Source organism: Arthrobacter sp. Leaf141 (assembly GCF_001424565.1).
Classification (GTDB): Bacteria; Actinomycetota; Actinomycetes; order Actinomycetales; family Micrococcaceae; genus Arthrobacter.
Genome location: NZ_LMOL01000007.1, coordinates 118344 through 171290, shown reverse-complemented (window position 1 = coordinate 171290; position 52947 = coordinate 118344). Strand labels below are relative to the sequence as shown.

At 68.1% G+C, this 52947-nt stretch carries 39 protein-coding genes and 1 tRNA gene (1 of these 40 cut by a window edge); 9 read left to right on the top strand and 31 right to left on the bottom strand.

Annotated elements, in window-relative coordinates; genetic code table 11:
* On the top strand, positions 1–994 hold a 994-nt coding region (locus tag ASF72_RS20575), incomplete at its 5' end, for a hypothetical protein (RefSeq protein ID WP_200933634.1).
* Positions 995–1090: 96 nt separating this feature from the next.
* On the opposite strand, the gene ASF72_RS08450 is transcribed toward ASF72_RS20575, so the two are convergent.
* The 16 genes from ASF72_RS08450 to ASF72_RS08375 all read right to left on the bottom strand — a co-directional run bounded on the left by ASF72_RS08450 (position 1091) and on the right by ASF72_RS08375 (position 23891).
* Entirely contained in the window at positions 1091–3604 is a 2514-nt protein-coding gene (locus ASF72_RS08450) for a PKD domain-containing protein (RefSeq protein ID WP_231686079.1), read from the bottom strand.
* Positions 3605–3841: 237 nt separating this feature from the next.
* A complete protein-coding gene (locus ASF72_RS08445) occupies positions 3842–7417 on the bottom strand; it encodes a PKD domain-containing protein (protein ID WP_082484160.1) in 3576 nt (1191 codons plus the stop codon).
* The gene (locus ASF72_RS08440; protein WP_056598000.1) at positions 7407–8342 is read right to left on the bottom strand and encodes a hypothetical protein; all 936 of its coding nucleotides are present in this window, start codon (positions 8340–8342) and stop codon (positions 7407–7409) included. Before ASF72_RS08440 ends, ASF72_RS08445 begins: the two co-directional genes overlap by 11 nt.
* Positions 8339–9109, bottom strand: coding sequence for a hypothetical protein (locus tag ASF72_RS08435; protein ID WP_056597998.1), 771 nt, complete (start codon positions 9107–9109; stop codon positions 8339–8341). Before ASF72_RS08435 ends, ASF72_RS08440 begins: the two co-directional genes overlap by 4 nt.
* A gap of 3 nt (positions 9110–9112) precedes the next feature.
* Entirely contained in the window at positions 9113–9949 is an 837-nt protein-coding gene (locus ASF72_RS08430) for a CDP-alcohol phosphatidyltransferase family protein (RefSeq protein ID WP_082178326.1), read from the bottom strand.
* Positions 9949–11100 (bottom strand): DUF1972 domain-containing protein, encoded by a 1152-nt coding sequence (locus ASF72_RS08425; protein WP_082484157.1) that lies wholly within the window; start codon positions 11098–11100, stop codon positions 9949–9951. Before ASF72_RS08425 ends, ASF72_RS08430 begins: the two co-directional genes overlap by 1 nt.
* Positions 11101–11120: 20 nt before the next feature.
* On the bottom strand, positions 11121–11576 hold the full coding sequence (locus tag ASF72_RS08420; protein WP_050686262.1) for an adenylyltransferase/cytidyltransferase family protein: 456 nt from the start codon (positions 11574–11576) through the stop codon (positions 11121–11123).
* 418 nt (positions 11577–11994) lie between these two features.
* Entirely contained in the window at positions 11995–12444 is a 450-nt protein-coding gene (gene sufU / locus ASF72_RS08415) for a Fe-S cluster assembly sulfur transfer protein SufU (RefSeq protein WP_050686261.1), read from the bottom strand.
* A 22-nt stretch (positions 12445–12466) separates the two neighbouring features.
* A complete protein-coding gene (locus ASF72_RS08410; protein WP_056597992.1) occupies positions 12467–13792 on the bottom strand; it encodes a SufS family cysteine desulfurase in 1326 nt (441 codons plus the stop codon).
* Between the two features lie 450 nt (positions 13793–14242).
* Positions 14243–16777, bottom strand: coding sequence for a helix-turn-helix domain-containing protein (locus ASF72_RS08405; RefSeq protein WP_056598071.1), 2535 nt, complete (start codon positions 16775–16777; stop codon positions 14243–14245).
* Positions 16778–16883: 106 nt separating this feature from the next.
* Positions 16884–19619 carry a helix-turn-helix transcriptional regulator gene (locus tag ASF72_RS08400; protein WP_056597989.1) on the bottom strand — a complete coding sequence of 912 codons (2736 nt, stop codon included), beginning with the start codon at positions 19617–19619 and terminating at the stop codon, positions 16884–16886.
* A gap of 121 nt (positions 19620–19740) precedes the next feature.
* Positions 19741–20331 (bottom strand): aminoacyl-tRNA hydrolase, encoded by a 591-nt coding sequence (gene pth, locus ASF72_RS08395; protein ID WP_050686258.1) that lies wholly within the window; start codon positions 20329–20331, stop codon positions 19741–19743.
* Between the two features lie 85 nt (positions 20332–20416).
* The gene (locus tag ASF72_RS08390) at positions 20417–21007 is read right to left on the bottom strand and encodes a 50S ribosomal protein L25/general stress protein Ctc (protein ID WP_050686257.1); all 591 of its coding nucleotides are present in this window, start codon (positions 21005–21007) and stop codon (positions 20417–20419) included.
* 255 nt (positions 21008–21262) lie between these two features.
* Positions 21263–22243 carry a ribose-phosphate diphosphokinase gene (locus ASF72_RS08385; RefSeq protein WP_050686256.1) on the bottom strand — a complete coding sequence of 327 codons (981 nt, stop codon included), beginning with the start codon at positions 22241–22243 and terminating at the stop codon, positions 21263–21265.
* Between the two features lie 2 nt (positions 22244–22245).
* Positions 22246–23724, bottom strand: coding sequence for a bifunctional UDP-N-acetylglucosamine diphosphorylase/glucosamine-1-phosphate N-acetyltransferase GlmU (glmU, locus tag ASF72_RS08380; RefSeq protein WP_050686255.1), 1479 nt, complete (start codon positions 23722–23724; stop codon positions 22246–22248).
* 95 nt (positions 23725–23819) lie between these two features.
* Positions 23820–23891: transfer RNA gene (locus tag ASF72_RS08375), tRNA-Gln, on the bottom strand.
* A 135-nt stretch (positions 23892–24026) separates the two neighbouring features.
* Here ASF72_RS08375 and ASF72_RS08370 point away from each other — a divergent pair.
* A complete protein-coding gene (locus ASF72_RS08370; RefSeq protein WP_050686254.1) occupies positions 24027–24653 on the top strand; it encodes a TetR/AcrR family transcriptional regulator in 627 nt (208 codons plus the stop codon).
* A gap of 9 nt (positions 24654–24662) precedes the next feature.
* Here the strand turns inward: ASF72_RS08370 and ASF72_RS08365 are convergent, their stop codons facing one another.
* From ASF72_RS08365 to ASF72_RS08345, 5 genes are all read right to left on the bottom strand, one after another.
* Positions 24663–26486, bottom strand: coding sequence for an ABC-F family ATP-binding cassette domain-containing protein (locus ASF72_RS08365; RefSeq protein WP_056597987.1), 1824 nt, complete (start codon positions 26484–26486; stop codon positions 24663–24665).
* A 32-nt stretch (positions 26487–26518) separates the two neighbouring features.
* Positions 26519–27481, bottom strand: a complete 963-nt coding sequence (locus ASF72_RS08360; protein WP_056597985.1) for a 4-(cytidine 5'-diphospho)-2-C-methyl-D-erythritol kinase — start codon at positions 27479–27481, stop codon at positions 26519–26521.
* Entirely contained in the window at positions 27478–28350 is an 873-nt protein-coding gene (rsmA, locus tag ASF72_RS08355; RefSeq protein ID WP_050686251.1) for a 16S rRNA (adenine(1518)-N(6)/adenine(1519)-N(6))-dimethyltransferase RsmA, read from the bottom strand. Before rsmA ends, ASF72_RS08360 begins: the two co-directional genes overlap by 4 nt.
* A gap of 110 nt (positions 28351–28460) precedes the next feature.
* Positions 28461–29663 carry a resuscitation-promoting factor gene (locus ASF72_RS08350; RefSeq protein WP_197273580.1) on the bottom strand — a complete coding sequence of 401 codons (1203 nt, stop codon included), beginning with the start codon at positions 29661–29663 and terminating at the stop codon, positions 28461–28463.
* A 257-nt stretch (positions 29664–29920) separates the two neighbouring features.
* Positions 29921–30826 carry a TatD family hydrolase gene (locus tag ASF72_RS08345; RefSeq protein WP_056597983.1) on the bottom strand — a complete coding sequence of 302 codons (906 nt, stop codon included), beginning with the start codon at positions 30824–30826 and terminating at the stop codon, positions 29921–29923.
* Between the two features lie 165 nt (positions 30827–30991).
* Here ASF72_RS08345 and ASF72_RS08340 point away from each other — a divergent pair, with 165 nt between their 5' ends.
* Genes ASF72_RS08340 through ASF72_RS08330 form a run of 3 tightly spaced genes read left to right on the top strand, consistent with a single transcriptional unit; the run spans position 30992 to position 36075 of the window.
* Positions 30992–32104, top strand: coding sequence for an AAA family ATPase (locus ASF72_RS08340; RefSeq protein WP_056597981.1), 1113 nt, complete (start codon positions 30992–30994; stop codon positions 32102–32104).
* Between the two features lie 12 nt (positions 32105–32116).
* Positions 32117–33565: a DUF58 domain-containing protein gene (locus ASF72_RS08335; RefSeq protein ID WP_056597979.1), complete on the top strand. Its 1449-nt coding sequence runs from the start codon at positions 32117–32119 to the stop codon at positions 33563–33565.
* Complete coding sequence (locus ASF72_RS08330) at positions 33562–36075, top strand: transglutaminase family protein (protein ID WP_056597977.1); 2514 nt, start codon at positions 33562–33564, stop codon at positions 36073–36075. Before ASF72_RS08335 ends, ASF72_RS08330 begins: the two co-directional genes overlap by 4 nt.
* A 29-nt stretch (positions 36076–36104) precedes the next feature.
* On the opposite strand, the gene ASF72_RS08325 is transcribed toward ASF72_RS08330, so the two are convergent.
* Positions 36105–37604: an NAD-dependent succinate-semialdehyde dehydrogenase gene (locus ASF72_RS08325; RefSeq protein WP_050686242.1), complete on the bottom strand. Its 1500-nt coding sequence runs from the start codon at positions 37602–37604 to the stop codon at positions 36105–36107.
* A 195-nt stretch (positions 37605–37799) separates the two neighbouring features.
* Positions 37800–38675, bottom strand: coding sequence for a 16S rRNA (cytidine(1402)-2'-O)-methyltransferase (gene rsmI, locus ASF72_RS08320; RefSeq protein ID WP_056597974.1), 876 nt, complete (start codon positions 38673–38675; stop codon positions 37800–37802).
* A 46-nt stretch (positions 38676–38721) separates the two neighbouring features.
* Here rsmI and ASF72_RS08315 point away from each other — a divergent pair, with 46 nt between their 5' ends.
* Together ASF72_RS08315 and ASF72_RS08310 are read left to right on the top strand one after the other, a co-directional pair.
* On the top strand, positions 38722–40419 hold the full coding sequence (locus ASF72_RS08315) for a dolichyl-phosphate-mannose--protein mannosyltransferase (protein WP_056597972.1): 1698 nt from the start codon (positions 38722–38724) through the stop codon (positions 40417–40419).
* 67 nt (positions 40420–40486) lie between these two features.
* Positions 40487–42316, top strand: a complete 1830-nt coding sequence (locus ASF72_RS08310; RefSeq protein ID WP_056598069.1) for an AMP-dependent synthetase/ligase — start codon at positions 40487–40489, stop codon at positions 42314–42316.
* Here ASF72_RS08310 and ASF72_RS08305 read toward each other — a convergent pair.
* Together ASF72_RS08305 and ASF72_RS08300 are read right to left on the bottom strand one after the other, a co-directional pair.
* Positions 42307–43488 (bottom strand): TIGR01906 family membrane protein, encoded by a 1182-nt coding sequence (locus ASF72_RS08305; protein ID WP_056597970.1) that lies wholly within the window; start codon positions 43486–43488, stop codon positions 42307–42309. The two genes, ASF72_RS08310 and ASF72_RS08305, sit on opposite strands and share 10 nt — an antisense overlap.
* Before the next feature lie 123 nt (positions 43489–43611).
* The gene (locus tag ASF72_RS08300; RefSeq protein ID WP_200933633.1) at positions 43612–44604 is read right to left on the bottom strand and encodes a stage II sporulation protein M; all 993 of its coding nucleotides are present in this window, start codon (positions 44602–44604) and stop codon (positions 43612–43614) included.
* Between the two features lie 97 nt (positions 44605–44701).
* On the opposite strand from ASF72_RS08300, the gene ASF72_RS08295 reads away from it, so the two are divergent.
* Positions 44702–45502 carry an RDD family protein gene (locus tag ASF72_RS08295; protein WP_050686226.1) on the top strand — a complete coding sequence of 267 codons (801 nt, stop codon included), beginning with the start codon at positions 44702–44704 and terminating at the stop codon, positions 45500–45502.
* A 2-nt stretch (positions 45503–45504) separates the two neighbouring features.
* Here the strand turns inward: ASF72_RS08295 and ASF72_RS08290 are convergent, their stop codons facing one another.
* The 4 genes from ASF72_RS08290 to ASF72_RS08275 form a co-directional block, all read right to left on the bottom strand.
* Positions 45505–46743 carry a L,D-transpeptidase gene (locus ASF72_RS08290; RefSeq protein WP_056597966.1) on the bottom strand — a complete coding sequence of 413 codons (1239 nt, stop codon included), beginning with the start codon at positions 46741–46743 and terminating at the stop codon, positions 45505–45507.
* 108 nt (positions 46744–46851) lie between these two features.
* The gene (gene ahcY, locus ASF72_RS08285; RefSeq protein WP_056597964.1) at positions 46852–48330 is read right to left on the bottom strand and encodes an adenosylhomocysteinase; all 1479 of its coding nucleotides are present in this window, start codon (positions 48328–48330) and stop codon (positions 46852–46854) included.
* 39 nt (positions 48331–48369) lie between these two features.
* The gene (locus ASF72_RS08280) at positions 48370–48600 is read right to left on the bottom strand and encodes a Trm112 family protein (protein WP_050686220.1); all 231 of its coding nucleotides are present in this window, start codon (positions 48598–48600) and stop codon (positions 48370–48372) included.
* 78 nt (positions 48601–48678) lie between these two features.
* A complete protein-coding gene (locus tag ASF72_RS08275) occupies positions 48679–49068 on the bottom strand; it encodes a DUF3499 domain-containing protein (RefSeq protein WP_056597962.1) in 390 nt (129 codons plus the stop codon).
* A 117-nt stretch (positions 49069–49185) separates the two neighbouring features.
* Between ASF72_RS08275 and ASF72_RS08270 the strand changes: the two genes are divergently transcribed.
* On the top strand, positions 49186–49698 hold the full coding sequence (locus ASF72_RS08270; RefSeq protein WP_056597960.1) for a metallopeptidase family protein: 513 nt from the start codon (positions 49186–49188) through the stop codon (positions 49696–49698).
* Between the two features lie 25 nt (positions 49699–49723).
* On the opposite strand, the gene ASF72_RS08265 is transcribed toward ASF72_RS08270, so the two are convergent.
* Positions 49724–51406, bottom strand: a complete 1683-nt coding sequence (locus ASF72_RS08265) for a DUF5719 family protein (RefSeq protein ID WP_056597958.1) — start codon at positions 51404–51406, stop codon at positions 49724–49726.
* Positions 51399–52947: the 3' end of a glycosyltransferase family 2 protein gene (locus ASF72_RS08260; RefSeq protein WP_056597956.1), read on the bottom strand. Its footprint extends 1790 nt past the window's final position; only the last 1549 of its 3339 coding nucleotides appear in the window; its start codon lies beyond the right edge, outside the window — the gene reads right to left on this strand; its stop codon occupies positions 51399–51401. Before ASF72_RS08260 ends, ASF72_RS08265 begins: the two co-directional genes overlap by 8 nt.

Sequence of the window (52947 nt, the reverse complement as noted above, 5' to 3'; positions counted from 1 at the left end):
CGTCGAGGCAGCTCCGGCTCCGGTTGAGGCTCCGGCCCCCGTCGAGGCAGCTCCGGCTCCGGTGGAAACCGTCCAGTCCGTGGCCGCAGCCACCACCACCTCGGCCAAGCCATCGGCCGCCAACACCGGCGTTCCGGCCGGAACCACTTTGAAGCCGTACAACACCAGCGGCGCCGACCTGGTCATCTCCGTGGACGGCACCGTCCTGGACGGCCTTGAGATCTACGGCGACATCAAGGTCCGGGCAAAGAACGTGGTCATCAAAAACAGCAGGCTGCATGGCGGCAAGAACCACCCCGCCAACGCCACCGGCATCATCGACGCCAACAGCGCTGCCGTGTCCAACCTGCTGGTGCAGAACAACACCATCAACCCGGACCGTCCCTCGTTCAACCGTGACGGCATCGTGGGCCACGATTACACGGCCCTGCGCAACCACATCCAGCGGACCAACGACGGACTGGGGATCTTCAACCGTCCCGGCGGCCCGGCCACGGCCAACGTGACCGCCAAGGGCAACTACATCCATTCCCTGACGTTCTTCGACCAGGACACCGTGCACTCCGATGGGACGCACAACGACGGCATCCAGGTCCAGGGCGGCGAGAACATCCTGCTCGCCGGCAACACCGTGGTGGCCAGCATCGTTACCGGTGCAGGTTCGGGCCCGAGCCCCCGCGGCACGCACGGCGGCATTGCCATCATGCTCCAGCAGAACGTAGCCAAGCTGGCCAACGTAGTGGTGGAGAGCAACTGGGTGGATGACGGCCAGACGTCGATCAACATCGACAACGGCAAGTACTCCAACATCACGGTGACGGTCCGCAATAACTACCTGGGCCGCAACCAGTACCAGTACGCCAACGGCACCTACCCGATCCGGATCATCCAGCGGTCGGCAAGCACCGTCAGCGGCCTGTCCACCAACCGCTGGGAAGACAACCTGGCCTTCCTCACCGAGGGCAAAACCACCGGCATTCTCTACAACGGCTGATAGCTCAATAGCTGCCCGGCCCGCTCTGCGGCACGGGCCAACAGGAAGGGGAGGAGTGCGCTGGTGGCGCTCCTCCCCTTCCTTTATGCCTGCCGGTCAAGGCCTCCTGACGCTGAAATCGTCAAACAGGACCCGGACGGGCAAGTTGGTGACGGCACTGGAGGTGTAGACGGTGACACCTGTGCTGCCGGCGGCCTGCAGTCCCGCTGTTGTATCAGTGGTGCTGGCTCCCCAGCCTGCCGGTTCCGTGGAGCCGCTGGACCACACTTTGGCCCGCAGCTGGCTTGGCCCCGTTCCCGTGACCTGGAACCGCAGCTGCAGCTGGTTTCCGGCACCGGCCGACAGTCCGGTGTTGGCGGTGACCAATGTGGTTTCCACGCCGCCGGAGAGCCGGATCAGGCGCAGGGTCACCACACCGGCAGCGTCGAGCTTGATCCTGGCGCGGTATTCGGCGGTGCCCACCCGCCGGCCCACCAGGCCTGCGTAGGCGCCGCCGCCGTTGGGTACCTTGTCGAAGGACAACGTCGCCTGCACGTCCGTGTCCGTGGCCGTCACGGCGCCAAGATAGGCGGAGGGGCCCCGCCCGGGTTCCAACGTGATCCGCCCGGCCCCGCCGGAGACGGCGAACGGTGTTGACCCGCCGCTGGTGGACCAGCCCCCGCCAAGGTCGGCGCTCCCCCACCCTCCGGTGACGGTCCTGCCAAAGGCATCGTTGGCCAGCGGGCCGTCGGGGTCGCCCCCGGCACTGACCGTGACGGGAGCAGAAACGGAATCGGTGTTGCCCGAGTTATCGGTGACAACCAGGGTGACCGTGTAGGTTCCTGCGGCCGCGTACGTGTGCTGCGCCGAGACGCCGGATTCCGTGCCGCCGTCACCGAACTGCCAGGCATACCCTGCGATGCTGCCGCCAGGATCAACAGACGCTGAACCGTTCACCGCTGCGGTCAGCCCATCGGTGCTGCTGGTGAAGCTGGCCGTGGGCGGCCCGTTGGTTGCGCCGGCAACAGTGATGCTTGCCGCGTTTCCCGTGAGCGTGTTGCCCAAAGGATCCCGCACGGAAATCCGGTAGCTATGCTGCCCGCCCGTCAGCCCGGAATCGGTGAACGACATGGTGGGCCGCTGCCAGAACGTGGACAGCTGCGAGGCCGTATACACCGGCGTGGTGTCGCCGTCGCGGAGCACGGTGTACGTCAGGTTCGAGTTGTCCCGGTCCCAGTTGGCCTGCCACTGGACCCGGACCTGACCGGCACCGGGGCTGCTGAGGCTGGGAACAAAACTTGCTCCGGACACCCGGGGGGCCTGGTCGTTGGGTGCAATGGACCTAACGGCGAAACGGGACAGGCCCTGCTGCGCCCGCTGGTTCACATTTTTGAACTCCCCCACCATCACCACGTAGGAGTTGTTTCCCGTGACCGCCCATGGGCCCTGGCTTTGGCCGCTGGCCGTCCCCGTGTCCATATCAGGGAACCAGTTAAGCATGGCGGGAGCCGGCTGCCCGGTGAAGGATGGATAGCCGTAGATGTCCTTGGTCAGGGTTCCGGTGGCCTCTTTGCCGAAGGCAACAGCCCGGTGCCAGGTCCGTGGTGTGGTTTCGGGGTAACCACCCAGGTTTCCGCAGTAGTGCGGGTGGCCTGCAACGTAGACAGCCGTGTCCGTGGCGAACGCGCCGTAGGAGTCGCCGTGGCAGTCCTCCACCCATTTGACCCGTGCGTCCGACCAGTTGGCGGCAAACGCGCCTTCCAGGTTGCCGCCGGTGCCAAAGATGTAGCCCGTGCCGTAGAACGATGTCCCATCGCTGGAGAGCGACAGGACGGCCGAGTCAGTACCTCCGTTGCGGACCACGTCATTGATGGGGGTGGCCAGGTTCGCGCCGGACACCGCATCCACCATGCCCAGGCCGTAGCCGGGACGGTTGGAGCCGTTCAGGGTGGTGAAGGCGCCGCCCACCACCACTTTGCTTCCGTCGGGAGAGAGCGCCAGCGCGTTGACTTTTCCGTTGGCCGCGTTGGGCGCCCAGGGCAGGAGGGCTCCATTGCCCGCGTTGACTGCCGCCAGCCGGTTCCGCGATGAGGAGCCAACGCTGCCGAACAGGCCCCCAAACCAGACCTTGCTGCCGTCAGCCACGATGGCCCGTACGGAGCCCCCAACGGAGGGGGCGAAGCCCGACAGGGGGGCGCCGGTATCGGGATTCAAGGCGGCTATCCGGTTCCGGGTGACGCCGTTCACAGTGGTGAAATCGCCGCCAACGTAGATCCTGCTGCCGTCCGGCGACGCCGCAATGGCCAGGGCCTGGCCGTTCAAGGATGCGGTGAAGGAGGTTTTGAGTGCGCCGGTGGCCAGGTCAAAGGCCAGGATATTACGCCGGGGCACGAGTTGTGTGCCGGCAGCGGCGCCGCTGGGCCGGGCGTTGTTGAATTTGCCGGCAACATAAACAGTGGTCCCCACAGTGACGGCCTGCCATGCCACGCCGTCGTGCTGGACCGTGGGGAGGCTGTCAGCGGTGACGGTCACCGGGGTTTTAGGATCATTGGGATCGATGGGAGCGGAGTCCGCCAGCGCCGGTGCCGCAAAGCCCCCACCGAAGAGAAACAGAGTACTGAACAACGCCACCAGCCGGAAAGCTGGTCTTTTCCTGAACATATCAGCCCTTTTCCACGTGCAGACCGAGTCTGTGGCAAAGCGCTGAGTCGCTTTGGGTGATGCTCCGGGCGCAAGCCCGGTCGCATCCCTTCCGCAGGGTTCCCTGTCAGTGCGGAAGAGCACCGTTGGCGCACAGGCTGCGCCGGCGGGGACAAAAGTCCCTGCGGCGCAGCCTGTGCACGAGCCGGTGGTGCGATAAGGCTACTCTTAGGGCACCTTCACCGAATAGTCATCGAACCGCACAGTTATGGGCACGTTGGTGGCGGAGCCGGACAAATAGCCCACCAGCCCCGTTGTTCCGGGTGCCTGCAGTGCTGCGGTGGTGTCGGTGCTGGTCAGCAGCCAGGCTGCAGGTTCGGCAGCAGTATCGCGCCACACCTTGGCCTGGAGCGTGCTGGTGCCCGTGCCCGTCACCTGCATCCGGATCCGGATGGCGTCGCCGGGGGCCAGGGTCAGGCCGGTCAGCGGTGCCGTGGAGATAACGGTTTCGGCCCCGCCCACAATCCGGGTGAGGTACAGCGTGCCTGCACCGGTGGCCGGAACCTTGACCTTGACCCGGTAATCGTCGGACCCCACCCGGCGGCCGATCACGCTGACGAACGTTCCGCCGCCGTTGCCGATCTTGTCCAGCGACGCCTTGACCTGCACGTCGGTGGCGGCGGCGGATACCCCGCCCAGGATCGCCGTGCGGGTTACCCCGCCGGTCGCCAGGATCAGGTTGCCGACGCCGTTTCCAACCGTATAGGCAGCGGCAGTGCCTGCCACGGACCAGGCCCCGCCGGTGTTGGCGGCGCCCCAGCCTGAGGCGGTGGTGCGGCCGAAATCGTCAGCAGCCAGAACGGTGTTGGCCGGTGGCGCCTGGACGGTGACTGCCTTGGTGAGGGAGCCGGTTGCGCCGTCATCATCCGTGACCGTCAGCGTCACGTTGTACGTGCCCGCCGCTGCGTAGGTGTGTGACGGAGTGGCGCCGGTGTCGCTGGTGGTGTCGCCGAAGTCCCAGGCGTAGGCGGCGATGGTGCCGTCAGGGTCGGCGGACGTGCCGGCATTGAAGGCCGCCGCGAGGTTGGTGGCAGTGGACGTGAAGCCGGCCACGGGTACCTGGTTGGGCGGCGGGGCGGTTACGGTGACCGGGTTGGTCACCGCGTTGGTCTGGCCCGTGTTGTCAGTAACGGTCAGCGTGACGTTGAAGGTGCCGCCGGCGGCGTAGGTGTGGTCGGCCTTGACGCCGGTACCCGTTCCGCCGTCGCCGAAGTCCCAGGCGTAGCCGGCGATGGGGCCGTTGGCGTCCGAGGAGGCCGTCCCGTCAACCGACGCTTTCAGCCCGTCCACGGCAGCTGCGAACCGCGCCACCGGGGCGGCCGGCGGAGCAGATACTGTCCGGCCCGAGGCCACGTAGTGGGCCTGGATCCGGGACAGCGGAAGCACTGCCGGGTAGATGGCGACGTCGTCGATCTGGCCGTTGATGTTGCGGCTGGTGGGCCGGTTGCTCCAACTGCCGAGGTTGTCGCCGCCCAGCCGCCAGAAGCCATCGAACTGCCAGGCAGAGGTAACGTCCGCCCGGCTTCCCACCAGGACGCCGTCGACAAACAGCTGCATGCCGTTGCTGCCCAGGGTAGCCACCACATGGTGCCACTGGTTGTCGTTGAAGCTCGCCGTCGAGTTGATGGTCTGCCGGGTCGCGCCGTTGGGGCGGACCCCGAAGAACAGCCTGCCGGTATTGGACATGTACACGGTCCGGTCGAAATCGGTGGAAACGCCGGTGGGTGAGTTGCCGTAGCTGATGATGCCGCCGCCCGTGGTGGACCCGGTCTTGAACCAGGCCTCAGTGCTGAACGTCTGCGGCCGCATGGCGATCGGCATCCTGGCGGCCACGCTGTCGGCGGTGCCGTTGAAGGTTGCCGCTGTCCCGCCGTCGGCGCCCACGGCACCGTCAGCTCCAAGGGTCACCCCGGGGCGCAGGACCAGGTCGTCCTTGCCGGCAAGGTCCACGCCGGTGGTTCCGGCGGCGTCCCCCAGCGGCCAGTAGTTGGCCGGCGCATCGGAAAGTACCGTCTGCGAGTAGGCGCCCGGGGCTGCCACAGTGTCCGTCGCGGTGATCCTGACGATGTCGCTGACTGCCTGGTTGTTGAAGGCGTCCCTGGCATAAATGCGGTACGCGTAGCTCCGCCCCGCGACCCGGTTGGTGTCCAGGAACGTCATGCCGGGCCGGTTCCAGAACCGTGAAGCCTGGTTCAGGGTGGCAATTACCACATTGTCCCGTCGAACCTCATAGACCAGGTTCTCGTTGTCCTGGTCCCAGTTCGCCTGCCAGCGGACCCTGACCTGGCCAGGCGCCGGGGTTGAAAGCGTCGGGGCGAAGTTTGCCCCGGTCACCTTCGGTCCGCGGAGGTTCGGCGCCGTGGTGCTCTTGGCGAAACGGACCATACCCTGCTGGGCCTGGCTGTTGACGTTGGTGAACTCGCCTGAGTAGACCACGTAGTCCGCGTTGCCGGACACGGACCAGGGGCCCTGGTTCTGTCCGGTGAAGGTCCCGTCACTCATGTAGGGGAACCAGTTCAGCTGCGACGGCGCCGGGTTGCCGCCAAAGTTGGTGTAGCCGTGGGTTTCCTGGGTCAGGACACCGGTGGCCTTCTTGCTGAACGCCAGGGCGCGTTGGAACTCCCACGGCTCAGCTTGCGGGAACCCGCCAACGTTTCCGCAATAGTGCGGATGCCCGGCCTGGTACACCACGTCGCCGATGGGGAATACGGAGTAACTGTCGCCATGGCAGTCCTCGATCCACTCGGTGGAACTGTCCGCCCATTTCACGGAGAAAATGCCTTCAAGGGTGCTGGCCCGGCCAAAGGTGTAGCCGCTGCCGTATACGTTGGTGCCGTCGGTAGCCAGCGCCGTGATGGAGCCGCCCGTGCTGCCGTTACGGACAATGTTGTTGATCTGGAAGGGCTGAGAAGCGCCCAGGTTGGTGTCCACCTTGCCCAGGCCGTACCCGGGGTTGGCGGATCCGTTCAGGGTGGTGAAGGCGCCGCCCACCACCATGCTGGCCTCGTCCGGAGAGAGTGCCAGGGCGTTGACGCGGCCGCCCACGGCCACCGGGTTCCACGGCAGCAGCGCGCCGTTCGAGGCGGCGGCGGCAGCCAGCCGGTCACGGGTGACGGTGCCTACGCCGTTGAAGAGTCCGCCCATGTAGACGGTGGTGTCCGTAGCCACAATGGCCCTTACGGAAGCGGACATGCGCGGCAGGAACGAGGTGTTGATGCTGCCCGTTGTCGGGTTCAGGGCGGCGACGCGCCAGACGGTGGCGCCGTCGATGGCCGTGAAGGAACCACCCACGTACAACCGGCTGCCGTCCGGTGAGGCGGCCAGGGACGTGACTTCGCCGTTCATGCTCGGGTGGAACGTGGGGTCCAGCACACCGGTCCTGATGTCGTAGGCCAGGATGTTGTTACGGACCACTTCCTGGGTGCCGGGTGCGGCGCCGGCAGGCCGGGCCATGGTGAACTCGCCGCCGACGTACACCTTGTTGCCGATGACCAGCTGGGTCCAGCCCACGCCGTTGTGCTGGGCGGTGGGCAGCCTGTCCGCGGTGACGGTCAAGGGGACATCAGGGGCCGGGGCACTGTCGGCTGTCGCCGGAGCTGCACCCCAGACGACGCCCAGTGACAGCGCCATTGCCGCACTGAGGACCATCACCAGGAGGGACCGTGGGCCGCGGTGCGGCGGGGGGCCTTCCTGGCTTGCCGTAAGGCCGGGGCTTTCCACCCCGGCTTGATGCTTAGAACGCATTGCTTTCTCCATCCTTGAGGGTTGCTGCAGTTCCGGGGCTGCTGAGGGCCAGCACATCCGAGTCCGAGTAGAGGCCCCGGATCCAGTGATCGTTGCGGTCGTTGCCCACGTTGTTGAGGCTGAGTGCGGTGCTTTGACTTCCCGGGATCATCGGGAAATGCCTGGGCACGGCGCTTACCTGTCGGGTCCGGATTCCGGCCCGCAGTGCGGTCCAGTGCAGCCAAATGTCATCGGCGCCGGGGCACAGGTCCAGGAAGGCGTCCCCGCCCCGCCGGAGGGCAGCCAGCATGAGCGGCGGGTAGATCACCCCGGAGACCCCCAGGGCGAAATTGTCGATGCCGGCGTCGGTGTCGTGGCGCCGCGCCCAGCCCGAATACCCGGTGATGCTGCCGCTGTCAACGCCCACCACGCTCACCCAGTGCCCGCCCACCGTGTCCGGGTGGTCGCGGTGGCTTGCCACCAGCGCGGCAAGCCACCCGGCCGGGTAGACGATGTCATCGTCGGCGGTGGCCAACGGACACTCGAACTCTTCCGTCGAGAGGACGTAAGGGTAGTACTTCGTGTGCGGTCCGTAGTTTGAGGTAAGGCGCACCTCCAGGCCGCGTTGCTGCAGCCGCCGGAGCTGCGGGGTCAGCCGGACCATCAGCGCCGGGTCGTCCAGCCAGAGGATCAGGCGGCGCGGCCGAACGGAGCCGCGGGCAATGGATTCCAGGGCGATATCCACCGTCTGCAGGCGCGCGCCGTGGGTGGTCATGGAAACCACGACGTCGGCCGTTCCGGTGACGGACTCCGCCACCAGGCGGTTGCGGCAGCGGAGCGCCACCACGCCAGCATGGGCGCGGACGCGTTTGGCCGCCTTGCGCAGCCGACGGGCCGTGGCGCGTGCCTGCGTCACCGGCCCCGCAACCATGAGGGCCGGGGTCATGCGGGGGCCTGGCCTTCGAAGGCGGCGATGGGCGTTCCGGCGTCGAGGTTGAAGAAGATCTTTACGCTGCCGCGGCTGTCCTTCGGGACACCGAAGACAAAGATGCCGGTGGCGCTGGCGCCAGGGGCCACGGTGGCGGGGAACGGCTCCGGGCCCGGGCCGCTGAGGCTGCTCGCCGGGGAGTTGTCGGCCCCGTAGCTGACGTTGATGACCGCCGGGTCCAGCGAAATTTCCGCTGCGGTGTCGTTCTTGACGGTGATCTTGAAACGGAGCGCCGGGCCTGCAACTTCGCCGATGCCTGTGGCTTCGCCGTTGACCGCCTCAACGTCTGTGATCGCAGCGGAAACCCCGGTCTTCACCACTGCGGTGCCCACCAGGGGCACGGCAGGAGCAACGGGTTGTTCCACGGCAGCAAGTTCCTCGTCGCTCCCGGCCGGTGGAGTTTCCACAGCGGGAGCCGCTTCCGGAGCCGGGGCGGCCTGGGGCGGTTCCGCTGCGGGAACCGGGGCAGGGGGCGCCGACGGATCGGCGGACGCCGGGGCGGCGGATGGATCGGGGTCCGCCGCGGCGGCGGACGGATCCGGACCCGACGTGTCGGGAGCAGCCGAGGCAGCCTCCGTGGCCTGCGCCGCGGTGGGCGACACACCCGGCCGGGTGGTTGCCCACACGGTGCCGGCAATCAGCAGCAGCGCCAGCACCACGGCCACGATGATCAGGCGCCGTCGGCCGGCGAGGGGTCCCGCGGGGTTATCAGGGATGGTTTCCATCAGTTACGCTCCTGCATCCGACATGGTGGTTCCGATGGCGGGACGACGGTCCCGGCCCAGGCGTGGCTGCGCTCCGTGGACGGCGGTAAGTTCCCGGAACCACTTCACGGAGGACAGTGCCAGGAACGCTGTGGTGGCGGCGAAGATCGCCGTGTAGACGGCCAGGAACACCGGGGTGGCGCCGTAAAGCATGAAGCTGAGGCACAGGACCCCGTAGTCCATGGGGACCACCAGCACGGCGCGAAGCCAGGACGGCGGGGCCCCTTCGTGCTGGCCCGGAACCACCCCGGCCTGCCGACGCAGCTGCTCGGTCAGGATCATGCTGAAAAACACCACTGCCGAGACCACCGCCGAGCCGAGGGGCACCAGGAGCCACACCGGGTCCACCGCCGCGAACCGGTAGAGGCCCACCAGCAGGGCGAGCGGAAGGGTGGAGGTTTTGAGGGCATCCACGATGTGGTCAAGCCACTCCCCCGCCGGCGAACCGGCTCCGGTAAGCCGGGCGAGTTGCCCGTCCGCGGAGTCCAGGGCATAGCCCAGCACCAGGGCCAGTGACACCAGGATCCCCAGCCCCCATGACGGCGGGAAGGAAATCAGCAGGGCGATGCCGGAAAAGGTGAAAAGCGCGCTGATGCCGGTGACCATGTTGGGGGTCAGCCTGGCGCCGAAGGCTGCAGCCGCAAGGTAGCGGCCCATCCTGCGGTTGACGAAACGGGAGTAGGCCGGCGCGCTGCGGGCAGCCGCCTTCTGCGCGCCGGACAGCCTGTCCACGGCGTCCCGGAAGCCGGCGTAGGGCAGCAGTTCCCGGGCTTCCGCAGCTTTGGCGTGCTGGCCCGGCATTACTCGGCCCCCACAGTGGTCTGTTGGGTGCCCCGCTGCACGCGCCGGGCCCGGCGTGGCGCCGGCGCTGTGGCAGCCACCAGGTCAGCGCACAGGCCTTCGTAGCCGTCGGTGACCAGGTCCCAGTCGAACCGGCGGGCCAGGCGCTGTCCCAGGACACCGCGTTCCCGCAGGCCGGGCAGCCCGCTTTCGGCTTCCTCCGCGAGCGCGGCCACGCCTGCAGGGTCGGCGAAGTACCTGCCCGCCGTCGAGAGCACTTCACGGTTGAAGTCCACATCGAATGCGTTGGTGGCGGCCCCCGACCCGATGGCCCGCAGCAGGGACGGGTTGGTGCCGCCCACGCTGTGTCCGTGCCAGTACACCAGGGAGTTTGCGTACAGCTGGTCCAGGAGGTCCTGGTCCCAGACGCCGCCAACAAACCTGACCCGGTCGTCGGCCAGGCTGTGCACCTGGCGGGTGTAGGCATCGGAGTAAGGTGCCGAGCCCACCACAATCAGCGGCTCCTTGGCTTTGCTGCGGACGTAGCCGTCCACCACCATGTGGACGTGGTTTTCGGGCTCGAAGCGGGCCACCACCAGATGATAGCCGCGGGGCTTCAGGCCCAGCTCTGCGAGCTTGTCGGATTTGGTGCCGGCCAGGATCGGGGCACCGTACGGCAGGTAGTAGGTATCGGCGTCGAACCGTTCCCGGTAATACGTCTGGATACCCACGGCGTCGGCGATCAGGGCGTCGGACCAGCGTACGGCCATGGCTTCGGCCCGGCGGTAGTAGCGTTTGCCGGACCCGCCCCACTTGGCCCGCTTCCATTCCAGGCCGTCCACGTGGGTGGCCACCGGAACGCCGGCCGCCCGGATCAGGGGCAGGTAGGGGGCGTTCGCGGCGTTGAAGACAATCGCAGCGTCCGGCCGGTGTGCCATCAGGTGCATCACGGACAGGCCCGTGTGGCTGAGCGTTTCCAGTGACCTTTTGTGCATGGCCGGCAGGAACACCAGGTCCATTCCCAGGTAAGTGGAATCCGGCCGGGGACCTGCTCCGGTGTCACGGCAGTAGACCGTAACCTGGTGTCCGCGGGCGCAAAGACGCTGGCCGATCTCCTCGATGGCCGTTTCAAAGCCGCCGTACCTGGCCGGAACCCCGCGGGTACCCACCATCGCTATCCTTAGTCCATTCATCACTGCACCCCCTGGATTCTGTCCGCTGCTGCCGGACGGTTGATGAGTTCAAGAGCGGTCCGCAGGACCGAGCTGGAGGTCTGGACGGTGTAGGGGAAATAGACCACTTCCACCCCCACCTCCGAAAAGACGTGTTCAAGGTGCATTCCGGCAGGCGTGCCGCGCCAGTCGTCGCCCTTGAAAAAGACGGTGAACCGCAGTTCGTCCCAGACCTGGAGCTTCTCCGGTGCGGACTCGGCGTAGACCATGTCCACATACGTGATGTTGCGGACGATTTCGAGCCGTTCAGCGAGCGGAACCACAGGCGCCCTGCCCTTGGTGAGCTCCAGCTTCTCGTCCGAGACGACGCCCGCAATCAGGTAGTCACACTGCGATTTGGCGTGTTTGAGGATATTCAGGTGACCGATGTGGAAAAGGTCGAACGCGCCCGGGGCATAACCGATTCGAAGACCCATGACTCTGTGCCTCCCCGGTCAGCCGGCCTGCAGGGCCACGGACATCGTGCGGCCCAATGCTGGTGGGGGCGGGGCGAAAGGCTGGCCGGAACAGCGCCGGCGGTGGGAAGGAAGGCCGGCAACGCGGCCCACGCAGGAACTCTGCCGGTTTTTGGGTGCGGAAAATTGACTGGCCTGACTCATCCTGAGACCTTCTCTAGGTAGGTATTTCCTGAGGTGAGGACCAGTCAAGCGGCTTGGCAGTACGGGTGCACCGGTACTTGCTACCTGTCTTGGCAGGGTACTGCTACCTGCATGTACTCATCAGGCAGGTAGCGGGTACTGGTGGTGCAGCCGGGACAGCGGGTGGGGCAGGAACTGCGGTCATCCGCACAGTCCGGTGGGTGGAGGCAGTCCGCGGCGGGCGGCTGCCGGCAGGTCAGGAGGCCTGGTTGAGGGCGTCCTCGGCCGCGACCCAGGAGATCATGGCGCATTTCACGCGCGCCGCATACCTGGCCACGCCCTCGAAGGCTGCAGCATCGCCCAGCAGCGCCGGGTCGGCGGGGACTTTGCCGCGGGAGCGCAGGACGTCCCGGAAGCTGTCGATGACCCCATGCAGTTCGGCCACCGTCATGCCTTCGGCCATTTCGCTGAGCACGGACGCCGAGGCCATGGAGATGGAGCAGCCCGCACCGTCCCAGGAAACTTGGGCCACTTTCCCGTCAGCGACGGCAAGCCGCAGGGTGACTTCGTCGCCGCAGACGGGATTGAGCTGGTGCGACTGGCCGGTAGCCGCGCCTTCGGGGGCCGCTGTGCCGGCCAGCCCGCTGCCGTGGCGCGTTTTGGCGTGGTCCAGAATGATCTGCTGGTACAGCTGGTCAAGGCTCATGGGTACTCCTGGGGTTACGGGACTAGGCGCGGAAGTAGGCCCGCACGCCGGACACAGCATCCAGGAACCGGTCGACGTCGTCGGTGGTGTTGTAGAGGTAGGCGCTGGCCCGCGTGGTGGCGGTCAGCCCCAGGCGGCGGTGCAGCGGCTGGGCGCAATGATGGCCCACCCGGACGGCGATCCCCCGGGAGTCCAGGAACTGCCCCACGTCGTGGGCATGGATACCCTCGACGTCGAACGCGGCCAGCCCGATCCGCTCCTTGCCGGCGGCGGGGCCGAGCACCCGGATGCCGGCGATGGATTCGAGTCCGGTGACCATACGCTGGCCCAGCTCACCTTCCCAACGGTGGATCCGGTCCAGGCCCGTTTCCGTAAGGTAGTTGGCCGCCGCAGCCAGGGCTACGGCCTGGGAGATGCGCTGCGTGCCGGCTTCGAAGCGTTGCGGCGCCGGCAGGTACTCGGCACGCTCCATGGTGACGGTGGTGATCATCGAACCGCCGGTAAGGAAAGGCGGCAGGATGTCCAGGATCTCCTGCTTGCCGTACAGGACGCCGATCCCGGTGGGCGCCAGCATTTTGTGGCCGGAGAAGACAGCGAAGTCAACGTCCAGCGCCTTGACGTCCAGGGCCAGGTGCGGAGCCGACTGGCAGGCGTCCAGGACCACCAGAGCCCCCGCGCTGCGGCCCAGCGCCACGAGTTCCCGGACCGGGTTGATGGTGCCCAGGACGTTGGACGCGTGGGTGAAGGCCAGCACTTTTGTGCGGGGACCAACAATGTCCCGGGCCTGGTCCAGGCGGAGGCTGCCGGTGTCGTCGATGGGGATGAAGCGCAGGACAGCGCCGGTGCGGAACGCCAGCTCCTGCCAGGGGATCAGGTTGGCGTGGTGCTCCATCTCGGTGACCACAATCTCATCACCCGGTTTCAGGGCCAGGTCCTTCAGCCTGGCATCACCCCGGCCCTGGGCTGCCCACAGCGTCGCGTTGGAGAGGGCATAGCTGATCAGGTTCAGGCCCTCCGTGGCGTTGGAGGTCCAGATGGTTTCCTCGTAGCCGGCGCCCACAAAGTCGGCGAGAGTCTGGCGTGCGTCCTCGAAGGCCTCCGTGGCCTCGACGGCGAGGTGGTGGGCGCCGCGGTGCACGGCGGCGTTGCGCTGTTCGTAAAACTCCTGCTCGGCTTCGATCACGCTGAGCGGGTTCTGCGACGTGGCCCCGGAATCAAGGTAGACCAGCTGCTGCCCGTTGACCGTCTGGTTCAGCACGGGGAAGTCGTTGCGGATCCGCAGCACCTCGGCGTCGTCCATGGCCGGCAGGGCACGTTCCAGGGTGGCTGGCGTTGTTACTACGGCCAAAACGAACTCCTTGAGATGCCAACTGTTGACTCTCAATTGTCCCACAACGCAGCTGTGGCGGCCGCCCCGGGGGGACGGCCGCCACAGTTTCTCCGGGCTTCAGCCTGCGGAAAGAAGGGCCGGCGACGGCTGGGGGGAGAGTCTCGGTCTCAGAAGACTCTGACGTCGCCGGCCCCGTCTGGAGCCGGCCCCCTTGGTGGGGAGCCGGAACTTTCGGGAGACCTGGTATGCGGGCTGTCCGGCGGCGGTTTCCCCGCTGCTTTCCTTGCCTGCTTAAGTAAAGCGTCGGAGCCCGGACGCGTACACGAGTAGCTTGTACTCGACTTTGAAACGGGTCGGTACTGGGTCCGCCGGAGCCGCGGACTGCAGGCCCGCCACAGGCACACGGACATGCCGGGTCCGGCCGGAAAAACCCGGATGCGCCCGTGCCGGGCACACCCGGGTGCTGTACTACTTGGGCAGGGCGGACTCGAGCTCTTCGCGGCTGCGGACGCCGAGCTTGACGTAGGTCCGGTAGAGGTGGCCCTCCACGGTGCGGACGGACACCATCAGCTTCTGGGCGATTTCCCGGTCCGTGTACCCCTGGACGGCCAGGCCAACAATGTCCTGTTCGCGGCGGGTCAGATGGACGGCCGGGGCGGCGGCGATAAACCGGCCTTCCCGGAACCGCTCGCCCAGTTCGTGGTCGCATTTTTCCCGCTGGGCCACGGCCTGCCGGGACCGGCGCCGCTCCCCGGCCTGTTCCAGGAGCGTACTGGCCCTGGCGTATGCCTCACGGGCCAGGTTGACGAAGCCGGCTTCCTCCAGGGCGGCTGCGGTGTCCATCAGGGCATCGCCGTCGCCCACTTCCCAGCCGGCAGCCAGGGTCAGCATGGCGCCGGCCCACCTTCCGTCAACGGTGCGGGCCACGTTCTGCACCATCGGGATGACGGAAGGGTCGCCCAGTTCCCAGCACATGGCGAGCAGTTCAAGGAGCGTGCCGGTCCTGCCGGCGGCCTCGGCGGCCGTGACCAGTGTGTGGAGGGACGCGAGGCCCTTCCCGTCCCTGGCCAGGTACTCCGCTGCAGCGGCGCAGTGGGCGGCTGCCAGGAGGTCGTGGGCCGGGGCCCCTGCCACGGCGTCGCGGCAGTCCCGCTCCAGCCGCTGCGCCTGGGCGGTATCGCCGAGGCGTGCGGCCACATAGAAGCCGAGGGACGCGCCGAACCGGAAAAGCTGCAGCGGGTCGTTGAGCCGGAGGGCCTCGACGGCGGGCAGCAGCACCTGGTAGGCGCGTTCCATCCTGCCCTGCCGCAGCAGCGAGTAGCCGCGCAGGATCTGCAGGCTGCCGTTGAACACGGCGTGCCCGGGTGAGTGCGCCGAGGCGTAGTTGTTCAGCTCGCGTTCCGCGGTTTCCCATTCGCCCATGGCCAGGTAGGCGCTGACCAGCCGGCCCAGGACCAGTTCCGGGAAGAAAAACAGGCTGCCTTCAAGCGCGGGAAGCTCGGACGCCGCCATCAGGGCGGCTTCCACCCCCTCATCGGCCCGGCCCGCGGCGGTCAGGGCGTGGGCCAGCAACGCCCCGCCCATGGCATGCAGGGGCAGGCCGGTGGCACCGTCAACAGCGCTGCCTGCTGCGGTACCCACTTCCGCGGCGAGCCCGGCGGCGTCCAGCTCACCACCGCTGCGAAGCAGGGCCATCAGGGTCAGCGGCCACTGCGGCGTCCCTGCCACACCGGTAACCGCCACCGCCTCCTCGGCGAGGCCCGCGAGGGACTGGCCGTTGGCCTGGTGGGCGAAGGCACGCAGCAGCAGCACGGCAGGGCCATCGGCGTGGTTGAGCAGGGCCTCCCAGCAGCCGTCCAGCAGGGATGCCGCTTCCAGGTAGTACCCGTCGTTGAAGAGTGCCCGCGCCTGGATGGCCTGTGCCAGCGGGATCAGCGCCGGGTCCTGGACCTTTGAGGCGATCATGCGGGCGCTGGTATTGCTGAACCGGTCCAGGGCTTCCCGTGAGGCCTCGATCAGCGCGGCGTCAGGGATCCGCAGCCCGCACTCCAGGGCCCACTCCACGGAACGGGTCCGGCCTTCGCCGTGCAGCAAGGTATCGGGCAGGTGCGGCCGGGTTTTTTCGAGCAGCTGCAGGCTCCTGGACACCGAGATGGTGTTCCTGATGGTTTGGGCCAGGAGCACGTTCCCCAGGGACAGTTCGGCCGGAATCGATGGGTGTTCCACCACCACCTGCTGCTCCAGGAGCGAGCGGACCACGGCGGCTCCGCTGATGTCCTCGATGGCCTTGCGGCTCACGGGACCGGCCAGGGCGACCAGTTTCAGGGCTTCCTGCTCGTCCTGCGGGCGGCGGAGGTGCTCCTTGGCCACCACTGAGCCGATTCGGTCCCCGTCGGAGGGCAGTGGGCCCAGCAGGATCCAGATCCCGTTCCGTTTGGACAGCACCCCGGCCTCGGCTGCATCGTGCAGGAGCGCATCCAGGATGCGGGGGTTTCCGCCGGATGCGCTCCAGACCGCATCCACAGTGGCTGCCGGGACGGTGCCGTCCAGTACATGCGCCAGCACTTCCTCGATCTGCTCCCTGTTGAGCAGGCGCAGGTCCACCCGCTCGGCGAGGCCGTCGTACCAGAGCTGGTCCAGGGGCCGCGGCAGCCCGGGCCGTGGCCTGGCGGCGGCCACCACGGTGGCCCAGCCGGCCGAGATCAGGTCCGCCACCACGCCGGCTGAGCCCTCGTCCAGGTAGTGTGCGTCGTCCACCACCAGGAGGACCGGCGCTCCGTTGACGGTTTTCAGTTTCTCGAAGTACGTCCACATGGACCGCAGCACTGCCACCGGGGAAATCGATTCCTCCGCCGTGAGATCGGCGGTGTAAGGGGTCAGGACTCCGAACGGAACATTGGAAAGCGCGGAACTGCCGTGCATCTGCAGGACATTGAGTTCATCCGACAAACGCTCAACGATCCCGTCCGTCAGCGATGTTTTACCGAGGCCCGGACCCGCCATAACGTAGACCGCCTGGCTGGCACGGTTGCGGATGACCGCCGTGATCCGGTCGAGCGGTTCGCGCCGGCCCGGTAGGGCGCGGTGCGGGCCTGCGGTTTTGGAGCCGTTAGACAAGTCCAGTCAGATCACCTCTGGAAGTTACGCCGAGCTTGGTGAAGACCTGGTACAGGTGGCCTTCGACGGTTCGGACTGACACGCCCATTTCAAGGGCGATGTCGCGGTTGGAAGCGCCCCGCCCGGCCAGGCGGGCAATTTGGCGTTCCCTGCTGGTCAGCAACGGGCTGCCGCTGCTGGGCACGATGGGCAGGTTGGTGACGGTGGCAGCCAGGATGTCCAGCCGGGCCTGGGCTGTCCGGGCGGACGCGGCATCCCCGTCCTGGCGGGCAAAATCGACGGCGAGGGCCATGCACCTGGCCTCGACGGCCTCCAGTTCCAGGGTGGCAGCGATTTCGCCTCCGGCCAGCAGGGTTTTTGCGTCCTTGGTGCGGCTGCCGATGGCGATAAGCCGGGACACTTCGGCCAGCGGCCCCTGGCGGTGCGCCGCGATGTCCTCGAGGAGCCGGAACTCGGGGTCGCTGCCGTTGACGGTGGCCGCCAGCAGATACAGGCCGGCCACGGTGAAGCGCTCGTCGGCAAGGTTTGCCTCGGCCGCAAGTTTGAGGGCGCCGGCGGCGTCCGGATCGCCCAGCCAGCGTCCGGCCACCAGGGTGCAGAAGGTAATCACGCATTCGGTGGCGAAGTCCGCCGTGCCCGGCACGCGATGAAGTTTGGCGAGGTATTTCCTGGCAGCAGCAGGGTTGCCGATCTGGGCGTAGGCCAGTGCCGTGGCGGAATACGCGCAGCGGAGCCCGCTCTGGGTGGGATGGATCTCCAGCTGTGCCACAGCGGAGATCAGCGGTTCGAGGGCTTCGGTTCCGCGTCCGGAGAAAGCGTAGGCAACGCCGACCGCCAGTTCGTGGGCGGAATCCTGCTGCGAGATGCGGTTGGGCTCCTCGGTGCTTTGGGGACCCAGGAAGTCGATGCAGCGCCGCCACTGCCCGGCCAGCAGCAGCACCAGGTAGGCATCGCGGGTATACCGCTCGCGGATGCCAACAACGTGGGAGGCGTCGGTGAGCTGGCCGCCCAGCTGCCGCATCAGGCTGAGCGCTTCCATCTCCCGCCCGGTCAGCGCCCGGGCTGTCATCAGGATGATGGCGGCGTTCATCCGGAAGCCGGTGTCCGGGTTCCGGGCGGGGTCCGCGGCGTGCTCCAGGGCGGGAATGATCGCAGCGTAGTTGCCCACAAACGCCTGGTATTCGAAGTCGCTCAGGGCGATGCGGTTGACCGCCACGGCGACCGGGTCAGGCCAGGCGGCAGCGTTTCCGGCGGCGGCCAGCCGGTCACGGGCCTGCACCAGGAGGCCCGGGACGGCCCGGGTCTTCTCCGGGATCCAGAGCATCACCTGGGACGTTGCGGCGATGACCTCGGCGTATTCCGTGGCGCCGAGGGCGTCCAGCTCCGCAGCGGAGATGCCTTCAAGGGTGGCCAGGGACTGGAGCGGGAGGTCCAGCTGCAGGTAGGCGGCCGCTTTTTGGCGCTGCGCCGGAACCCACAGCGGGTGGCTGCGTGGCAGCATATCGGCGTACGCCAGGGCGGTGCGCGGGTCAAAGAGCTGGACAGCTGCTGCTGCCGCCGCGAAGGCCAGGCCCGGGCTGAGGTCCGCCTCGCACTCATGCGTCCAGGCGGCGAAGGCCAGCAGCTCCTCCGTGCTCATGCCGGCGGGATCAGGTTCCGCACCGCCCAGGAGCATGCTGCGGAGCTCGCGGCGACGGGCGATGCTCAGCCAGGTCCGTACCACGTCCCCGATGTACTTCTCGCGGAGTGTCACCCAGCGGTGGTCGGATCCCTCGATTTCGAGGAGGCCTTCATCCTCCATGTCCGCCACCACGTCGGCGCTGAAGATGGCCGTCAGGCGGGACAGCTCCACACTGCGGGCGCAGGACAGCATTTCGATGACTTCGCGGGTTTCAGCGGTTTCCCGGGACCATCTCGAGCGGACAATGTCGTCCAGGCTGGCTGCGCCGTCCAGCACCACCTTGTCCCGGAGGGTCCAGACTTCATCGGAGAGGACCAGGTTGCCGGAGTGTTGCTGCTCGGTGACCAGCGCCTTGAGCAGCAACGGGTTTCCGCCCACCATGTTGTGGTACGTGGCGACCAGGGACGCGGAGACCCGGTGCCCCAGCAGCGACAGCAGCACCTGGCGGGTCTGGAGCTCATTGAGGTTGTCCAGCCGTACTTCGGTGATCCGCCTGTCAGCCAGCAGCCAGTGGAAATCATCCGGCAGGTCACTGGTCCGGGGCGCCACGGCAACGATCTTCGCAGTGCCGGTCAGCAGGACGTTCAGCAGCACGCCGGCGCTCATGTCATCGATACCGCCGGAAGTATCGAGGGTGATGATGCACGGCCGCCCGGCAGCGTCGCTGCGGATCAGGGATGTGATGCCGCGCAGGATCGCGGTGGGCGAACCCATGTAGGCCTGGGGCAGGCGGGCCAGCAGGAAGGACAGGCAGCCGTAGGGGGCACTGGAACCGGCAGGGGCGCTGCGGAGCTGGAGGGACCACACGTCGGGGCCAAGGTCATTGACGGCGGCGCGGGCCAGGGAGGACTTGCCCACACCACGGCTGCCGGTGATGACCACGCCCAGGGAGTCTTCACTGGTCAGGGCGCTACGGACGGAATCGAGGTTGGCGCCGCGGGCGGGAGCGGACCACTGTTGGATCCCGGGCATGGCAGGAGCCTGGCTGCGCAGCCCGGCCCCGTTCGGCGTTGACCCACGTCCCCAGCTCAGTGGCTCGATTGACATGCACTATCCCCTACATCCAGCGGTAACGGGATGTAGCTCCATTGCTCCCCCGCATAGGAAGTACAGTACCCCGTCGCTGAGACAAGGAAACAGGTGGTACGCGGAATAAGTTCGCGTGTTGCTAGCTTGCAGGCTTCGCCGGGTGGAATTTCTGCTGCGCGGCCATCAGCCCGTCCCGGACCAGGGCGTCCACCGCATCCGCCGCTTCGTCCAGGAGGAACGGCAGTTCCTTTTTCTCGGCGGTACCGAAGTCCCGCAGCACAAAGTCGGCGGTGTCCATGCGTCCCGGTGGCCGGCCCACGCCCACCCGGACCCGGAGGTAGTCCTTGGTGGCCAGGGCCCTGGAAATGTCGCGGAGGCCGTTGTGCCCGCCCTCCCCGCCGCCGGTCTTCAGTTTCACCGTATTAAAAGGGATGTCGATTTCGTCGTGGACTGCCACGACGTGGTCCGGGTTGATCCCGTAGAAGCCGGCCAGGGCCGCCACCGGGCCGCCGGAGACGTTCATGTAGCAGAGCGGTTTTGCGAGCACCACCCGCGGACCGCCGATGCCGAGCCGCCCTTCGAGCACCTGGGCCCGCATTTTGGAGCTTTTGAAGTTTGCACCCATGCGGCCGGCGAGCTCATCAAGCACCATCTGGCCAACGTTGTGCCGGTTGGCCTGGTACTGGGTTCCGGGGTTGCCAAGGCCGGCGATCAGCCAGGTATCGGTCATGGGATCATCCTAGGTCGGGCTGCGGGTAAATACCTGTGGCCGGACCCCCAGTGGGGATCCGGCCACAGGCGGGACATACCGGTTGTTACTCGGCTGCTGCCGGAGCTGCAGCGGCGTCTTCGGCTTCGTCTTCTTCGATCTCGATGGCCTCGGAGATGTTGACAACGAGAGCTTCGGCATCGGTCAGCAGGACCGAACCCTTGGGCAGGTCCAGGTCCGAAGCGTGGATGTGCTGGCCTGCTTCGCGGCCTTCGATGTTGACCACAACGGAGGTGGGCAGGTGGGTTGCTTCAGCTTCGAGGGAGACAACCGTCAGTTCGAGGTTGTGGACGGTACCCGGAGCGGTTTCGCCTTCGAGGTGCACAGCCACGTCAACGGTGACCTTTTCGCCCTGGCGGACGGTCAGGAGGTCGATGTGCTCGATGATCTGCTTGATCGGGTCGCGCTGGACATCCTTGACCAGGGCCAGGTGGCCTTCGCCGTTGATGTCCAGGGCCAGCAGGGCGTTGGCCGTGCGGACGGCCAGGGTGGTGGCCTTGGCCGGCAGGGTGATGTGGATCGGCTCTGCGCCGTGGCCGTAGATAACGGCGGGGATGAGGTTGGCCATCCGGGCGCGGCGGGCGTAGCCCTTGCCGAATTCGGTGCGCAGTTCTGCTGCGAGTTTCTGCTCAGACATGGAAATCTCCTTGAATCCTAAACGGTGTTCAGCAAGGGCGGAGGTCTGGTGCGACCTTCAACGCCAGGCGGCCGGAAGGCCTGCAGGAGAAGAGGTGGAACAGACCCAGTCGATTACGGAGACCATCAGCCGGCTTCCCGGTTGCTCTCCCTCGCCAAGGTATCGCTGGCAAGCTTACCAGCGCGGGGGCCCATTCCTGAAAACGGGCCGGGCCCGGCCGGCAGATCCTGCCGGGCGGGCCCGTGGGCGGCGCTGCTAGGCGTTGCCGTCGAAGAGGCTGGTGACCGAACCGTCGTCGAACACTTCGCGGATGGCGCGGGCGATCAACGGTGCGATGGACAGCACCGTCAGCTGCGGGAACCGCTGGGACGCGTGCAGCGGGAGGGTGTTGGTGACCACCACTTCCCGGGCGCCGGACTCGGACAGGCGCCGGGCGGCGGGCTCGGAGAACACGGCGTGGGTGGCGGCGATGATGACGTCCTTGGCCCCTGCGTTCTTCAGGACCTGCACGGCCCCCGAGATGGTTCCGCCGGTGTCGATCATGTCATCGATCAGGACGCAGGTGCGGCCTTCGATCTGGCCCACCACGGTTTTGGACACGGCCTGGTTGGGGACCGTCAGGTCACGGCTCTTGTGCACAAACGCCAGCGGCGCGCCGCCCAGGCGTTCCGCCCACTGCTCGGCGACGCGGACGCGGCCGGTGTCCGGGGAGACAACGGTGATGTTGTCCTCGTTCACGCGGGTCCGGATGTAGTCCGCCAGCAGCGGGATGGCCATCAGGTGGTCCACGGGGCCGTCGAAGAAGCCCTGGATCTGGGAGGTGTGCAGGTCAACGCTCATGATGCGGTCTGCGCCGGCGGTCTTGTAGAGGTCAGCCACCAGGCGGGCGGAGATCGGCTCGCGGCCGCGGCCCTTTTTGTCCTGCCGGGCGTAGGGGTAGAACGGGGACACCACGGTGATCCGCTTGGCCGAGGCCCGCTTCAGCGAATCGATCATGATCAGCTGTTCCATCAGGTGGTTGTTCAGCGGGGCCGGGTGGGCCTGGATGACAAACGCGTCGGTGCCGCGGACGCTCTCACCTGCCCGGACGTAGATCTCGCCGTTGGCGAAGTCGTAGGCGTCGATGGGCAGCAGTTCGGTGCCAAGCTCCTGGGCGATTTCCCGCGCCAGCTCCGGGTGGGCCCGCCCGGTGGCGAGCACCAGCTTCTTCTCGCCGTGCGCCGTAATTTCGCTCATTATTACTTGCCCTCTTCTGTAGATGCCGGGGTGGTGGAGGTATCTGGGGTGGCCGCCTGGGCCAGTTCGGCGGAGCGCGTTCCAGGCCGGTTGGCGGGCACCCAGCCTTCGGCGTTGCGCTGCGCAGCGACGCTGAGCACCAGCGCGCCGGCGGGGACGTCCTTGCGGATCACGGCGCCGGCGCCGCTGTACGCGCCGTCGCCTACCGTGACGGGGGCAACAAAGACGGTGTTGGAACCTGTCCGGACGCCCGAGCCGATCACCGTGCGGTGCTTCTTTTCGCCGTCGTAATTGGCGGTGATGTTGCCGCAGCCGATGTTGGTGTCCTCGCCGATTTCGGCGTCGCCCGCGTAGCCGAGGTGCGACAGTTTGGAGCCGCGCCCGATCGTCACGTTTTTGGTTTCGTAGAAGGCACCGATTTTGCCGGTCTCGCCAAGGACGGTACCGGGCCGCACATAGGTGAAGGGCCCGACGGCGGCGCCCGCGCCGATCACGGCACCGGAACCGTGGGTGCGGGTCACCGTGGCGCCCTCGCCGATGGTGACGTCCGTCAGGGTGGTATCGGGGCCCACGACGGCGTCGCGCGCCACGTGGGTGCGGCCGTGCAGCTGGGTGTTGGGCAGGATCCGGACGTCCTCGTCGAGCGTTACGGACGGGTCGATCCAGGTGGTCGCCGGGTCAACAACAGTGACCCCGGCCCGCATCCAGGCTTCGACGGTGCGGCGGTTCAGTTCAGCGCCGAGCGCCGACAGCTGGACGCGGTCGTTGGCGCCTTCAACCTGCCAGCGGTCGGTGGTGGCCACCGCGGCGACCCTGCCGCCGGCTTCACGGGCCAGGCCCAGCACGTCGGTCAGGTATTTTTCACCCTGGGCGTTGTTGGTGGTCACGTGGCCCAGCGCGTCGCGGAGCACGGCGGCGTCGAAGGCGTAGATGCCGGAATTGACCTCACGGATCAAAAGCTCGTCCGCTGACGCGTCCTTGTGCTCCCGGATCCCGGTGACGGTCCCGTCGGCGGCGCGCAGGATCCGGCCGTAGCCGGCGGCGTCGGCCAGGACCGCGGTCAGCACCGTGACGGCGTTGCCGTCGCGTTCGTGCGTGGCCACCAGTTCGGCGAGCAGGGATCCGGTCAGGAGCGGGACGTCGCCGTAGGTCACAACCACGGTGCCGGCCAGGCGCTGCTGTCCGTCCAGCGCCTGCACGGCGGCTTCCACGGCGCGGCCGGTTCCGGGGACCTCGTCCTGGTCCACGATCAGCGCTTCCGGGTCCAGCCCGGTGAGGTGGCCGGCCACCAGGTCACGCTCGTGGCGGACCACCACAGCGAGCCGGCGCGGGCTGATGCTGCGTGCAGCGTTGAGGGCGTGCCCAACCATGGACAGGCCGCCGATTTCGTGCAGGATCTTCGGGGTACGGGATTTCATCCGGGTGCCGGCGCCTGCCGCCAGAACGATCACGGCGGCTGGGCCGGCATTCTCAGAAGTCACGTACGGGCTCTCCTCGTTGGTTGCTGGCCCGGGGGCCGGCCGACCAGGCGGCGCGGCGCCCGAAGGCCATCCTGCTGAACGATCTCGTCAAGCAGTTCCGCCCATAGGATTCGAACCTATACTCCACGGCTCCAAAGGCCGGGGTGCTGCCATTACACCAGGGCGGACCATGCCGTAGGCGCAAGGCCCGGACACAAGTCCCTATTTTGCCATGGGTCGGGGGCGGTGCGCGACACGGCCCGGCGCGGGTGCCGCGGGGAAGACTGGAATCCCGGTGCCGGGCGGTGGTGCATGATGGAAATGTGAGCAACAACCCGCCCCGGACGCGAATGACCGGCCTGCAGCGCCGGACCCAGCTGATCGGCGTCGGGCGTGGGCTCTTCGCCGCCCGTGGACTGGACGGCACCACCATCGAGGAAATCGCTGCGTGCGCGGGCGTGTCCAAACCGGTGATCTACGAGCACTTCGGCTCCAAGGAAGGCCTGTACACGCAGGTGGTGGACTTCGAGTTCCGGATCCTGCTGGCAGCCATCAACGACGCCCTCACCCAGGAAGCCAAGCCCCGCGTCCTGGTGGAACGCGCCGCCCTGGCCCTGCTGACGTACATCGAGGACCGGACCGACGGCTTCCGGATCCTGATGCGGGACGCGCCTCCGTCCCAGCCCGAAGGCGCGTTCTCCACCCTGCTCTCCCACGTCACGGCCCGGGTGGAGCACATCCTGTCAGACGAGTTTTCCCGCCGCGGCTTCAGCGGCCGGGACGGCGCCATGTACGCGCAGATGCTGGTGGGCATGGTGGCGATGACCGGCCAGTGGTGGCAGGACAGCCGCCAGCCGGACAAACACACCGTCGCCGCGCACCTGGTGAACCTTGCCTGGAACGGCCTGACCGGCCTGCAGAAGGACCCGGAGCTCCGCAGCGAAGGGTAGGCGCCGGGCCTACTCCCCCAGGACCTCCAGCGCTTCGAGCCATTCAAGTTCAATGCCCTCGCGGTCCCCGGCAAGGTCCTTGAGCTTCCTGTTCAAGTCGCCCATCGCGTCGAAGTCGTTCGCCGCAGTGGCCTTGACCATTTCGTCGTGGATCTTCTTTTCCTGCTGCTCCAGCTTGCCCAGCTGCCGTTCGATCCGGTTTTTGGCTTTCCGGGCATCCCGCTTCTCGGCTTCCGAGCGGCCCGGGGCGGCAGGCGCGGCGGACCCGGACGCACCGGTCACGGGGTTGCCGCCGCCGGTCACGGTGGAGCCGGCGAGTGCCGATTCGCGCAGTTCCAGGTACTGGTCCACCCCGCGCGGCAACGCGCGGATCTTCCCGTCACCCAGGAGCGCCATCTGGTGGTCGGTGACGCGTTCGAGCAGGTAGCGGTCGTGGCTGACCACCACCAGCGTTCCCGGCCAGCCGTCCAGGACGTCCTCGACGGCGGCAAGGGTGTCGGTGTCGAGGTCATTGGTGGGTTCATCAAGCATCAGGACGTTCGGTTCGCCCACCAGGAGCCGCAGGAGCTGCAGCCGGCGCCGCTCGCCGCCGGAAAGGTCCTTGACCTGGGTCCACTGCTTCTGGTTGGTGAAGCCAAGCTGTTCCACCAGCTGGCCGGCGGTGAATTCCTTGCCGCCCACGTCGAAGGAGCGCTTTTCCCGCTCAATGACCTCGATGACGCGCAGGTCGGAGACGTCGTCGAGCTCCTTGACTTCCTGGGTCAGGACGGCGCTGACCACCGTTTTGCCACGCTTGACGTTGCCCGAAGTGGGCTGGATTTCGCCGTTGAGCAGTTTGAGCAGCGTGGTTTTGCCGGCACCGTTGACGCCCACCAGTCCCAGGCGTTCGCCGGGGGCGAGCCGGAGGGTGATGTTGTCGAAGAGTTTGGCTCCGCCGCCGTCCAGGAGGTCCAGGGACACGTGTTCGAGGTCCAGCACGTCCTTGCCCTGGCGGGCGGTGGCCATCTTGCTCAGCGCCATGGAATCGCGGGGTTCGGGGACGTCGGCGATCAGGGCGTTGGCGGCCTCGATCCGGAACTTGGGCTTGGCGGTCCGGGCGGGGGCGCCGCGCCGCAGCCAGGCCAGCTCCTTTTTGACCAGCTGCTGGCGCTTGCTCTCCACAACGGAGGCGCTTCGGTCACGCTCTGCGCGGGCCAGCACGTAGGCCGCGTAGCCGCCGTCGAACGGGTCGATGATCCCGTCGTGGACTTCCCAGGTCTTGTTGCAGACTTCGTCGAGGAACCAGCGGTCGTGGGTGACCACCAGGAACGCGCCCTGGTTGGCCCGCCACCGGGTTTTGAGGTGTCGGGAAAGCCAGGCGACGCCCTCCACGTCCAGGTGGTTGGTGGGCTCGTCGAGCATGATGACGTCGTGGTCCTCGATCAGCAGCTTGGCCAGGGCCACCCGCCGCTTCTGGCCACCGGAGAGGGCGTGGACGTTGGCGTGCCAGTCCACGTCCGAGACCAGGCCCCCCATGATTTCGCGGATCTGCGGGTTCCGGGCCCACTCGTAGTCCGCCTGGTCCCCCACGATGGCAGCGCCCACGGTGAGGTCTCCGTCCAGCACGTCGCTCTGGTCAAGGTAGCCCACGTTGACCTCGCTGCGTTTGGTGACGCGGCCGGAGTCCGGGGTGGACCTGCCGGCCAGCAGGCGCATCAGGGTGGACTTCCCGTCGCCGTTGCGGCCCACCATGCCGATCCGGTCCCCTTCCTCGAGGCCGATGGTGATGCCGTCCAGGACGGTACGGGTTGCGAACGAAACACTCAGGTTCTCGCCGCCAAGAAGGTGTGCCAAAGGGAACTGCTTTCTGCTGCGGGGCTGAAGATCTACAAAAGGGTGTCGGAAATGATGCGGGCCCCGGGGACGGGGCCGTGCACTGCAAGGGCCGCGTGGCCGTAGCGTCGAAGATCCGTGGCCAGCGCTTCCGCCGCGAGGGGGTCATCGGCGAGCAGTGCCACGGTGGGGCCCGAACCGGACACAAGGCCGGCGATCGCTCCGTGCGATTCGCCGAGTCCCAGCGTATCGCGCAGGGCCGGGGCCAGGTCGATCGCGGCGCGTTGCAGGTCGTTGATGAGGACCCGGCTCAGGGCGTCGGCGTCCCCTCCCCGCAGGGCGGTGAGGATTCCCGGGTCGACGCCGGTGGGCTCGGCGGCCACGATGCCCTCGTCGGCGCGCAGCCGGTCCAGGGTGCGGTAGACGTCAGGGGTGGCCAGGCCGTAGTCGGCGGCCACCAGGACCCAGTGTGTCTGGGCCTTGGCCAGCGCGGGTGAGAGCTGGTCGCCGAGGCCAAGGCCCACGGCCGTGCCGCCCAGGAGCGAGAACGGTACGTCCGCGCCGAGTTCGGCCGCGAGGTGCGCGAGTTCCTCGCGGGAGAGTCCGCTGTTCCACAGCGCATCGCAGGCAAGGAGGGTCGCGGCGGCGTCTGCGGAGCCACCGCCCATGCCACCGGCCACGGGGACCCGTTTGGTAATCTCCAGGTGCACGCCGGTGGCATGTTCGGAAACGTCCGCCATGATGGCGGCCGCCCGGTAGGCGAGGTTGCCGGCGTCGAGCGGAATGTCAACGGCGTCCAGGTCCAGGGAGCTTTCCGGGCTGAGGCTGACGGTGATCCCGGGGCTTTCGGTGCTGGTGGCGGCCACTTCCTCGTAGAGGGACACTGCCAGGTAGACGCTGGCCACCGAGTGGTAGCCGTCGTCCCGGAGCGGACCGACGTTGAGGGATACGTTGATTTTCCCGGGCGCCTTGACCCTCACGGTGCGGGCCGGGAACCGCCCGGGGAGGGCGTTCATGACCGGGCCGCCTTGGCTTCCGCGATCCTTGCGAACGCGGCGACGTCGATGACCTCGCCCCTTGCTGTGGGGTCCACGCCGGCAGCCACCAGGCAGCGTTCGGCTTCGGGCGCGCCGCCGGCCCAGCCGGCCAGGGCAGCCCGGAGGGTCTTGCGGCGCTGGGCGAAGGCAGCATCGACGACGGCGAAGACCTGTTCGCGGGTGGCAGTGGTGGCGGGCGGCTCGTGCCGGGTGAAGGCGACCAGCCCTGAGTGGATCTTGGGTGCCGGCCAGAAGACGTTCATGCCGATCACGCCGGCCTTGCGCATCCGGCTGTACCAGGCGGCCTTGACGGACGGCACGCCGTAGGTTTTGGACCCGGGGCCCGCAGCCAGCCGGTCCGCCACCTCATCCTGGACCATAACCAGCCCGTGCTGCAGGCTGGGGAAATGCTGGAGCAGGTGCAGCACCACGGGGACGGCAACGTTGTAGGGCAGGTTTGCCACCAGCGCGGTGGGCTGGACGGGCAGTTCCGTCACCTTCATGGCGTCGGCGTGGACCAGATGGAAGGAGCCGGCCGCGGCGGGACGCCACTGCGCCACCGTTTCGGGAAGTTTGGCTGCCAGGACGGGATCGATTTCGACGGCGACCACGGCCGCGGCGGCGTCGAGGAGGCCCAGGGTCAGCGACCCGAGCCCGGGCCCGACTTCCAGGACCGTTTCCGCCGGGCCCACGCCGGCAGCTGTCACGATCCGGCGGATCGTATTGCCATCGATGACGAAGTTCTGGCCCAGGGTTTTGGTGGGCCTGATCCCGATTTCCTCCGCCAGCCTGCGGATGTCGGTGGCACCGAACAGGGGTGCGGGCGCGGCGGGGATCGGTTCAGTCACCTGAGTATCCTATCCCGGGCGGCGCCGCGGACCTGCCCCGTTAACGGCAGCAGCCGGCCCCGGTGGGTACCGGGGCCGGCTGCTGTTCGCCTGCTGGCGGGGGTGCCTGGCTATCCGCCGGCGGCCCAGCCGCAGCCCCACGGCTGGAGGCCGCGCTGCGCATAGACGCGGTTGGCGATGTCGATCTGCTGGGCCTTGGTGGCCAGGCTGGCGTTGGGGGCGTAGGCGCCGCCGCCGGAGCCGATCCAGGTCCGGACGTCGAACTGGAGGCCGCCGTAGTAGCCGTTGCCCGAGTTGATGCTCCAGTTGCCGGTGGATTCACACTGGGCGATCCGGTCCCACATACCTTCGTTCATCATGCCGGGAGCTGCGGCTCCGGTGTTGCTGCCGCCCGCAGCAGCTGCGGGTGCAGGCGCTGCCTGGGGCACCGGCTTGGGCTTGGTACCCACGGTGATCTGCTCCGTGACGGGCTGGACGGCCACAGTCTCGGAAGCCAGGGTGCGGGACGCTTCGCGGCCGTCCACCAGGACCAGTTTGAAGGTCTTTTCGTTCTTGCCGGCCACTCCGGCCTGGGTCACGGTCTTCTCGCCCACCAGGACGTTGGCGTCCTCGGCTGTGACGGACTCGAAGGGAATCTCTTCGCTGGTGACGGCGGTCTGGCTGGTGTCAACGCGGGAAACCTTGATCACCATGTTGTTGACCACGGGGGCGTTGGCCGGCTGGGAGGTGCGGTCGTTCTCACCAAGGGTCAGGCCGGCGTCGTCCAGGACGGTGCCCACGGTTGCGGCAGTGGTGGTGGTGGCGGAGGCTTTACCGTCCGCGACGATGCTGACGCTCTTCGGCGTGGAGATGGACACGTAGGAGCCTGCGAGTGCCAGCTGGGCGTCCTTGGGGGCTGACACCGAGGAGGCGCTGGCGACGCCGAGTTCGGTCACGAGGCCGGCCACGTCCTGCGCGGTGGTGTTGACCGTCTGCTCGGAACCGTCCAGGCTGACCTTGACTTCCTTGGCCTGGTTCACGTTGATGACGGTACCGTTGCGGACCGACGAGTCGACGTCGGGGGAGATCCGGTCGGTGGACTTGAGGTCGAAGTCGGCGCCCTTGACCACCTGGCCCACAGTGCCGCCGAAGGTCTGCACCGAACTGACTTTTCCGTCAACATTCAGCGTGACCGTTTTGTTATTTCCAACGAAGGCTACGAGCCCCGCAACCAGCGCGCACAGCACCAGAACCTGTGCACCAACCTTGACGACGCTCAACTTGCCGTCTGATGTGAAGTACTTGACCACGATTGCCCGTAACTCTCGGTCCATCCGGGCACGGGGAAAAACGCAATAAAATGCCCGGAACCACCTGGAATACAGGCAGTCCGGGCACCGTCGCGCCGCCACATTCCAGGCCCGATTGGCGCGGGCGGAAGCCCGCGCAGCCAGTCATGGAAGGAAAAATGATTTACCCGGTGGCCTTCCCCGACCCCGGCTAATATCTTTCCACTGTAACCGTAGCGTTATAAACCAGCCAACAAATCTGCATACCTGGTATTCCTGAATGGATGCTGGACAGGCCCTTCCTAGGTCCAGGATCCGTAGGCCCGCACGGTATTTTCGCTGATCTCGGTGCAGAGCCGGGCCAGGTCGGTTCCTGTCAAACCGGCCATCGCCCGGACCGTGTAAGGCACCATGTAGCTCGCGTTGGGGCGCCCCCGGTGTGGATGCGGAGTGAGGAACGGGGCATCCGTTTCCACCATGACAAGGCCGGGATCAGCCACCGCGAGCGCTGCACGCAGGTTGTCCGCGTTTTTGAAGGTCAGAGTGCCGGCGAAGGACATGTACCAGCCTTTCCGGTTGCAGATCCTGGCCAGGTCCGCATCGCCGGAGAAGCAATGGAAGACCACGCGCTCCGGGGCGCCTTCCTCTTCCAGTACCTGCACCACGTCGTTGTGGGCATCCCGGTCGTGGATCTGCAGGGTGAGGTCCAGGCGCTTGGCAATGTCGATGTGCCGCCGGAACGAGTGCCGCTGGGCGGCCAGCCCCGCGCCCTCGGTACGGTAGAAGTCCAGTCCGGTCTCGCCGATGGCGCGGATCCTGGGATGGGCTGCCAGTTGCTCGATTTCCGCGAGCGCACTTTCGAGTTCGCCGCGGCCGGCGTACAGCGGGGCGTCGTTGGGATGCAGCGCCACTGCGCCAAGCAGCCGGCGGTCCAGTTCCACCGCCTGCACCGTGAACCGCGACGATTCCAGGTCGCAGCCCACCTGGACGGCGCCCTGCACGCCCACGGCCGCGGCTGCGTCCATGGCTGCCCGGACCCCCACCGGAGCCGGCCCGTCCGGAAAGTCCAGGTGCGTGTGGTTGTCCATCACCGGCACCGGCAGCGGCTCGGGAGCGGGCGGAAACCCGCGTTTTGTGGAGCCCTGGGCTTCGGCTGCCGTCCCTGCGGCGGGGTCCAGGTAGGCGGCGGGGGTCTGCGGAGTGCACATCGTCCCAGCCTAGCGGCCGGAACGGCAGGTATTTTTTGTCGGAACTCTCTGTCTACCGCGGCAGTTGTGTTAGTAGTCTGGGACGAACAGATGCGAACGCCCACCGACGGGCGAAGGCAGGCTTGCTGTCCCGTCCGGGCGAACCCCTGGGCTGAAAGGTTGCCGATGGAATCCCACCGACGCACTGCCGATGGAACCGCTGCGAACCGCAATCCGGCGGGCCTGGCGGGCTCTGTCAGCGCCCTGAACGGGCACCGGCCTGCGGCGCTGGACGACGCGGCGTTCCACGCTGCCGCGCAGCGCATCCTCACGACGGTCAATACAGTGATAGACGGCAAATCGGACGCCGCCCGGCTTGCCCTGACGGTGCTGCTGGCCCAGGGCCACCTGCTGGTCGAGGATGTCCCCGGAGTGGGGAAGACCCTCCTGGCCAAAACGCTGGCCAGGAGCATCGACTGCAGCGTCAACCGGATCCAGTTCACCCCGGACCTGCTGCCCTCGGACGTCACCGGGGTCTCCATCTACAACCAGACATCCCGGTTGTTTGAGTTCCGGCCCGGGGCAGTCTTCGCCAACATCGTGATCGGCGACGAAATCAACAGGGCCTCCGCCAAGACCCAGTCGGCGCTCCTGGAATGCATGGAGGAGCACCAGGTCACCGTGGACGGGCACTCCTACAAGCTCGACGAGCCCTTTATGGTGGTGGCCACGCAGAATCCCATCGAGATGGAGGGCACCTACCCTCTTCCCGAGGCCCAGCGTGACCGCTTTATGGCCCGGATCTCCATGGGCTATCCGGACATGGACGCGGAAATCCAGATGCTGGAAACCCACCAGTCCGCCTCTCCCCTGGCCAAGGTCACGCCGGTGGTCACCACCGCCGAGGTCGCCGCCATGATTACCACCGTGCAGGACGTCTACGTGTCCCAGGCCGTCAAGGAGTACACCGTGTCCGTGGGCCGGGCCACCCGGGAAAGCCCGCTGCTCCGGCTGGGCGCCAGCCCCCGGTCCATGCTGCAGCTGCTCCGGGCGGCGAAGGCCACGGCAGCGCTTGACGGGCGCGGCTTTGTCCTCCCGGACGATGTGCTGCAGGTGGCGGAAGCTGTGCTGGCCCACCGTATCCTCCTGGACAGGAAGGCTGCCGGTGCCGGCGAAACGGCGCATACCGTGCTGCAGGGCATCCTGCAGCGGCTCCCTGTCACGCATGCTTCCGCGGGACAGCCCGGGACGCGGCCGGCCCGGAGTGCCCCAGCCTCCGGCCTGGGCAGGAACCGCTAGGCGGCGGCTCAGATGGCGCTGCTGGACCGGTTTCCCCGACATCTCCTGACCCCCCGGGGCTGGGGCATGCTGGCAGCGGGCGGGGTGGCCCTTGGAGCGGCCTTCGTTATGGGCCGCCGGGACCTGCTGACCCTGGGCATCCTGTTGCTGGTCCTGCCTTTTATCTCGCTGGCAGGGATCCGGCTGGTCAAGCCCAGGTTCCAGGTCTACCGCGAGTTTCATCCGTCCCCTGTGGAAACCTCTGCGCCCGCCACCGTCCGGCTGGCGGTGGCGCGGAAGGATCCCGGCAGCGGCCGGGCCACCATGGAGGAACGGCTGCCTTCCCGGTTCGGTGAGTCCCCCATGTTCCGGTTCCCCGCCCGGTCAGCTGCCGGCGGCACCAGCCGGTACGAATACCACCTCCGCTCGGCCCAACGCGGCCAGTTCCGGATAGGTCCGGTCATGGCCGAGTTCTCGGACCCCTTCGGCCTGTCCACGCACCGGCAGGCCATTGACGACGGCGACATCCTCACGGTCACGCCGGCCGCCGTGGTGCTGCCCCTGACAGGACTGGCCGGGGCGCGCGGTAACGACGGCATCACGGCCACCCGGATCCGGGCCAACCCCAGCGACGATGACGTTATGACCCGCGAATACCGGCACGGCGACCCCATGCGCAGGGTCCATTGGGCTGCCACGGCCCGGCACGGGGCGTTGATGGTGCGGCAGGAGGAATCGGTCACCACACCGGAGGCCACCTTGATCCTCGACCACCGGTTCGGCGCCTTCGCCGGCAGTACCGGGCCATCCCCCGCAGCGAAGCAGGCCCGGCAGCAGGCCAGGGGCGGGCAGTCGATGCCTACCAGCGACACCTTCGAGTGGGCGGTGGTGGCGGCGATGTCCATCGCCGCGCACCTCACCGAACGCAACTATGTGCTGCGCCTGCTGGACCCCAGGGGCGAGCCGGCGTTCCTGCACTCACCGTCTGCGCCGGATCCCGCTGCCGAGGAGTTCACCGGCAGCGCCGGTCTGCAGTCGATCGCCGAAAGCCTCGCCGCCATCGCCCTGTCCGGCTCCGGCCACGCCCGTGATGGCTCTTTGTGGGACTTCGCGAACCGCACTGACCCCCGAGGCGGCCAGGACGCAGGTCCGGCCCCGTTTGATGACCAGTTGATGGACAAGCTTTCCGCCCACCGGATGCGCGGGCCGCTGATCGCCATGCTGGGCCGGATCTCCGCAGAGGAAGCCCTGGCCCTTGCTCCGGCCGCCGGGTACGGCACCAACGCGTTCGCCCTGGTGGTGGCCGAGAAGCCTGGCGACCAAGCAGACGTTCTCGAGGTCCTCCGCCAGGGTGGCTGGCGTGCTGTAGCTGTGGCCCCCGCCGTCCCGGTTGCTTCGGCGTGGGCAGGCTTCGACGGGGACGACGCCGTTGCCGCCACCCCTGCGGCTGAGGTCCGGCGCGGGGCGGGGGTGGCCAGATGACGCTGGCGCCACCGCGGACCCCGGGACAGGGCCAGCAGCAGGACAACGGGGCGGGCGCCGCACCCCGCCGCGCCCTGGTGGGCCTTTTTCCGTGGGCCATGGCAGCAGCCGTTGCGCTGGCTGTCTGCGGCGCCGCGCTGTCCCTTAACGGTGTGCTCCGGGGCTGGAACTGGTATCTTCCCGTCCTGACCACGGTCCTCGTGGTCAGCTTCACGCTGGCAGCGCTCCGCGGGCTGCGCGCCCAGCCGTTGCTGGTGACGTTCGGCGGGTTCCTGGCCCTCGGCGGCATCCTGACGCTCACGTTCTTCCGCAGTTCCAGCATCCTCGGTGTCATTCCCGGCGGCGACACCTTCGGCGAACTCGACCGGCTGATCGGGCGCGCCAGCGAAACAGTGCTGTCGGAAACGGCGCCCGTGGCGCCCAACGCGGGCATTGTGATGGTTGTGTGCGCCGTCCTGGGCCTCACGGTGATCCTGGTGGATGCCCTCGCGGTGCCGCTGGGCATGCCTGCAGCCACGGGCGCTGCCCTGCTGGCGCTGCTGGTGGTCCCTGCCATGATCAAGCCGCAAAGCGTCGGTTTCTGGGGGTTTGTTGCCACCGTGGCCGGGTACTTGCTGATTTTGGGTTGCAGCCAGTGGTTTGCACCCGGTTTTGGTACGCAGACAGACGCCGCCGGCAGCACGGGACACCTGCGCCGTGCTGCCCTCACCGGCTCCGTGGCGCTGGTGGCTGCCCTGCTGGTTCCCGCCGTCATCCCCGGTTTCGACCAGGGTACGTTCCCGCAGGGCTCAAGGCTCAACCCGTGGGGCACCTCCACCGGCCTGAACCCCATGATTACGCTGGGCAACAGCCTGCGGACCCCTGACGGCACCGGACGCATCACCTATGCCACCAACGCCACGTCCCCGCTGTATCTCCGCACGGTCACCGTGGAAAATTTTGACGGCGATTCCTGGGGCCCGGATGACCGGAATGAGTCCCGGATACGGCTGGCCGGCCCGATTGATCCCGGCTACCAGGTCCTGGCCGATGCGCAGCAACGCCAGGTGACAGCCATCGACACCGGCTCACTCAGCAGCAACTACCTGCCGGCGCCTTATGCCCCCGAGACGGTGCGGGGCCTGAACGGCCAGTGGACGTGGGACCCGGCAACGCTCAGCATCAAGGGCACCGACACCACATCCCGGCGTCAGGACTACATCGTCACCTCGTCCGCTCCTGCGCTGACCCCGGCGCTCCTGGCCCGGTCCACGGGTCCCGCGCAGGACATTTCCGACACCTTCACCAGAGTTCCGGGGAATGTCCCCGCCAGTGTCCGCAGCACCGCCGAGACCGTGGCCGGCGCTGCCGGAACGCAGTACCAAAAGGCGATGGCCATCCAGAAATACCTGCGGTCCGCGGATTTCACTTATTCCCTCCAGTCCCCTGTTCAGGGCGGCTACGACGGCAACGGGCTCTCGGTGCTGGCGGACTTCCTGGAGCAGAAGAGCGGATACTGCGTCCACTACGCCTCCGCTATGGCGGTGATGGCCCGGCTCCAGGGCATCCCCAGCCGTATCGCCGTGGGCTACGCGCCCGGCCGGCTGACCGGTGAAACGGTGCCCGTGGCAGGGCAGGGCCCGCTGTCCGAATACGAGGTGGATGGCCGCGACGCGCACGCCTGGCCCGAGCTGTACTTCCAGGGCCTCGGCTGGGTCCCGTTTGAGCCCACCCCGTCCCGGGGCGTCGTTCCCACCTACGCCACCGAGGCGTCGGCGCCGGGGACGGCCGATTCGCTGGACAACAACGATGACCTCCTTCCCGAACCGGGCCAGGTCCCTTCCCCGGCCCCCAGCGTTTCCGCGGCTCCGGTCCCGCAGGACAACGGAACGGCCGACGCCGGTCCCCGCCTGCTGCCTTGGCTGCTGGGCGCCGGTGGTGTCCTGGCCGGCGGCCTGCTGCTGGCATCGCCGTTCCTGCTGCGGACCGGAATCCGGGCCCGCCGGCTCCGGCCCCGCAACGCAACTGCCGCTGCTCCCCTGGCCTGGGCCGAGCTGGCGGACCTTGGCACGGACTACGGCCTGCCGCCCGGGCCCAGTGAGACCCCGCGTGCGTACTCCGCACGGCTCCGCCGTTCCCTGCTGGGCGAACCGGACGGGATGGACCGCGCGGCGCACCTGGCTGCTGCCGCGCTGACCACCGGTTACGAGCGGAACCAGTACGGCCCGCCGGAGGCTGCAGGTTTGGGCCCGGCCAATCAGGAGGCCACAAATCCAGAGGCTGCCAATCCGGAGCCTGCCGGGCCGGCGGACCCGGCCAGCCCGCGGGACCACATCGACGCGCTCCAGGCGGCCCTCCGGGCCAACGCCGGCGGTCCGCGCCGTTTCATCGCCACCTGGGTCCCGCCGTCGGTGATGCGGCGGCTCGGATTCCTCACCGGCGCACCCTTCAGGGCCGTGGGCCGGGGTGTCCGGGGAACAGCACAGGCCGCCGCACGCTCCTGGCGGGGAGCACGCGGCGGCCTGCGGTAGCCCGGCAAGACTTTGCCGGGCTACCCGGGTTAGCCGGCGTAGGGGTCTGCGATGCCGATGTACTGCGTGTAGAGGTACTCCTCGATGCCTTCGAGGCCGCCTTCGCGGCCAAGGCCGGACTGCTTGACGCCGCCGAAGGGTGCCGCTGCGTTGGAAATAACGCCGGCGTTCAGGCCCAGCATGCCGGTTTCAAGCCGTTCACCCATCCGGATGCCGCGGTTGAGGTCCTTGGTGAAGACGTAGGCCACCAGCCCGTATTCGGTGTTGTTGGCCAGCCGGACAGCATCATCCTCGGTGCTGAAAGTGATGATCGGTGCGACGGGTCCGAAGATTTCCTCGGCCAGGATCCGGGTACCTTCGGTGACGCCGGACAGGATGGTGGGCTGGTAGAAGTAGCCGGGGCCCTCCACCGGGCTGCCGCCCAGGACTGCGGTGGCGCCGGCGGCGACGGCGTCCGAGACCAGCTCGTGGACTTTGTCGCGGCTCTTGGCGTCGATCAGCGGGCCAACCTTCGATTCGGGTTCGGTGCCCCGGGCCGTGGTCATGTCCTTCATCTTGGCGGCGAACTTTTCCGCGAATTCCGCGGCGACGGATTCGTGGACAATGAAGCGGTTGGCGGCCGTGCAGGCCTCACCCATGTTCCGCAGCTTGGCCAGCATGGCCCCTGCTACGGCAGCGTCGATGTCGGCGTCTTCGAAGACCAGGAACGGGGCGTTGCCGCCGAGCTCCATGGAGGTCCGCAGGACAGTTTCGGAAGCATCGGACAGCAGCCGGCGGCCCACCTCTGTGGAACCGGTGAAGGACAGCTTCCGCAGCCGGGAGTCCTTGATCAGCGGACCGGTGGTGGCCCCGGCGGTGGAGGTGGGGATGACGTTCAGGACGCCGGCCGGCAGCCCGGCTTCCATCATCACGGCGGCGAACAGCTGGGAAGTCAGCGGGGTGAGATTCGCCGACTTCAGGACCATGGTGCAGCCGGCGGCCACGGCCGGGGCGATCTTGCGGGTGGCCATGGCCAGCGGGAAGTTCCAGGGCGTGATCAGCAGGCAGGGGCCTACCGGCTTTTTGGTGACCAGCAGCCGGGACTTGCCGTCCGGGGAAACGGAGTAGCGGCCAAAGGCGCGCACTGCCTCTTCGGAGAACCAGCGCAGGAACTCGGCGCCGTAGGTGACCTCACCGCGGGCCTCGGCCAGCGGCTTGCCCATTTCCAGGGTCATCAGCAGGGCGAAATCTTCTGCGCGTTCGGTCACCAGGTCGAAGGCCCGGCGCAGAATCTCGCCTCGTTCGCGCGGCGGGACCTTGGCCCACGATTCCTGTGCCGCGGCGGCAGCGTCCAGGGCGGCGGCACCGTCTTCGGCGCCGGCGTCGGCGAGGCTCAGCAGGACCTTTCCCGTTGCCGGATCCTCGACGTCGAACGTCTTGCCCGAAGCGGCGGCACGCCACTCGCCGTTGATCAGCAGGCCGGTGGGAACCGAGGCCAGAAGGCTGCTTTCGCGCTCGGCGGTTACGGCCGGCAGTGCAGTGACAGTCACGATGACTCCCTCGTCAGTAGGGGTTGTTGCAACCCACGGGCGCGGCCGGAAGTGACCGGGCTCATTGGGCTGATTAACAGTCACCCTACTGCCGCGGTTTCGTCCGGGTCTACGCCTGCACGCACTGCCAAATGCCGATCCGGCTGTGCACCTGCACAACCGCAGGGCCGTGCCGCGGTGGCAGGGGGTCCGGGCTCAGCGGGCGGCGAGGACTGCCGAATAAAGTTCCCGCTTGCTGACCCTGACGTCTTCGGCGACTGCCGCCACAGCCTCCTTGAGCCGGATGCCCTGGGCCATCAGCTCGTTGACTGCGGCAACATGATCCTCCGGTGTTCCGGCTGCCTGCTCCGGGGCACCGCCGAGCACCACCGCGATCTCGCCGCGGACCTCATTGCCCTCCGCCCACAGCAGGAGCTCGCCCAGCGTTCCCCGGATGACTTCCTCGTAGGTTTTGGTCAGTTCACGGCAGACGGCGATGGGCCGGTCGGGGCCGAACCGTTCGCGAAGGGCCCGGAGCATAACCTCCAGCCGGTGCGGGGCCTCGAAGAACACCATGGTGCGGCGTTCCGCGGCGAGGTCCGCCAGCCGGGACGCCCGTTCGCCGGCCTTCCGGGGCAGGAAACCCTCGAAGCAGAACCTGTCGGTGGGCAGGCCGGACAAGGCCAGCGCGGTCAGCACTGCGGAGGGTCCCGGCGCGGCGGTGACCGTGAGTCCGGCGGCAACCGCTCCCGCAACCAGGCGGAAGCCCGGATCGGACACGGCCGGCATGCCGGCGTCGGTAACCATCAGCAGCGTGCTTCCCGCCCGCACCTGGTCCAGCAGTTCCCCGGTTTTGGCCGCCTCATTATGCTCGTGGTAGCTGATGACGCGGCCGGTCACGGTAACGCCAAGTCCCTGGACCAGCCGGTGCAGGCGGCGGGTGTCTTCGGCGGCCACGATGTCAGCCGTGGCCAGGAGCTCCACCAACCGGGCCGAGGCATCACCGGTGTTTCCGATCGGGGTGGCCGCAAGCACGATGCGTCCCACGGTTGGCGTGCCGGAATCCGGGCGGGTGCTGGGGTTAGGTTCCACGCCCCAAGCCTACTGCCGCGGCGGACTGCCAGCTGCAAAAGGTAGCATGGGGCCCGTGACGCAGACCTCCACCCGGCCGGCAGGAGCCGGCGAAGCCGCACCGGCCGCCTCTCCCGGACACCAAGCCCGCCGGCCGTGGGTGGCCCGGCCCGCCGCGGCGTTCACAGCCGAAGCGCTGCAGGCCCGGCTGCTGGGCAGCGCCGGCAGGTGGCGCGACTATCCGCTGTCGCTGCGGCTGTGGTTTGTCCTGGTCCCGGCCCTCACCACCGTGGTGGCCGGGGCGCTCCGCTTTGTCCGTCTTGGCGAGCCGCACAAGCTGGTTTTCGACGAAACCTATTACGTCAAGGACGCCTACTCCTACCTGGTCAGCGGCTATGAGCGCAGCTGGCCGGACAAGGCCAACGATTCGTTCAACGCCGGCAACCCGGCCATCCTGCTGGACACCCCCGAATACGTGGTCCACCCGCCGGTGGGCAAATGGATGATCGCTGCCGGCATGTGGCTTTTCGGGCCCGAAAATCCGTTCGGGTGGCGGTTTGCGGCCGCCCTGACAGGCACCCTCTCGGTGCTGCTGATTTCCCTGGTCGCCCTCAAGCTGTTCCGGTCCCTGGCGCTGGCAGGCGCGGCAGGGCTGCTCCTGGCCGTTGACGGCCACCACCTGGTGATGTCCCGGACATCGCTGCTGGACATCTTCTTGATGTTTTGGGTCCTGGCGGCCTTCGGTGCCCTGCTGATGGACCGTGACGATGGCCGGCGCCGGCTCGCTGCCCGGCTGGGCACGGCGGCGACGGCGCAGGGTGGACTGCCTGCGTCGGCCGTGCTGCTGTCCGGACCCTGGCTGGGGATCCGCTGGTGGCGCATCGCAGCCGGTGTCTGCCTGGGCCTGGCCGTGGGCACCAAATGGTCCGGGCTGTTTTTCCTGGCCGGGTTCGGTCTGCTGACGGTCCTGTGGGACCTCAGCGCCCGTCGGGTGGCGGGCATCCGCGGCTGGATCAGCGCCGGAATCATCAAGGACGGCCTGCCGGCGTTCCTCAGCATGGTGCCCGTGGCCGGCGCTGTCTACACCGCCACGTGGGCCGGCTGGTTCGCCTCCCGGGACGCCTACTTCCGTAACTGGGCCCAGGCCAACCCGTCCACGGAATGGGGCTGGCTGCCGGGCCCCCTCCGGTCCCTGGCCCACTACCATCTTGAGGCGTACAAGTTCCATCAGGGGCTGGGCTCGGAACACCCGTATGAGGCAAGCGCCTGGAGCTGGCTGGTGATGGGCCGGCCCACATCGTTCTTCTACGAATCCCCGCCGCAGGGCACCGGGGCGTGCGATGTGGCCAAGTGCACCTCAGCCATCCTCTCCGTTGGCAATCCGCTGATCTGGTGGACGGCCGCGGCCTCCCTGGTGGTGCTCCTCTTCTGGTGGGCCGGGCGGCGGGACTGGCGCGCCGGCGCGGTGCTGGCAGGCATGGCCGCGGGGTACCTGCCGTGGTTCATGTACCCCGAGCGGACCATGTTTTACTTCTATGCGGTCTCCTTCGAGCCGTTCCTGGTCCTGGCCCTGGTCTACTGCCTGGGACTGGTCCTGGGCAGGCCCGCCGACCCGCCGTGGCGCCGCCGTTCAGGGCTGTACGTGGTGGTGGTTTTCCTTGCGGCTGCGGTGTTGCTTTCCGCCTTCTTCTACCCGGTGTGGGCGGCGGAGACCATCCCCTACGACGCGTGGAAGGTCCGCATGTGGATGCCGTCCTGGATCTAGGGCAGGATGGCAGGAAGGACCCATCGGCGCCCCTGCCGGGGCGGTGGCAGCGGAACGGAGGCCGGCTGTGAGGGAAGCAAGCACAGCTCTGCTGGTTGAGCTTGACGCCGGCAGCAACGTCACGGACCTGCTGCTGGAGCGGCATGCGGCCAACCCGGCGCACGCGCTGTACCGCCGGAAGGGCCCCAACGGCTGGGTGGACGTGCCGGCCCGGGCGTTCCTCCAGGAAGTCCGGGCGCTGGCCAAGGGCCTGGTGGCCGGCGGCCTGGAGACCGGCGATGCCGTGGCGGTGATGTCCGCCACCTCCTATGAGTGGACTGTTGTTGACTTCGCCATCTGGTTCGCCGGCGGCGTGACCGTCCCCATCTATGAAACCTCCGCACCGGGCCAGGTCGAGTGGATCCTCGAGGACGCCGGAGTCCGCCGTGTGTTCGCTGGCACCAGCGCCCTGGCGGACCTGGTGGGCGGGGTCCTGGCCGGTTCGGACCGGCTGCGGGACCGCCTGGTGGGGGTGGTCCGGATGGATTACGACGGCGACGCCCCCAACCTGGCCAGCCTCGCCGCTGCGGGGGCGGGCGTGGCCGACACTGAGCTGGAGCGGCACCGCACCAGGGCGGGCCTGGCCGACCTGGCGTCGCTGGTCTACACGTCGGGGACCACGGGCAAGCCGAAGGGCTGTGAGATTACGCACGGCAACTTCGCCCTGGTGGCCAGGAACATTGTGGCGTTCCTCCCCGAGGTGCTCCTGCAGGACCAGGCACGGACCCTGATGTTCCTTCCGCTGGCCCATGTCCTGGCCCGTGCCGTGCAGGTGGTGTGCCTCAGTGCCGGCGCCACCCTGGGCCACACGCCGGGAGCTGCCCAACTTTTGGCGGACCTGGAAACCTTCCGCCCCACCTTCCTGCTGGTGGTCCCCCGCATCTTCGAAAAGGTCCGGGCCGGCGCCACCCACAAAGCTGCCGTGGGTGGCAAGGCCCGCCTGTTTGGTGCCGCGGCAGCCACCGCGATCGACTATTCCCGCGAACTGGACAGGCAGGGCCGGGGCCAAGGGACCGGGCCGGGCCTGCTGTGCCGCGCCAGGCACCGGCTCTTCGACAAGCTGGTGTACCCGAAGCTCCGCGCCGCCCTGGGTGGGCAGGTGGCCTTTACGGTCTCCGGCGCCAGCGCCCTGGCCCCCGACGATGCCCACTTTTTCCGCGGCGCCGGAATCCCGGTCCTCGAGGGGTACGGGCTGACCGAAACCACCGCGCCCTGCACCGCGAACACGCCCGGCATGACGCGGGTGGGCACGGTGGGCATCCCCATCCCAGGGACCACCATCCGGGTGGCGGCGGACGGCGAGATCCTGGTCAAGGGCATTGGTGTTTTCCGGGGCTATCACGCCAACCCGCAGGCCAACGCGGACGCCTTTGTGGACGGCTTTTTCCGGACCGGCGACCTGGGCGGGCTGGACGACGACGGATTCCTGACCATCACGGGCCGCAAGAAGGACCTCCTGGTCACGGCCGGTGGTAAAAACGTGGCCCCCGGTCCCCTGGAGGAAAAAGTGCGCGCGCATCCGCTGGTAGCCCATGCGGTGTTGGTGGGCGACGGAAAGCCTTTTGTGGCGGCCCTGGTGACGCTCGACCCCGAGGGGCTGGCCAATTGGTGCTCGGAGCGCGGGCTGCCGCCGTTGACTGTGGCCCGGGCTTGCGCGGACCCGGCCATCCGGGCGGCCGTGCAGGAGGCGGTGGACCAGGCAAACCAGCTGGTGTCCACCGCCGAGTCCATCCGCTCGTTCGCGCTCCTGGACGCCGATTTCACCGTCGAATCGGGCCACCTGACGCCGTCCCTGAAACTGAAGCGGGCCGCCGTCGTCAGTGGTTTCGCGGCTGAGGTGGCGCGGCTTTACGCCTGATTGGCAGTGGCCGCTGACTCGTTGGGTGCCAGGCCGCGGCGCCGGCGGGTGGGCCACGTCAAGACAAGGGTCACTACTGCTGCCACCAGCACCAACGCACCGATCACAATGCCGGCGTCGATCCAGAACTGCCCCGGGAAGAGGCGGATCAGGGTGTCGTCCAGGCTGAACGTCCAGGTGCCGGCCGCGAAGAAGATCCGGTGGAACTCGGTGAAGAACTGCTGCCAGCCCAGTGCGGCCAGCGTGCCCAGCCCGAGGATCAGGGCCAGCGTGGCGAGGGAACCGGCGAAAAGCGCGCGCCGGACGCCGCCGTGGCTGCGTTTACGCAGGTAGAGGATGGCGATCAGGGCCAGCACCAGCAGCAGCACGCCCGCGCCGAACGTGGACAGGATCACCACCTTAACGTCGGCCATGTGGCTGACTTCGCCGTCCTTGAACAATTTGTCGCCGCTGCGGTGCATCAGGTCACCCAGGTAGCGGGGGCCGGACCAGTTGCTCAGGTAGTCCACGGCGTAGGAACCGTAGGTCATCCTGTCGTCGGTGCTGAACCCGTACCCGTCGCCCGGGAAGCCGGGCCGGTTGTACTCCACCCAGAGGAACAGCGGGCTGGTGACGGCGCGGACAGCGAGGATCAGGAGCGTCAGGGGGTAGAACACCGCCAGCAGCACCTGCATCACGCGCGGCAGGACCGGCTTCGCGTTGGCGGCACTTTCGCGCTGGGCGTTGCGGCGTTCCACTTCCTCGTCCGGCGGCCGGACCTGGAGGGCCGAGGTAGGCAGGGGTTCCTTGAACACCGGAGAGGTGCCGCGCGCCGACGGATCAGCGCCGGAGGGCTCGACGGCGGCAGCAGCGGCTTTCCGGCCGGCCCTGCTGTCCGGCTGGCTGGGTGTGGCGGGTGTGGCGGGTGTGGCGGGTATGGCGCCGGTGGCGGTTGCAGCCGCTGCACCCGCAGCCGCGGTACCGGTTGTGGTCTGGCCTGGCTTGGCTGCAGCCGAGGGGCCCGCGGCCGGAGTGCCCGTGGCCGGCTTGCCCGTGGCCGGCTTCTTGTTGCCGGTGGGTTCGGCCGGGGAAAGCCAGGAGAACGCGGGCTCGTCGGTGTCGCCTGAGGTGTCCAGGTGGGGTTCCTGCTGAGGATCGGCGCTTTTGGCGCGGGCCGGTGTTTCGTCTTTCACAGCAGCGTCTCTTCCGTCGGTTTCCGCGCCGCGCTGGGGTCCGCTGGCGCCTGTTTCTGCACCCGAGCCTACCGTCCGCCCTGTTGGCAGGGCGAGAAACCACCCCGCACGGATTACAACGATTCAGGCAGCGATTTCCGTATAGCCTGCGTCCTCGCTGCGCAGGTCACCGCGTTCCCCGGCCAGGAAGGCGCGCCGCCCCCACACCAGGACATAGGTCCAGTAGGCCGCCAGCACGGAGGCGCCAATGCCCAGTTTCGCCCAGACGGGCAGCGGTGAGGGGGTAACAAAACCCTCCACCAGCCCTGAGACGAACAGCACCAGCACCAGACCCAGCGCCACCGTGATCAGGGACCGGCCTTCCCGGGCCACGGCCCTGCCGCGGGTCTGCCGGCCCGGGGACACCATGGCCCAGAAAATCCGGAGCCCCGCAGCACAGGCCACAAACACGGCAGTGAGCTCCATCATTCCGTGCGGCAGGATGTAGCTGAAAAACACATCCGGCTTGCCGGCGGCAACAAACATCCCGGCCGCCACCCCAACCGACTGCGCATTGCTGAACAGGATCATGGGCACCCAGAATCCGGTGATGCCCAGGGCTACGGCCTGGGCGGAGATCCAGGCGTTGTTGGTCCATACGGCGCCTGCGAAGGACGCCGCCGGGTTCTCGGAGTAGTAATCGATGAAGTCGTTGTTGACGTACTGCGCCGCCTCGGCTTCCGAGGCAACCGCCCGCAGCACGTCCGGGTTGGTGCCGATCCACACGGCGAAGGCTGCGGCGACCAGGACGAACGCGGTGCCGCAGGCAAGGGTCAGCCAGGAAATCCGGTACAGGGCCGCCGGCAGGGCAGCGACAAAAAACCTGGCAATGTCGGCCATCGGGTTGCTCCTGGCGCCGGTAAACCGCGTCCGGGCCTGGGCCAGGGTGGCGGACAGGGAAGCGGAAAGCCCGCTCTCGGGCGCCAGCGACCTGATGAGGGACAGGTGGGAGGACGTGGACTGGTACAGGGCCAGGAGCTCATCAGCCTCGGGCCCGGTCAACCTGGGTTTGTGCGCCAGCCCATGCAGCCGCGACCACTTGTCCGAGTGCACTGCCGAGAAGGCATCCATATCCACGGGACCAGCCTAACCTTCCCGCCGCTAGACTCTGAGTGTCCGCAACGTTCCGGCCGGCGTCCCGCCGGACCGCGCACCCCCGGAAGGGAACATCCGCGTGAGCTCCATCATCACCGGCGAGGCAGTGGTCCTGGAACTGCGGCCCGCGTCCTTTGGCGGCCGGGCCCTGGGCCTGTTCATCGATGTGGCCTGCCACGGTGTGCTGCTGGTGGCCATCCTGATCGGCCTGACATCGGCCGGCGGGGACCTGGACGAGGCTGCTGAGCGTGCCCTGGTCCTGTGCAGCGTGGTGTTTTGCCTTGTGGTGGTCCCGGTGGCGGTGGAAACGCTGAGCCGGGGCAGTTCGCTGGGAAAACTGGCCACCGGGTTGCGTGTGGTCCGCGAGGACGGCGGAGCCATCCGGTTCCGGCATGCAGTCATCCGCGGCCTGACGGGATTCCTGGAAATCTACCTGACTTTGGGCGGCCTGGCGTTGGCCGTGTCCTTGTTCAACGACAAGTCCCGGCGCCTCGGTGACCTGATGGCGGGCACGTACGCGGTCCGCAGCCGTGTTCCGGTGGAACGGGCAGTGCCGATCTTTGTCCCGCCCTGGCTGCGGGCCTGGGTGGAGTCGGCGGATATCGGCCGGCTGCCTGATGCCACCGTCCGGCGCGCCGCCCAGTTCCTGCGGCAGGCGGGCCGGATGGCGCCCCTGTCCCGGGCGGGCCTGGCAGCGTCGATCGCCACGGAACTGGCCGCGTATGTTGCCCCGCCCCCGCCGCCGGGCACGGGCCCGGAGGACTACCTGTCAGCCGTTGTGGCCGAACGCCGTCAACGCGAGCTCATCCGGCTGACCCGGTCGCGCCGGCGCAACGCGGACGTGGGCGAAAGGCTGCAGCGGCTGCCCTTCACCGGCTGAGGTCAGTTGTCGTACTCGGCCCACGGGATGTTCCAGTCGCCGAAACCGTCGTCGTTCGCGGCGTAGTCACCTTCGGTGTTGATGATCTGGACGACGTCACCGGTGCCGAGGTTCTCGAAGACCCAGGCGGCGCCGTCGGGAAGGAACCCGATGCAGCCGTGCGAAACGTTGGTGTTCCCGATGAAGGGGAAGGCGGAATCCAGGGCCTGGTGCAGGTACGCGCCGCTGAGGGTGAGCCGGATGGTGTACTCCACGTCCTCCTCGCCGTAGTAGGCGGGGTCCCCTGGCTTGAGGCCGATGCTTGCCGCCCGGAAGTGGTCATATCGTTTTTTCTCCATCAGGACGCCGAACCCGCGGGCCGAAGGGAAGCGCTTGTCCCCCATGCTGACCGGCAGGGTCTTGACCGGCTGGTCGTTCACGCTCAAGGTGAACGTGTGCGCGGTGGCATCCGCGACGGCCACTTTTTTGTCACCGATGGCGATGCTCATTTTTTTGTTGAAATTGGCGATCTGTCCGTTGCCCAGGTCGACGCCGAATAGCTTCATGTCCATGGACACGGTGGAGTTGGCAGCCCAGAACGTCTCGGCCCGGTACCGGACCATGGTGTCGCTGTACCAGTGGAAGGCGCCCACCTGGCCGGCGCTGCTGGTCACGGTGATGGCCTTTTCCACGGCGTCCCGGTTCAGGACGGGTTCGCTGAAGGTGACCTGCAGGGGTTGCCCGACGCCGACTTTCATGCCGTCCAGCGGGTAGATGGCGGCGTCCGCCTCGTGGGAGCTGGAAACCGTGGCGAAGGACCGGGTGGTGCTCGTTTCGCGGCCGGCGCTGTCCTTGAGGACATACGTGTAGCTGTAGTCGGTGTTGAACTTCAACGCCCCGGTTGCCGCCCAGGAGGTGCCGGCCGGATCGATGCTGCCGTCCACTGCCTCGCCGCCGGTGCTGGTCAGGGAGACCCGTTCGATGGTCCCGTGGTCAACCTTGAGGGACACCGGGGCCGCCGGATTGACCTCCTTGGCGCCGTTGGCCGGTGCCGCGTCAACGCTCACGGGCGTGATGACGGGGGCGGCGATTCCGGGGGACGTCCGGGCTGCGGAGCCGGCCTCTGACTCCAGCGGGGTCCCGGCGAGTCCCGGCGCTACGGCAGCAAACACACCGCCGGCGGCGGCGAGCAGGCACACGGTGGCCACCACCAGAATCTTCTTGACGTTGCCCTTGCGGCGGGGCTTGGTATCAGGCTCCATACATCGATTCTAGGTGGTTGCAAGGAACCCGGGTGCCAGCGGGCACCCGGGTTCCTGGTGGCACGGCTTCGCCGGGCACCGGCGGCGGGACCGCCGGTGCCCGGGCCGTCAGTAGCGGTAGTGCTCGGGCTTGTACGGGCCTGCGGCGTCGATGTCCAGGTATTCGGCCTGGTCCTTGGACAGTTCGGTCAGCTCCACGCCCAGGGCGTCCAGGTGGAGGCGGGCCACCTTTTCGTCCAGGATCTTGGGCAGGACATAGACCTGGTTTTCGTATTCGCGCTCGTCGGCCGGCTGGTCCTTCTTGGTCCACAGCTCGATCTGGGCGATGGTCTGGTTCGCGAAGGAGTTGCTCATAACGAACGACGGGTGGCCCGTGGCGTTGCCGAGGTTAAGCAGGCGGCCCTCGGACAGGACAATGATGGACCGCTCGGAGTCCGTGCCTTCCGAAAGGACCCATTCGTGGACCTGCGGCTTGATTTCGACCTTTTTGACGCCGGGGATCCGGGCCAGGCCGGCCATGTCGATTTCATTGTCGAAGTGGCCGATGTTGCCCACGATGGCTTTGTTTTTCATGCCCGCCATATGGTCGGCCATGATGACGTCCTTGTTGCCGGTGGTGGTGATGAAGATGTCACCGAGGGCCAGGACGGACTCCAGTTTTGCCACCTGGTACCCGTCCATTGCCGCCTGCAGTGCACAGATGGGGTCAATCTCGGTGACGATCACGCGTGAACCCTGGCCGCGGAGGGCCTCTGCCGCGCCCTTGCCCACGTCGCCGTAGCCGCAGACGACGGCGACCTTGCCGCCCATCAGCACGTCCGTGGCGCGGTTGATGCCGTCCGGGAGGGAGTGCCGGATGCCGTATTTGTTGTCGAACTTGCTCTTGGTGACCGAGTCGTTGACGTTGATGGCCGGGAAGAGGAGCTTGCCCTGCGCAGCGAGCTGGTAGAGGCGCAGCACGCCCGTGGTGGTTTCCTCGCTGACGCCCTTGATCGTGCCGGCGATGCGGCCCCACTTCTGCGGGTCGGCGGCGAGGGAACGGCGGATGACGTCCAGGAAGATGACGTGCTCGTCGGAGTCATTGGCGTCCGCGGCGGGGACAGCGCCTGCGGCTTCGAACTCAACGCCCTTGTGCACCAGCATGGTGGCGTCGCCGCCGTCATCCAGGATCATGTTGGGTCCGAGGTCCGGGTTTGTGTCCGCACCGGGCCAGGTGAGGATCTGCTCTGCCGTCCACCAGTACTCCTCCAGCGACTCACCCTTCCAGGCGAAGACCGGGACGCCGGCGGGCTGCTCCACGGTGCCCGTGCCCACAACGACGGCGGCGGCGGCCTCGTCCTGGGTGGAGAAGATGTTGCAGGAGGCCCAGCGGACTTCGGCGCCGAGGGCGGTCAGGGTCTCGATCAGCACAGCCGTCTGCACGGTCATGTGGAGGGAACCGGCGATCCGGGCGCCCTTGAGCGGCTGGGTGGGACCGAATTCCTCGCGCAGGGACATCAGGCCCGGCATTTCGTGTTCTGCGAGGCGGATCTGGTGCCGTCCGGCCTCTGCCAGGGAAATGTCGGCAACCTTGTAATCAAAAGTCATAGTGGTCCTTAATTCTGGATCTGATGTGCTGGTTCCGCGCTACGGCGCGGCGGTGCCGGCGGGATCGTGCTGGTCCGAGCCGGCCCTGGTGGCTGCGGCGAGCAGTTCCGGCGGCAGGAGCAGCGGGATGCCGTCCTGGATGGCGTAGCGCGGCGCAGCGCCGGCTTCCCCGGCGTTGGTGGCCACCAGTTCCTCGCCCTCCTGGACCAGGGGTGAGCCGGTCACGGGGCAACGCAGGACTGACAACAGCTCGGGACTGATCTTTGGCATTTGTTCATGCTCCCTGGCGGGCGCGCTCGCGCCGGTAGCGGACTGACGTACAGCGTCCAGCCTACCGCCCGCCGCGCCTCAGGACGGTTCCCGGAGGACGCGCAGGTGGCCCCTGCGGGTTCCCTCGGTTCCTGCCGGAGCTTCCAGTGCCGTGTGGGGGCCACGCTGGGCGGAAGGCCGCTGCTGCGGGGAAGGCTGGGCTGCCGCCTCGCGGACGGCGTCGGCCAGGGCGAGCAGGTCGTCGGGGCCTGGCTGCTGCGGTGTGGTGGGCATGGCCAGACGGAGTACTTCCCAGCCCCGGGGAACGGTCAGGGAGCCGGCGTGCTGGCTGCACAGGTCATAGCAGTGGGGTTCGGCGTAGGTGGCCAGGGGCCCGAGGACCGCGGTGGAATCCGCGTAGACGTAGGTCAGCGTCGCTACCGCTGACTGGCGGCAGGCGGATCTTGAACACTGACGGATAGCTCCCACGACAGCCCAGACTACCGGGCCGGCAGCCGGAACCCGCGCATTGGCGCGCGGCCGCGCGCATCGGGCTGCTCCGGCGATCCTGTCGCGTAATCCAGGTGCCGGGTTTACAGTCAATGTATGCAGTCATCGAACCAGGAATCAGCATTTACGGTCCGGTTGGCTGACCCGGAAGCCCACAGGGATCCGGGCACCGGATCAGCAGGCCGCGGCTTCACTGCCCGCCGCCGTAACCGCCACGGGCGTGGCCTGCGCGGCGAGGTGATGCTTCCCGCCCACCCCGGCTACCGCACCCGCTCGGACCGCTTTGATGACATGGTGATGGAATCGGCGCAGCGTTTGCACGACATCTGGGGGAAAACCCTGGACGGTGTCCGTTTCGGGGTGGATGAGATTCCGCCCAACCTTGAGCAGTTGGCGGCCGCAGCTTCCCCCGTGCCCATGGGCGCGTCCGCGCCGGCCACGGCCGACGACGGCCCCATGATCACCGTGTACCGGCGGGTGGTGGAGCAGGGCACCGCGAGCTCCGACGAACTGCAGGACCTGGTCCATGATGTGGTGGTGGAGTACACCGCGGAGATGCTGGGCGTGGCACCGGAAACCCTGGACCCGGTGTACCGGCGCCGCTACTGAGCCGCGCCGGCCCCGACAGCCTCGGTCAGTAGCCCAGTGCCACCGGAACGCTTTCCTGGCCGGCTGCCGCCGGCATAAAGGCCAGCGACGAAATGTCGTTCCGGCCATCCTGCTGCAGCAGCAACGCCCCGTACGCGGCATCCCCGGAAGCGGAGACAACGTAGCCCACAACGTCGGCGCCGTCGGTCTTCTCCGGAATGGTGATGGCCGCGGTGGTGCCGCCGGCAATGTCCGCCGTTGCCGGGGCCCGGACCTTGCCGTCCGACGTGACAGCGGCGTAGGTGATGCTGGCGCGCGCGTCGAGGGCCCCGAATACCAGTTGCCGGACGCCGCCCAGCGGCACGGGCACGACGTGCTGGCTGCCGAGCCGGACACCTGACGGCGCCCAGGCCACGTCTGATTCCTTCTCTGCGTCGACGCCCCGGCTCATCCGCGCCGCGGCCACAAAGGAGACATCCGAGGATGCAGCAACCGTGTATTGGCCGGCCGGGACGCCGGCCAGCAGCACCTCGGTGACGGCGCCGGCCTTGGCGGTGACTACGCCGCCGTCGGGCAGTGCCTTCTGGCCGTCCCGCCCGTACAAGCTGATCTCCACCACGGCATCTGAAGGGCCGGGCACTGTGAGCTGAAGGGCGGGGCCGGCGTCGTCGTAGCCGGATTTTCCGGTCATCGCTGTGACTGCTGCGGGGGCCTGGATGTCGACGCCGGTCATGACCTGGCGTGTGGACGGTGCGGCTCCGGGTGCGATGAAATCGACGCCGCCGGGGGTAAGTCCCCGGAGGACACTTTGCTGGATGACGGCGGCCACAGGTCCGCCCGCGCTGCGGACGTGGACGCTGAGCTGTTCTTCGGATGGGGCCAGGCCGGCAAGGATGACCGAACGCGTGGCTCCCGGCGCCACCAGGAGGCCGCGGCTGCCCGGGGCCTGGATCTGGCCCGAGGCACCAAAAAGTTCAAGGCTGACAGTGGCCGGCGTGGTGGACGCGTTGGAGAGCACCAGGACGGATGTCCGCCCTACGGTGGTCCGCGCTCCGGCCAGCCACTGGTCATTGGCTGGCTGCTGGCAGTTGGTGGCGGCCATGCCGCGAAGGTCACCGTCAGTGGCGGAGAACTTCAGGGCAGCAGCCGCCGATGCCTTCTGGTTTGCGACGGGGTCGGCCTGGAGCACGGAGGCCTGGTCCGTGGCACGGCCGGCGACGATGCCCGCAAGGGTTTCCTGGGGGGCGCTGTCCTTGGCGGGTGCGCCTGGCTCCTTGGCAATTTCGACGGCGGTGGCCCCGTCGAGGCGGGACAGCCGGCTGGCAGGAAGCACGCCGGCTGACCCCAGGACCACTCCCGTGACGGTGCTGGCCGCGGTGGCGGATTCGGGGCTGAACTGGGGGTCGGTGCCGGCTTGGGTGCCCTCGAGCAGACGGGCGGGCCCGGGGCAGACGCCAATGCTGGTGCCGGCGGGAACGGTGGCCGCCACAGCCGCCAGGTCGCGGTTGGACGCGGGGCCCAGCAGGGACCCTGCGGCCACCACGGCCCCTGCGGCTGCCAGCACCAGCGCGGACGCGGCAAATCCTGCCGCCGCGGCCTTGCGCCGTTTTCCGGCGGGACGCACGGGGGCCTCCGCCGGGGTCCCGGCCGCCGGGGCGGGGGGTTGCGGAGCTGTGGGCTTGGCCGGTGCTGTGGCCTGGCCCGCTGCGGGGGTGGTGTTCTCACGCATTCTGTTGTTCCTTACGCAAAGAGCCCTCGCCACGTGAAAGGCCGGTCCGTGGCCGCGGCGCCGGCAGTGGGATGGCCAGCAGGATGGTCAGGCCGATCACCGTCAGCTGGGCTATTCCGGCCCAGGGCCCCCAGGGGTTTTCGTAACGGACAGTCAGTTGGCCGGCGGCGGTGGGAAGGGCAAAGGCCTGCGACCAGCCGGAGGTGGCGGTGGGCAGCTTTTGGCCGTCCAGCCACGCGCTCCAGTGCGGATCGGCCCGTTCAGCAAGGACAAGCAGCCGGCCGTCCGGCCCGGCAGGGATTGCGGCGTCGACGTCGGTGGCTGCGGACGGCACCATGGCAATCGCTGCCCCGCCGCCGTCGACAATCCTCACCCTGTGGGCAACCTCGGCAGCCTGGTTGGCGGGCTGGTTGAGGGGCGTGATGCGCCACAGCCAGCCCATGTCCGTCTGGCCCACCGCGACGAGTCCGGGCACGGCGTCCATGCGGCTCGCGGTCAGCTGCGCGGCGGAATCGGCGGCGCGGAGCACCACAAACCCGGCTCCCAGCTGTTCCAGGTCCGCGCGCGGGTCCACGCCCTGGCCCGCCACGAGCGTTGCCACAACCCGGCGGATCGAAGCGGTCACGCCGTCGTCGTCGCGGACGGTTTCGGCGCCCGGCGCGCCGATGATGTTCCGTGCTGAAGCGATCGCTGACAGGCTGTCCAGCGTGGTGCCGGCGCCGCGCTGGAGCGCAGCATCGATGGTGCCGTCGTCGCGGGTGCTGATCAGGAGGGTCCGGGTTTGTTCCGGACCTGTCCCCCGGTCGATTGCAGTGGCCGGCAGGGTCCGCGGGGTGGCGGGAACCACCAGCCGCGGGGTGCCCAGCGGCTGGCCCTCGGCGTCTGCCGCAGGCGCTGCCGCTGCGGCGGGATCCGTGCCCAGCAGGTTCTGGGCGGACCAGGCGGCCATGCCGGCGAGGGGGCCGGCCAGGACCAGGACCAGGCCGGCGGCCACGGCCACCCGAACCCCTGCCCGCTTACGGGGATTGTGGGCGGCGGCACGGTCGGCCAGCGAGAGGAGCTGCTCGGCGCCGAGCAGGCCGGCGCCCAGCAGGGCAAAGGCCGCTGCCGAGACGGCGGGCCCGGTAAACGGCACCACCAGGGTGTCCGCGCCGGCGGCGGTGGCCACCTGGCCGGCGAGCCAGCCGCCGGCAAGGGCTATCGCGGCTGCTGACCACAGTGACCGGACCGTTTTGGCGCGGCGGCCTGTGATGAACAGCCCCACAACAGCGAGGAGCAGGATGGGGACGGCAACCAGGCCGGCGAGCACCGGGGCCCAGGGAACAATGCCGCCATCGAAGACGTAAAGCCCGGCCAGGCCGCCGTCAAGGCCGAACCGCAGGGGCTGGCCCAAGAGCTGCTGCCACAGGGGTGCGGCTTCGAAGGCCAGGGGCAGGCCTGGATCGGCGAGGAGGGCGCGGGGCCGGTCCAGCACGGACAGGCCAAACGGAATGAACAGGGCAGCGGCGGGCAGCAGGGCCCACCACACGGTCCGGCCGCGG

Excerpts from the sequence above, each read along its gene's own strand:
- pth (WP_050686258.1), bottom strand. The coding sequence starts at position 20,331 with ATGACCGATACCTGGCTGATCGCCGGCCTTGGCAACCCCGGAACCCAG.
- ASF72_RS08315 (WP_056597972.1), top strand. The coding sequence starts at position 38,722 with ATGGGGCCCGTGACGCAGACCTCCACCCGGCCGGCAGGAGCCGGCGAA.
- ASF72_RS08345 (WP_056597983.1), bottom strand. The coding sequence starts at position 30,826 with ATGTGCACTCCGCAGACCCCCGCCGCCTACCTGGACCCCGCCGCAGGG.
- ASF72_RS08445 (WP_082484160.1), bottom strand. The coding sequence starts at position 7,417 with ATGCGTTCTAAGCATCAAGCCGGGGTGGAAAGCCCCGGCCTTACGGCA.
- ASF72_RS08360 (WP_056597985.1), bottom strand. The coding sequence starts at position 27,481 with ATGAACGCCCTCCCCGGGCGGTTCCCGGCCCGCACCGTGAGGGTCAAG.
- ASF72_RS08425 (WP_082484157.1), bottom strand. The coding sequence starts at position 11,100 with ATGGTGGGTACCCGCGGGGTTCCGGCCAGGTACGGCGGCTTTGAAACG.
- ASF72_RS08280 (WP_050686220.1), bottom strand. The coding sequence starts at position 48,600 with ATGCCAAAGATCAGTCCCGAGCTGTTGTCAGTCCTGCGTTGCCCCGTG.
- ASF72_RS08440 (WP_056598000.1), bottom strand. The coding sequence starts at position 8,342 with ATGACCCCGGCCCTCATGGTTGCGGGGCCGGTGACGCAGGCACGCGCC.
- ASF72_RS08435 (WP_056597998.1), bottom strand. The coding sequence starts at position 9,109 with ATGGAAACCATCCCTGATAACCCCGCGGGACCCCTCGCCGGCCGACGG.
- ASF72_RS08420 (WP_050686262.1), bottom strand. The coding sequence starts at position 11,576 with ATGGGTCTTCGAATCGGTTATGCCCCGGGCGCGTTCGACCTTTTCCAC.
- ASF72_RS08335 (WP_056597979.1), top strand. The coding sequence starts at position 32,117 with ATGGCGCTGCTGGACCGGTTTCCCCGACATCTCCTGACCCCCCGGGGC.
- ASF72_RS08385 (WP_050686256.1), bottom strand. The coding sequence starts at position 22,243 with ATGAGCGAAATTACGGCGCACGGCGAGAAGAAGCTGGTGCTCGCCACC.
- ASF72_RS08330 (WP_056597977.1), top strand. The coding sequence starts at position 33,562 with ATGACGCTGGCGCCACCGCGGACCCCGGGACAGGGCCAGCAGCAGGAC.
- sufU (WP_050686261.1), bottom strand. The coding sequence starts at position 12,444 with ATGAGCCTTGACCAGCTGTACCAGCAGATCATTCTGGACCACGCCAAA.
- ASF72_RS08350 (WP_197273580.1), bottom strand. The coding sequence starts at position 29,663 with ATGGACCGAGAGTTACGGGCAATCGTGGTCAAGTACTTCACATCAGAC.
- ASF72_RS08390 (WP_050686257.1), bottom strand. The coding sequence starts at position 21,007 with ATGTCTGAGCAGAAACTCGCAGCAGAACTGCGCACCGAATTCGGCAAG.
- ASF72_RS08400 (WP_056597989.1), bottom strand. The coding sequence starts at position 19,619 with ATGTCAATCGAGCCACTGAGCTGGGGACGTGGGTCAACGCCGAACGGG.
- ahcY (WP_056597964.1), bottom strand. The coding sequence starts at position 48,330 with ATGACTTTTGATTACAAGGTTGCCGACATTTCCCTGGCAGAGGCCGGA.
- ASF72_RS08270 (WP_056597960.1), top strand. The coding sequence starts at position 49,186 with ATGCAGTCATCGAACCAGGAATCAGCATTTACGGTCCGGTTGGCTGAC.
- ASF72_RS08265 (WP_056597958.1), bottom strand. The coding sequence starts at position 51,406 with ATGCGTGAGAACACCACCCCCGCAGCGGGCCAGGCCACAGCACCGGCC.
- ASF72_RS08290 (WP_056597966.1), bottom strand. The coding sequence starts at position 46,743 with ATGGAGCCTGATACCAAGCCCCGCCGCAAGGGCAACGTCAAGAAGATT.
- ASF72_RS08340 (WP_056597981.1), top strand. The coding sequence starts at position 30,992 with ATGGAATCCCACCGACGCACTGCCGATGGAACCGCTGCGAACCGCAAT.
- ASF72_RS08430 (WP_082178326.1), bottom strand. The coding sequence starts at position 9,949 with ATGCCGGGCCAGCACGCCAAAGCTGCGGAAGCCCGGGAACTGCTGCCC.
- ASF72_RS08405 (WP_056598071.1), bottom strand. The coding sequence starts at position 16,777 with ATGGCGGGTCCGGGCCTCGGTAAAACATCGCTGACGGACGGGATCGTT.